Here is a 56450-nt window from a genome sequence, read left to right as displayed (position 1 = left end):
ATCGCAGCGTCTCCTTAGCGCAGTGCTGAAAATGCGGTCGGCGTGAGAATATGGCTCTCGATGCGCTCGACAATAGGCCGCTCGGCTTCGCTCGCGGCACGCTTCGCGATCCATTCGGCGTCGGCCTGGAACGCATTCCACTTTTGCTCGCGCTCCGCGAGGCTCTCCCACTGCACCAGATAGGTCAGCGTGTGGTTGCTCTCGCCGATGAGCGTGGTCCAGAAGCCGATCTGGCGAATGCCGTACTTCTCGAAGAAGGCCAGCGTGGTGGTCGAGAAGCGGTCGAGCAACGCCGGCAGACGCGTCGGCGCGCAGTGATAAATGCGCAGTTCAACAATCATCGGTTTCTCCGTGTAAATTTTGTAGCATTCCTTATTGCATGGCGATCGCCGGTCACATCAGGCGTCAAGCCCCTCGGTGGACGACCAGCGCTCGACATAGCGCACCAGCTCCGTCATGTCGCGCGCCGCGCCGTCCTGCATGGCCGCGTGATTCCAGACCTGGCGCGCGATGTTACCCACCCACATGGGCACGCCCAGCGCCTGGCATTCGTCCACGGCCAGGCCAATGTCCTTGCACACGCTGCCCACCGGAAAGCCGAAGTCGAACGTGCGCGGCAGCACATGCTTCGGAAATTTGTCGAGCGTCGCGCCGTTCTTGCCGCTGCCCGCGTTGATCACGGCCATCATCACCTCCGGGTCGAGGCCGCCGCGCATGCCCGCCACGAACGCCTCGGAGGTGATCGCAAACGCCGTGGAGGAAAGCATGTTGTTGAGGAGCTTGAGCAGTTGCCCCTGCCCCGGCTGATCGCCCACGACGAATACCTTGCCGAGCACGTCGAACAGCGGCCGCACTTCGTCCAGCGCCGCGCCCACGCCCGCCGCCATGATCGCGAGCGAGCCTTTCGTCGCACCGGCCGCGCCACCGCTCACGGGCGCATCGACCGTTTCGATGCCGCGCTCGCGCAAACCCGCGGCCACTTCCTTTTCGATACGCGAACCGACCGTGGAAAGATCGACGAGGATCTTCACCGTCTCGCCGTCGCGCAGGCCGCCCGCGCCGAGCGCCACTTCGCGGAAGATCGCGGGCGTCGGCAGGCTCGTGAACACCACGCGTGCCCGGTCGGCCACTTCGTGCACCGATTGCGCCGCCAGCGCGCCAATGGCCGTGAGTTCCGCGACTGCCGCTTCATCGCGATCGAACACGATCAGCGCATGCCCTGCCTCGATGAGACGGCGCGCCATCGGCCGCCCCATCGTCCCGACTCCGATGAAGCCGAGCGGCGCGCCGCCCGGCTCCCTTGTTGCTTGCCCACTCGCCATGACTATCCTCGTTCCAGTGAAATGTCAGCTAATTCAATGTCATTGCGCTTGCGGCGCCTGTGCGAGACGCATCACGACCGCTGCGTCCGTGGCTGCGTCGAGCGTCCATAGTTGCGCGAGCAACGGCTCGGCCGCCACGCCAGCGCCGCCGTACGCCGCCAGTTCGCGCAATTTCGCTTCTAGCGCCGCGTCGTCCAGCGGCGCGGCGAGACTGCCGCGCGCCGCTTCGATGCGCTTCGTCACGCGTTCCCCGGTACGTAGCACCAGCGTCACCTCGGCGGACTCGACGGACCCACTGGCTTCGTCCGAGAAACGCAACCGCTTGCCGAGCGCGCGAATCTCAGGGTCGGCCACCGCAGCGTCGCTAAATTCCGCGAGTCCCGCGCGACCTCGTGCGAGCGCAATGGCAACCGCATGCTGCGCGCTCACCTGCGCCTCGCGGCCGCTACGCACATCCGGCCGATCGGTGCGCTCGCGCAGCAGCGGATGCCCGCGAAGCTCGACGGCCTCGATGGCGTCGAGCGCGCAGCGTGTTTCACGATGCAGCGCGAGACAGGCGTCGATCACCGGGTTGAGCACGACGCCGCACGGGTACGGCTTATAGGTGTTCGCGCGCAGCGCCCATTCGCGCCCCAGACCTTCGGTGATCGCATTCACATCGGGCCGTGACGCCGCGCAGCGCAGAAAACCGCGTTCGCCTTCGAGTGGCGCGTCGGGACCTGCGAAGCCCTCGCGCGCGAGCAGCGCCGCCAGCAAGCCGCCGCGCGCCGCGTTGCCCACGCCGATGCTTTTCGACATCGTGCCGAGCGTCTCCACGAGGCCGCCCGTTTGCGCCGATGCATTGCCGAGCGCCCAGGCGCTCTCGCGCGCAGCCAAACCCATTGCGCGCGCAACGGCCGCCGCCGCGCCGAACACGCCACACGTGGACGTGATATGCCAGCCGCGCTGATAGTGCTCGGGCGAAACCGCGTTGCCGATACGGCAAGCCGCCTCCACGCCCAGCACGAATGCCAGCAACAACTGCTCGCCACTCAACGGCGCGGTTTGCGCCAGGGCGAACAAGGGGGCGGCAACGGGCGCGCCCGGATGAATGATGGTGGGAACGTGCGTGTCGTCGAAGTCGAACACGTTCGCGCTCATGGCGTTGAGCGCCGCTGCGTTGAGCATGTCGGTGCACTCGCGACGGCCCACGAGCGAAGCGTGCTCGTTCGCGCTGAAGCGCCCATACACGCCCACGGCCTTCTCGATGGTGGGATCATGCGCGCCCGCGAGCGCCACAGCGAAGTAGTTCACCAACGCGCGCTTCGCCTCGTGGCGCACGTCCTCGGGCACGTCGGCCCATTGCGTCTGCGCAATGAATGCGGCTAACGTGCGCGTCACGCCCGCGTATTCGCGCATCTGCGGATCAGCCTGTCGATCAACCTGCAAGCCAGCCTCCTTCGATCGGCATCATCGCGCCCGTGATCTGCGCCGCCGCCGGGCCGCACAGAAACACCACGAGTTCGCCCACGTGTGCAGCTTCGATCAATTCGCCGGTCGGCTGCTTGCCCTCCAGAAACGCGCGCACGGCGGCTGTGCGCCCGAGCGAGCGCGCTTCCATCAGCTCGATGATGCGGCCGTCGATATTGGGCGTGAGCACCGAGCCCGGACAGATCGCGTTGCAGGTAATGCCCTGCTTGAGCGTTTCCAGCGCCACCGAGCGCGTGAGGCCCATGAGCGCCGTTTTCGTCGTCACGTAGTCCACGCGGTTCGCGACGGCGCGCGAGCCATAGACGGATGTCATGTTGAAGATGCGGCCCCAGCCGCGCTCGCGCATGCCGGGCAGCGCAAGCTGAATGGCGCGGAAGGCGGCCGTGAGATTGACCGCGAGCGCCTCATGCCAGCGCTCCACGGGAAACGCGCCAATACCCGCGAAATGCCGCACGACCGCGTTGTTGATGAGCACGTCGAGTGTGCCGAGCCGCTCGTGCGCCGCCGCCATCAGGGCATCGACACCGGCCACGCTTGCGAGATCGGCCTGCACGTAGCTCACGCGCACATCGTGGCGGCTCGCGATGTCATTAGTTATGCTTAGCATCTCGCCAGGAGCTTCGAGCCCATGCAGCACGACATCGCAGCCCGCCTGGGCCAGCGCCGACGCCATCGCGAGGCCGAGCCCGTTCGACGAGCCGGTCACGAGCGCTCCCTTGCCACGCATCATTGCGCGCTCCGCATGGGCGCGTCGAGCCGGACGATCCAGCCCTCGGTTTCGCGATCATGCGCGGGAAAGCGCGTAAGCACGGCCGGATCGTGGCCCGGTATCACTTGTGCCGGAGAACTCGCGAGGCGGTGTGCCGCTTCATAGCCTTCGAGCATGTCGCCCACGTTGTAGACGACTGGAAACGGCCGGTGCTCCTGCATGTTGGCGTAGAAGTGCGAGGCGTCCGAGGCCAGCACGACCCAGCCGTGCTCGGTGTGCACACGCACGATCTGCAAGCCGTTCGTATGGCCGCCCACCCAGTGCACGGTCAGCCCCGGCGCGATCTCCGACGCCCCTTCGTGAAACTGCACGCGACCATCGAAAAGACGCCCCACCATCGCCTTCACGTCTTCGGGCTCGAACGGGTGGCTGAGCGCGTGGTGACACATGCAGCGCCCGGTGCAGTACGCCATTTCGCGGTCCTGAACATGGTAGCGGGCATGCGGAAACAGGGCGTGATTGCCCGCGTGATCGTAGTGCATGTGCGTGATGATCACGTCCTTCACGTCGGCCGCGCGGATGCCGATCTTGCCGAGCCCCGCTTCGACCGTATTCGTGATCGTGCGGCCGCGCTTGTCCGCCATGGCCTGATCGAAACCCGTATCGACGATATACGTGCGCTCGCGCCCCACCACCGCCCACACGTAGTAATCGAGCGGCATGGGCACGTCGTGCGAGTCACCGCCGATGAAGTTGTGGAACGAGCGGCGCTCGAAGTGCGCGTACTTGACTGCGTAGATGCGGTAGTTCTCGATGGGCGATGACATGTCTCGGGTGTCCTTTCGTTGAATTTTTCCGTGTCGAAGCGCGGGCGAGGAGACGTTCAGCGCCGAAGCGGCGTGCGTGCGCGCATGACCGAGGTTCGATCGGGGGCCGGGATGCTGCCGGTCATGCGGTGCATGCGCTGTCTCCTGTTGTCCGGGCGCCTGAGCAGGCTTCGACCGGGTTGCATCGTGGCGCTCCGGTTGCCTTGCGTTGCCGGGTCGCTCTCGCGTGAAGCCGATTATATTCTTGTCATACAATCCGTCAAGAAGATAAAAAGCCATCACCGCATTCCAATAGTTGGATGAAAGTGAGTGAAAGCCACATGACAGCCACGAAATTGAGACGTACGGTAAAGTCTCGCCCCGAAAGCGCGTTAAATTTGCGCTATGTCAAATCTTCCGGGGCACTCCGGTAGGGCTGACGTGTTGATGGTCCGGATTTTCGTTCCGCGCTGCGGTGTCTGCCGGGGGGTACGTGGCAAGCAGCGCGCGGCATTCCGTATGCCAGGAACACCATCATCCGAGTCGTGCGGCCTGCAAGGCAGCCTGAGAGAACCGAGAAAAAAATGATCACTCTGGATAAAGAAGCGCCCCCGAAGACCACGGGGCTACTACCGGCGGCGCTGGCCGACACCCAGCTCGACCACGTCGAACGCATGGTCCAGTACTTCACCCGCAACGAAGGCGCCGCCGTGAGCGGCTTCGACTACGCCTACTGGCGCAAACGCCTGCGCGCGGTCGCCGAAACCTACGATCTGGTGGCCACGCAGCGCAGGCGCATCGTCGGCCTGCTCGACCATCTGGAGCGCGAGGCGCTCCTCAGCGTCGCGCCGACCGAGCGGGCCTGATCCGCTTATCGTCCGTTTCCGCGTGAGTCACGCGCCGTTGCGCTCGACAGGAGCGCTGCGAGTGCCGACAATGAAAGCCCGCATCCACTCCCGCCCGTTGCCGGCGCGGGAGCTTGCAATTCGTCGGCGTGCTCCCGCTATCCATGCAAACTCCCAATCTCAACGATCGATCCTTTGACACGCTCATCGTCGGCGCGGGCTCGATGGGTATGGCCGCCGGCTACTACCTGAGCCGGCTTGGCAACAAGGTGCTGCTGGTCGACGCGGGCGATCCGCCTCACGACCAGGGCGCGCATCACGGCGGCACGCGCCTCATCCGCCACGCCTACGGCGAAGGCGCGGCGTATGTGCCGCTCGCGCTGCGCGCCCAGCAGCTTTGGGAAGACCTGGAGCGGGAAACCGGCGCAACCCTCTTCGCACGCACCGGCGTGGTCAATATCGGTTCGCCCGACGATCCCTTCCTGCGCGAGGTGCAGCGCAGTGCGCAGCGCCACGGGCTCGCGCTCGAAACGCTCGACGGTGCCCAGGCCAGCCAGCGCTGGCCCGCATGGCAACTCACCGCCGGGCAGATCGTCAGCTTCGAGCCCGACGCGGGTGTGCTTTACTGCGAGCGCGCCATTCGTGCATATCGCGAGCTGGCCTGCGCGCTTGGCGCAACGCTGCGCACCGGCACACGCGTCACGCGCCTTGCGTGCCATGGCCGGGAAAGCGTGAGCGTCTGGACCGACACCGGCGAACAGTTCTCGGCGCGCGACCTGATCGTGTGCGCCGGGAAATCGACGCAGCCTCTGCTCGCAGCGCTGGGCCTCGACGTTCCCGTCACCCGCGTGCGCAAGACCTTCGCGTGGTTCGAGCCCGCCGCCGGCCTCTTTGCGCCCGAGCGCTTCCCCGGCTTTTTCGTCGCCTCGGAGAACGGCGGCTACTACGGCTTTCCCGATCTCGACGGCAGCGGTCTGAAGCTTGGCCGCCATGACGGCGGCGAGCCCGTGGCGGTGGACGCCGCACTCGCGCCGTTCGGAGCCGAGCCCACCGACCTCGCCGACCTGCAAGGCTTCCTGCAACGCTATCTGCCGGGCGCGGGCAAACTGCGCGTGGGCCGCGCGTGCGAATACGACATGACGCCCGACACGCATTTCATCATCGACCGCGTGCCCGCCTGCCCGAACGTTCACGTCGCCACCGGTTTTTCGGGCCACGGCTTCAAGTTCGCGAGCGCGATAGGCGAAGCGCTCGCCGAGCGCATTACGCAAGGCACGAGCCACATCGATCTCGCGATGTTCGCGCGCAAGCGTTTTGCGTAGCGTGCGCGCTCGCGGCAAGGGGGCGGCGCAAAAAGGGGAAACGTCATGTCGATCGGCTGGACACGTCGCGCACGGCTGTTCATCCAGCGTTTCTGGCAACCGACCAGCGCGTGCATGACGTGCATGCCCGGAAGCTGGGGCAACATCCTGAGCCTCACACACTGGGGCATTGCGCTTCAAACGGGTCTTCTCACCGGCCTCCTTGCAGTGCTGCTCACGTTCACGCCCGCGTCGAGGCTCTATTCGCACCGCTACGGCAACGCGTTCATCGTCGGCTGCCTGACGACGATCGGCGACGCGTGGTCGCACAAAAGCCATTACCGCATTCCCGTTCTTGAGCACTTGTTGACGGGCGTGATGTCGGGCCTCTTCGCGCTCGCCGCGTGGTATTTGCTCGAAGATCGCGCGCGGCGCGTGCGCGCGGTCTGGGCGCGGCTTTTCGGCAAGCCTGTCGCCTAGTTGGCCGGTATCGTCACGACCGGCGCCTTGGCGCTCGTGTCGGCTTCCGCGAGCGCCATGAGATTTTGCAGGACCGTGAACGCGTATTTCGAGTCGAAGTCGCGGCGATCGACCCAGTACACCGTGCCGTCGTAATCGATGGCGACATAGGCGTCGGCAGGCGCTTTCGGTCCCGCGCGCACGATGATGATCGGCCGTGTTTCACCGCCGATCAGGTCCACCGTGGGCTTGGTCGCGCCGCTCGCCACCTGGTCGGGCGGCACCTGCACCTGCGCGCCGATATTGGTCAGAATGCCGAGCACCGAGCGCGTGACCATGGGAATACGGCTGCCCCCTTGCGCCGACGGTCCATAGACGATCTGGTAAGTGCGCGTGTCCGCCGCGAGATGCAGCAGTTCACGCACGCGCGCGAGATCCGCCGAAACTTGCGGCGACTGCGCGCTGTTCGTCGCGCCCAGCGCGAGGTAGACGCTGTTCTTGCCGTTCTCGCTGCGCGACTCCACGCTCAATTCGCCGGCGAGCTGCAAGCGCCTGAGCGCCTGCAAGAGCTGGAAGAAGCCCGCCGATCCCGCGCTGTTCTCGCCGCCGAGCGCACTGCCGTTTTGCAAGCCGCCGATCGACTGCGCGCCGATCCGCAGCAGCAGATCGACCGGCATGCCGCCTTCGGCGAGCGGCAGCACGAGTTCCGGCGCGAGCGGCCGGATGTAGGCGGCGGCGAACGCTTCGCCCGTCGTGGGCGAGAACGTGAAGGTCGGGCGGTTCGACCAGGAAACGCTGCCGGTCGCGAGCGCGTAATTCGGTTGCGAGCCCGAGCCGATATTGCCGGTTGCGCCCGCCGTCGAATCGAACTGGTAGGCGGCGATGATCGAGCTGACCGAGAGGAACGCGGGCGCGTCGCCGTAACGCAAGCCGACGACGGACGCGAGAATCTCGCGCTTTTTCGCGTCGCCCAGCGCCCTCGCGTAGTCCACCTGATCGGCGCGCAAGCGCGTTGGGCCGAGATGCACACACGCCGTGCCCAGCAACGCCGAGCACGACACCGCAAGAATCGTAGCTTTTGAAATCATCGAATGGCCTGCGCGGATGACTCCGCGATGAGAGTGGGTCCGCGCGCACAGGTAGCAAGCTTCGTGCCCCGTGATTTCAGAAGCGCTTCGGAAACACCCTCTTCTCGCGGTGCAGGCCGTGTTGAAAATCCTCGCTAGCCGTGCGGCATGCATGCCTGCGCGCGCGCCAGCAGCACTTCGCGGTCGCGCGCATTTTGCGTGAGGGCCGCCGCGCGCTCGAACGCCGCGCGCGCCTCGCCCGGCCGGGCGAGCTTTTCGAGCAGGTCGCCGCGCGTCGCGGGCAACCAGGGGTAGTGGCGCAGTGCGGGTTCTTCGCACAGCGCATCGACGAGATCAAGCGCCGCCTGTGGCCCATGCGCCATGCCCACCGCCACGGCGCGATTCAGGCGCACGACGGGCGAGTCGTCGAGCGCCAGCAGCGCGTCGTAGATCGAGACGATTTGCGCCCAGTCGGTCGCCGCCGTGCTCGGCGCGCGCGCATGGCATGCCGCGAGCGCGGCCTGCAACGCATAGCGGCCCGGCGCGCCCCCGCAGGCCGCGCCTCGCGCGAGCGCGGCGAAGCCGCGGCGGATCAGCAGCGCATCCCAGCGGCTGCGGTCCTGGTCGGCGAGCAGCACCGCGCGGCCCGCTGCATCCACGCGGGCGCGCAAACGCGAAGCCTGCAACTCCATCAATGCGACGAGGCCATGCGCCTCGCCCTCGTGCGGCACGAGTTCGGCGAGCATGCGGCCAAGGCGCAACGCTTCTTCGCACAGCGCCGGGCGGGTCCAGTCCTCGCCCGCCGTGGCCGTGTAGCCTTCGTTGAAGATCAGGTAAATGACTTCGAAGACCGAAGCAAGCCGGGGCGCGAGTTCCGCGAGCCGCGGCACTTCGAACGGCACCTTCGCCGCCGCGAGCGTGCGCTTCGCGCGCACGATGCGTTGCGCCACGGTCGCCTCGGGCACGAGGAACGCGCGAGCGATCTCGGCCGTGGCGAGCCCGCCGATGAGCCGCAGCGTGAGCGCGACGCGCCCCTCCTTCGGCAGCACCGGATGACACGCCACGAACACGAGCCGCAGCAGATCGTCGCCGATCTCGTCCTCGCGCGCGGCATCCAGCGCATCGACGATATCGGGCGCGAAATGCGCTTCGAGCGCTTCGAGGTCCGCGCCCATCGCTTCGTGCGCGCGCGCATGCGAGGCCGCGCGCCGCAGACGGTCGAGCGCGCGATGTTTCGCGGCGGTCATGAGCCACGCTCCGGGGTTCTCGGGAATGCCGCTCGCGGGCCAACTCTCCAGCGCGGCGACGAATGCGTCCTGCGCAACCTCCTCGGCCACGCCCACGTCGCGCACGATGCGCGCCGCATGCGCGATCACGCGCGCCGACTCGATGCGCCACACGGCTTCGACCGCGCGGCGCGTCGCGGCAAACGCATCCGTCTCGCGCGTCACGAGCCGTGCGCGCCCTTTTCCACGGCCGCCGGCGACATGTACATCAGCTCCCAGATGTGGCCGTCGGGGTCTTCGAAGCTGCGGCCGTACATCTCGGTGCCGCACTCCATGGGCGGGCGCTTCGAGGTGCCGCCCGCCGCGAGCGCCTTGTCGACCAGGCTGTCCACCTCCTCGCGCGAGACGCACGAGAGGCAGGTGAGCACTTCGGTGCTTTCGCGGGCGTCCACGAGCGCCTTGTCGGTAAAGCCGCGCATGAAGTCCGTGGTGAGCAGCATGGCGTACATGTTCTCGCCCAGCACCATGCAGGCGGCCTGCTCGTTGGTGAATTTCGGATCGAAGCTGAAGCCCATTTGGCCGAAGAAGTCCATCGAGCGCTTGAGGTCGCGCACGCCCAGATTGACGAAAATATGCTTGTGCATGATCGTTTTCCTGCAAAGTTCCGTTGATGGGATTCGCCGATGGCGATGGTCAGGATGCCTTATTTTGCACATCGAGCTGGCGAAATGCCTCGACACCTTCGCATTGCGGGAGGTCTTCCAGCTCATAGAGCTGGCGAAATGCCTCGACACCTTCGCATTGCGGGAGGTCTTCCAGCTCATAGAGCTGGCGCACCTCGATCTCGCTGTCGCCGTGCGTGCCGAACGGCGAGGGGAAGCGGCGCGCCCATTCGAGCGCCTCGTCACGCGAGCGCACCTGGATCAGCGTGTAGCCCGCAATCAGCTCTTTCGTTTCGGTAAACGGGCCGTCCACGATCGCGGGCTTACCGTTCGTGTAGCGCACGCGAAAACCGCGCGAGCTGGGGTGCAGGCCCGAGGCGTCGAGCAACACGCCCGCCTTCGCCAGTTCCTCGTGATACCTGGCCATCTGGGCGAATATCTCCACGTCGTCGGGGGGCTCGCCCGATTCGCTCAGCGCGTTCGCGCGCACCATGATCATGAATCGCATTGTCTTCTCCTGAATATGACATTCGAAGCAAGCGGCGCCGATTGGCGCGCTCATGGATACGACGCGCGAGGCCCGAGTAATTCGACAACGGCCGGAAGTTTTTTTGCTTTTTTCCTCGCTACCCAGGGAAAGCACCAGGCAATGCGCGTGCGTTCAGCGAAAGCACGGGCCGGTTTCGCGCACTTCCACGCTCGCCCATTCGGCCGCTGGGCAGCGCCGCGCGATGGCGAGGGCCTCGTCGCGCGTCGCGCAATCGAGCAGGAAGAAGCCGCCGATCATCTCCTTCGCCTCGGCGAACGGACCGTCAACGACGCTCGCACGGCCTTCGCGCACCTGCACGCGCGCGCCGTTCGTGTCCGAAGTGAGGGCGTGCGCGTCGATCAGACGACCTTCGGCGGCGAGCTGTTCGGCGAACGCGACCATACGCGCATAGAGCGCCTCGCCTTCGGCTTGTGCGCGCGTGTCGCGCTGACCTCGTGGCTCGGCGATGAGCAGCATGTATGGCATGAACCTCTCCTTCCAGTTGGCCTGCGATCCTGAAAGGCAAGAGTCTAGTCCAGAAAAACCTGAGCGCGCGCGTGGCCGCTTATCGCCGCCTTGATAACCGCGTGTGGCCCGTTCAGGCGTAGCGCGCGAGAAAGAGATCGGCCGACGACTCCGCGACCTGGCGTTGCTGCGCCGCGTCGAGCGGCGGCTGCCCCATCGTCACCTGCGGCCAGAACGCGAAGGCCTTCACGAGGCCGTGCAACTGCTGCGCCGCGAACGCGGGGTCGGACGTTTTCAGGCGCGCGTCGGCGGCGGCGCTGCGCACCCAGACCGTGAGGTCTTCCTCGCGCTCGCCGATGCGCGCCACCATGTCGCGCGCGCGCTCGGGAGAATGGATGCCGGCCGCGATGGCCACCCGCGCGAGCGAGAAAAACGACTCGTCGTTCAGGAGCCGCAGCTTGCGCATGAGAAGCTCGACGAGCTGGTCGCGCAACGGCGCGTCCGCGCGGTAGGCGGGCGCGTCGCCTGCGGCGCTCGCGTCCCAGAGCTGGCACAGGATCGCCGCGAACAGCGCCTCCTTGCTCGCGAAATGGTTGTAGACGGTGCGCTTCGAGACGCTGGCGCGCGCGGCAATACGGTCCATGCTCGTGGCGTCGAAGCCCGAGGCCAGGAATTCGTCGATGGCCGCCGCGACGATGGCGGCGCGCTTGCGGTCGGTCAGGCGCTGTGGGGTGGCTGGGGTGCAATCCATTCCAGAATTTTACACCAGGCAGTTTACTTTTCGCCAGAATAAACTACACTGTGCAGTCTACTTCATGTTTCCAAAGGCCGCCGCTGCCATGACCTCGCCTTTCGCATCGCTGAGCCGTACCTTGGGCCTGAGCACCGCACAACGCGGGCGAGCGCTCTCGCACACTTCGCCGCAGCACGACGGCGAGCGCTTTCGCAATGTGCGCCCGCGTCCGGCCGAAGGCCTCGGCAAAACGCTGAGGATCATGTGGAACATGATCTTCCACAAGCCGAGCGGCACGATGCCGGCTGGCGCGCTGCCCGTAGAACCGCTCACGCGCGCGCAGCTCGAAGCCGCGCCCGACCGCAGCGTCTACCGCCTCGGCCACTCCACGTTGCTGTTCAAGCTGCGCGGCGAGTTCTGGATCACCGACCCCGTGTTCGCGGAGCGCGCCTCGCCGTTTCGCAGCCTCGGACCGAAGCGCTTCCACGCGCCGCCCATTGCGCTTGCCGACCTGCCGCCGTTGCGCGGCGTGATCCTCTCGCACGATCACTACGACCATCTCGACCGGGAAACCGTGCTCGCGCTCGCCGCACAAACCGGCGTATTTCTCACGCCGCTCGGCGTGGGCGACCGGCTGATCGAATGGGGCATCGAAGGCGCGAAGGTGCGCCAGTTCGACTGGTGGCAAGGCACGAACGTGGAAGGCGTCGAATTCACGGCCACGCCCGCGCAGCACTTCTCGGGGCGCAGCCTGTTCGACGGTAACAGCACACTGTGGGCATCGTGGGTCATCGCCGATGGCGACCTGCGCGTGTTTTTCAGCGGCGACACGGGTTACTTCGACGGCTTTCGCACGATCGGCGAAAAGCTCGGTCCGTTCGATGCGACCTTCATCGAAACCGGTGCGTACGACCCGCAGTGGCCGTACGTGCACATGCAGCCCGAGGAAACGGTGCAGGCGCACGTGGACTTGCGCGGCAACTGGCTCGTGCCGATTCACAACGGCACGTTCGACCTCGCGATGCACCGCTGGCAGGACCCGTTCGAGCGCGTGACCGGCCTTGCGCTTGCGCGCGGGGTGACGCTCTCCACGCCCCGTATGGGCGAGCGGCTCGATCTCGATGAGCCGCATCGCGGCGAGCGCTGGTGGCGCGAGGTTGCGCAAAGCGAAGGCGCGACGGATGGCAAGTCGCCGCGCCGGTGGTTCGCTTGCCGCGCGACGTCCGAAGCACGTTCGTAACACCTCTCCCGCTCCCTCCTTTCACCTGCCCGCGCATGGCTCACACATGCGCGGGCGGGCACGCCCTCTGCTCGCTCCCTGCTTGTTTTCGCGCTTGCTCCCCATAGTCGTAAAAGTCTCCTAAGCTTTTGCATCGGGGCACGCAACGCTTGCGTGCGCCTCATCGCGCCCTACTACCCTCAACGGGATTTCCCCAGGCTGACAGCCCCCGATTTCTGGCATTAAATAAATCAACTTGATTTATTTAGTCGGCACCGCAGTTCATCCAACGCCGACCCCTCTTTCTGGAGGAGACAGTGAGAAGTCCGCATGTCGGTCAGGGCAGCAATTCCGCCAACGTCCGCCGCTTCAACGAGCGCCTGCTGCTTCAGGCGCTGCGTCGGGCGGGCGAGGCGTCGAAGGCCGATCTCGCGCGTCTCGCGAATCTCACGAGCACGGCGGTGGGCAGCATCATCACGTCGCTCACGGCCAACGGCCTGATCGAGGTGAGCGGCCGCCGCGACGGCCAGCGCGGTCAGCCCGCCTCGCTCCTGCGGCTCGCGCCGCGCGGCGCGTTCGCCATCGGCGTGCGGCTCGACCGGACCAACATCGAAACGGTGCTCGTGAACTTCGCGGGCCAGATGATCGAGCGCCGTTCGCGCGACATGCTGTTGCCGCAACCGTCCGAAGCGCAGGAAATCGTGCAGCGCGACATCGCCGAGCTGTTAGGCTTCCTTACGAGCGAGGAACGCAGCCGCCTGGCCGGAATCGGCGTTGCGCAGCCGTACAACCTCGGTAGCTGGCTGCGCGAACTGGGCCTGCCCGCCGACACCTTCCGCGTGTGGAACGATGTCGATTTCGCGGGCGAACTCGCGCGCGCCACGGCGCTGCCCGTGTTCAGCGAAAACGACGGCAACGCGGCCGCCATCGCCGAAATTTTCTACGGCTGCGGACGCCAGCGCGACGACTTCCTCTACCTCTTTCTCGGCCCGGCCATTGGCGGCGGCATCGCCATCGACGGCGACTGCGTGCGCGGCCTCACCGGCAATGCGGGCGACTTCGCAGTGATGCCCGTGCCGCCCAGCCGCCTGCCCTCCGCGCACAAGCCGGCGGGCCAGTGGGACATCCTGCTCTCGCGCGCCTCGCTCATCGCGCTGCGCCGCCACTTGCAGTATTGCGGCGAGACGATCGACAGCCGCGCCGATCTCGAAGCGTGCATCGCGCGTGACCACCCCGGCGTGCAGGAATGGCTGGACGACTGCATCGACGCGCTCGCCCCCGCGCTGCGCTCCGCGTTCTGCGTGCTCGACGTGCCGGCCGTGGTGCTCGACGCCGACGTGGACGCGGGCCTCATCGACACGCTCATGCAGCGCCTGCGCGTCGCCGTGGCGGCCACCGCGCCCGAGGCGCGCGGCACGCCCGCGCTCGTGCGCGGCACCTTCGGTCCCGATGCGGGCGCGCTTGGCGCGGCCACGCTGCCCATGTTCTTCAATTTTTCGCCGCGCGCGGGCATCCTCATGGGCGCCGGCGCACAAACTTACGCACAAGCGCAGGAGGAGAGCCATGTCGCCCTCTGAGTCCACGCCCCCGCTGCTGGAAATGCGGGGCATCACCAAGACCTTCCCCGGCGTGCGAGCGCTCGACAACGTGCGCCTCACCGTGTTTCCCGGCGAGGTCCACTCGCTCATGGGCGAGAACGGCGCGGGCAAGTCCACGCTCATGAAGATCCTCTCGGGCGCCTATCAGGCCGACCCCGGCGGCGAGATTCTCATCGAGGGCAAGCCGGTCGTGATCGACGGACCGCATGCGGCGCGCGAGTTGGGCGTGGCCGTGATCTATCAGGAGCTGAGCCTCGCGCCGAATCTCTCGGTAGCCGAGAACATTCACGCGGGCCGCGAGCTGCGCAAGGGCGGCCGCCGCTTCGGCACGGTCGACCGCCGCGCCATGGAGCGCGGCAGCGAGGACGTGCTCAAGCGCCTTGGTGCGACGTTCGGGCCCACCACGCTGGTCGGCTCGCTCTCCATCGCGGAGCGCCAGCTCGTGGAGATCGCGCGCGCCGTGCACAGCGACGCACGCATCATCGTGATGGACGAGCCCACCACGCCGCTTTCCTCGCGTGAAACGGAGCGCCTGTTCAAGCTCATCAACCAGTTGCGCGACGACGGGCTGGCGATCATTTACATCAGCCACCGCATGGCCGAAGTGTATGAACTGTCCGACCGCGTTTCCGTGCTGCGCGACGGCAGCTACGTGGGCACGCTCATGCGCGACGCACTCAATGCGGAAAGCCTCGTGAGCATGATGGTAGGCCGCGATATTTCGGGCTTCTACAAAAAGGCGCACGCCCCGTACGATCCGGGCAAGGCCGTGCTCACCGTGCGCGACGTGGCCGACGACAAGCGCGTGCGCGGTTGCAGCCTCGACCTGCACTCGGGCGAAGTGCTCGGCATTGCGGGCCTCGTGGGCGCGGGGCGCACCGAGCTTGCGCGCCTCATCTTCGGCGCGGAGCCGCGCGTGCGCGGCGAGATCGCCATCGACGGCAAGACACTCCATGTGCACACGCCGCGCGACGCGATCAATGCCGGTCTCGTCTACCTGACCGAGGACCGCAAGCATCAGGGCCTCTTTCTCGACATGAGCGTGCGCGACAACATCAACGTGGCCGTGGCCGGACGCGACGCGCGCATGGGCGTGCTCGACCTCGCTCGCGGCAGCGAGCGCGCGAAGGAAGCCATCCGCTCGCTCTCCATCCGGGTGCCGAATTCGCGTGTGAACGTGGGCGCCCTTTCCGGCGGCAATCAGCAGAAGGTGCTGCTCTCGCGCCTGCTGGAAACGCACCCGCGCGTGCTGATTCTCGACGAGCCCACACGCGGTGTCGATATCGGTGCGAAGTCGGAGATCTATCGCATCATCAACGACCTCGCCAGGACCGGCGTGGGCATCATCGTGATTTCGAGCGAGCTGCCCGAAATCATCGGCGTGGCCGACCGCGTGCTCGTCATGCGCGAAGGCGTGTTCGCGGGCGAGCTTGGCGGCTATACCGGCAAGCCCATTACCCAGGAAGCGATCATCGAACTCGCCACCGGCTCGCAGCATCCGCTCGACGAAGCCGCTTGACCCTTACCGCATACGCTGAAAGCATCCCTCAGGAGTACGACATGAAAAGCATCCTTCCCCGGCACGGTGTCGCGGCCTCGCCCACGCAGTCCACCCAGCCCGCGCAGGCGACCCGCAGCGTTGCGGTTGACGGCCACCGCCAGCGCATGAAGTCGCTCGTGCGCACGGCCGGCATGCTGCCGGTGCTGGTGCTGCTGTGCATCGGCTTCGGCCTGCTCAACGACGGCTTCTTCACGCTGGAGAACCTGTCGATCGTCACGCAGCAGGCGTCGATCAACATCGTGCTCGCCGCCGGCATGACTTTCGTGATTCTCACGGGTGGCATCGACCTCTCGGTGGGCTCGGTGCTGGCCGCCGCGGCCATGGCCGCGATGATCGGCTCGAATATCGTGGGCTGGGGCTGGCTCGGCGTGCCCATGGCGCTCGCGGTGGGCCTCGGCTTCGGTCTCATCAATGGCGCGCTCATCGCGCTCCTGCGCCTGCCGCCGTTCATCGTCACGCTCGGCTCGCTCACGGCGGTGCGCGGCATCGCCCGCCTCATGGGCCACGACACGACCATCTTCAACCCGCAACTGTCCTTCGCGTTCATCGGCAACGGCACGGTGCTCGGCGTGCCCTGGCTCGTGATCATCGCGCTCGTGGTGGTGGCCGGCTCGTGGTTCGTGCTGCGCCGCACGGTCCTCGGCCTGCGCATCTACTCGGTGGGCGGCAACCCGGAAGCGGCACGCCTCTCGGGCATCAAGGTGTGGGGCATCGAGATGTTCGTCTATGCCGTGTCGGGCCTGCTCGCGGGTCTCGGTGCGGTGATGTCGGCGGCCCGTCTCTACGCGGCCAACGGCCTGCAACTGGGCCAGTCGTATGAACTCGATGCCATCGCCGCAGTCATTCTGGGCGGCACGAGCTTCGTGGGCGGCGTGGGCTCGATCGTCGGCACGCTGATCGGCGCGCTCATCATCGCAGTCCTGACCAATGGCCTCGTGCTGCTCGGCGTGTCCGACATCTGGCAGTACATCATCAAGGGCCTCGTGATCGTCGGCGCCGTGGCGCTCGACCGCTACCGCCAGCGCGGCTCGGCGCGTACGTAAGCCGGTTACGGATATTTGGCAACCAGCGCGAGCGCAGGCGGTCCTCCTGCGCTCGCCGGGAAAGTACCCAGACAGGACCCCTCAGGAGACAACCTCATGTTCAAGAAGAAAGCCGTTCTCGCCGCTGCCGCGCTCACGTTCGGATTCGCGCTGCAAGGCGCGCACGCCGCCGACAAGCAGCTCAAGTCGATCGGCATTACCGTGGGTTCGCTCGGCAACCCGTACTTCGTGACGATCGTGCAGGGTGCGGAAGCCAAAGCGAAACAGATCAACCCGAACGCCAAGGTCACGGCCGTATCCGCCGACTATGACCTCAACAAGCAGTTCACGCAGATCGACAACTTCATCTCGGCGCACGTGGACATGATCCTCCTGAACGCGACCGATCCGAAGGCGATCGAACCCGCGGTGAAGAAGGCCCAGGCGGCCGGTATCGTGGTCATGGCCGTGGACGTCGCCGCCTCGGGCGCGAACGCCACCGTGCAGACCGACAACGTGAAGGCCGGTGCGATTTCGTGCGAATACCTCGCGAAGAAAATCAACAACACCGGCAACGTGATCATCCAGAACGGGCCGCAGGTCTCCGCCGTGATCGACCGTGTGAACGGCTGCAAGCAGGTGCTCGCCAAGACGCCCGGCATCAAGATCCTCTCCGACGACCAGGACGGCAAGGGCTCGCGCGAAGGCGGCATGAACGTGATGCAGGGCTACCTCACCCGCTTCCCGAAGATTGCCGGCGTGTTCACCATCAACGATCCGCAAGCGATTGGCAGCGACCTGGCCGCGAAGCAACTGCATCGCAGCAACATCGTGATTACGTCGGTGGACGGCGCGCCCGATATCGAAACGGCGCTCAAAACCGATACGCTGGTGCAGGCCTCGGCGAGCCAGGACCCGTGGAAGATGGCGCAAACGGCCGTGCAGGTGGGCTACGAGATCATGAACGGCAAGAAGCCCGCCAACCCGATGATCGAGATGGCGCCCCAACTCGTCACGCGCGACAACGTCGGCAGTTACAAGGGCTGGTCGTCACCGCACTAAGCACCAAGGAGCAGGTTTGCCTGGGCACGGAGCACCCGTGCTCGCACGGTTATGCGAGCACGGCGTCCTTCGTCACCACGCGGCGCGGAATGATCTTCAGGTCATAGAACGTGTCCGCAGATCTTCTGCTGCTGCGCGATCACGGCGGCGTCGATGGGCCGGTACTCGTGCGCGTAATGCGTGAGACCGGTCTGGATCGTCGCCGCGTCGAGCCCCTGGATCGGCGCGAGCTTCGCCGCCGCCTGCGCCGTGTTGGCACGCACCCACTGCCCCGTTTTGCCGAGTTCGTCGAGCGCGATCGCCAGTGCGTTCTTGCTCTTCTGCGCGAATTCGCGCTGGCTCAGGAAGAATTGATGATGGCTCGCCACGCCGCTCGCGTCGGCAATGAGGCGCGCGCCGTCCTGCGATTCCACGGCGGCGAGAAACGGGTCCCAGATCGCCCAGGCGTCGATGGCGCCGCTTTGCAGCGCCGCGCGTGCGTCGGCGGGCGCGAGGTAGACAGGCTGGACGTCGCCGATCGAAAGCCCGTGCTTTTGCAGCAGCGCGACGAGGAACCAGTGCACGTCCGAGCCGCGATTCAAGCCGATCTTCTTGCCCTTGAGGCCCGCCACGTCGCGTATCGGCGAATTTTTCGCGACCACCACGCCTTCGGCGTGCGGCGTGGGCAATTCGTAGGCCGTATAGACGAAGTCCGCGCCGGCCGCCTGCGCGAACACCGGAGGCGCTTCGCCCACATAGCCGAAGTCGATCGCGCCCACGTTCAGGCCTTCGAGCAACTGCGGTCCGGCCGGAAACTCGGTCCACGACACCTTGATGCCGAGCGGCGCGAGGCGCGTTTCGAGCGAACCGCTCGCCTTGAGCAGCACGAGCGTGCTCGCGGCTTTCTGGTAGCCAATGCGGAACTGGTCCGGCTGGAATTTCGCCCAGGCCATGCCGGGCAACGCCGCGCCGGCGAGCGTCGCGCCCAGGGTAGCGAGGAAATGGCGGCGGGATTGAGGCGTGGGGCGAGTCATCTTCAGCGGTTCCGTTCTGGCATGGGGCGCGCGCAGAGGGCGCGGCGATCGAAGCGAGGATGCTACCGGGCCATCCGCTTTAGCAGAACCGATGTTTCGCGCTAAGCAAATCACGCCGGCGGGAAAGCGGCGGCGCACGTCCTCGCGTCATGGCGTCATGGCGTGCCGGCTGTGACCGGCGTACCCGATGTGCCTGGCGACATGCGCGCGCCGTTCGCGCGATACCAGCGCACGAACGCCTCGGACGGCATCGGCTTCGCGTAGACGAAGCCCTGTATCCACGTGACGCCGCGCGCGCACAGGTAGTCGAGATGCGTCTGCGTCTCCACGCCTTCGGCCACGAGCTTGGCGCCCAGGCTGTGCGCGAGATCGACGATACAGTCGAGCACCACCGAGCGGTGCCCTTCCGGTTCGATGGTCAGCACGAAGCCGCGGTCGATCTTCAGGATATCGAAGGGAAACTTCTCCAGATAGGAGAGCGAGCAAAAGCCCGTACCGAAGTCGTCGATGGCGATCTGCACGCCTTCGCCGCGCAATGCCTCCAGATTGTGGCGCGCCTGCTCGGTGTTGCGCACCAGCGTGCGCTCGGTGACTTCCAGCACGATCCGCACGCCGCGCGGCTTCACGGCGGCGCACAGCGCGCGCACGTCGCTCACGAGCGCGTCGCCCGACAGGTGCTCGGGCGCGAAATTCACGCTGAGATGAAAGCCGGGCGCGACGTCCCATGTGGCGACATCGCGAACAATGAGCTTGAGCAGATGCTGCGTGAGCGGCACGATCACGTGCTCCTCTTCGGCGGCCTGGATGAATTCGTCGGGACGCACTTCGCCTATGCCCGGCCGCACCCAGCGCAGCAACGCCTCGACGCCGTCGCAGCGGCCCTCGGCCACGCCGTAAAGCGGTTGATATTCCACGTGGAATTCCCTCGCGCGCATGGCGCGCAGCAACTGGTCGCGGCGCGATTGCCCGCTCTTTTGCAGCCGGCGCACGAGCCATACGAGCAGCGCGGAAAGCGCAACTGCCCAAGGCATGTAGCGCACGAGCAGGCCGCCCCACGTTTCGCGAATGCGCTCGGGCAGTCCGTAAATGCGCAGTTCGATCGTCGCGCCCGACATCTGTTTTTTCACGTCGGCCAGCAATGGTGCGTCGCGCACGTGCACGAGCGCCTGCGCTTCACGCAGCACCGCGCCTTCGCCCACGTTCAGCTCGGCCTGGCGAAACACCGAGAGCGGTGCCGCGCCGTGCAAGAGATCGAGCAGATATTGCACGTCGACCGCCACGACCACGAAGCGACCCTGCTCGCCCGGCACGCCGACCAGCAGCGAGGGACGGTTACGCACCATCGAGGTGTTGTTCACGAGCATGAGCCATTCGCCCTGCACCGAAGGCAGATGACCGTCGATCAAGGCGTTGACGGAAACCGACCGCTGCCCAAGCGCGGACGAGCATTCGATCATGCCGTTGTACGCGATGTTGAGCGTGCGCACGTAGGGCACGGTGGCGGCCTTGAGCGTGAGATCGGCCGATAACTCGTCGCACGGCTGCGCCGCGCGCGTTGTGAACACATAGGCCGCACCTTGCGCAGTCTCGACGATCGAAACGATTTGCCCGACGATGAACGTCGAAGCGAGGTTCGCCTCGCGCCGTGCGATGCGCTGCGCCTCGTAACGCCCGAGCGCCACGCACAGCAGGAGCGGCAACGCAGCGACGACGATCAAGGCAAGCACCCGCGAGGCGCGCGCGCAGGCCGCGCGAACGCTGGCCGGCACATCCGACGTCATATCCTGCGCCACATCCGGCGACACTTCGGGCAAGGCGTCCTCCTCACCAGATCCGCCGAGGCGCTGGGAGTTCGGGAAGCCGGTGTTGTGCGCCCGCGCGTCGCGCGAGGGCCGTCGCATGATGCGCCATGCACGCGCGAAGCAGTCCGGCCGCCCTGGATGGCTACGACGGTATGACGCCAACATACACCAAGGCGTGAAGGCCGGGCGCGCGCGGTGCCCCACGCGCGCGGCAACGTCAGCTAACGTGCCTGCCCGTTATGCGCATTCGATACGATTGCGGCCGCCCTTCTTCGCGCGGTACAGCGCAAAGTCGCTGCGCGTGAGCGCGGCTTCGGCGCTCGGGTCGGCGGCGTGCATGATGGTGATGCCGATGCTCACGGTGAGCACGATCGCCACGCCTTCGGCGGCAAGCGGCTGGCCGGCGAAGCGCTCCTGAATGCGCCGCGCCACGCTCAACGCACCGTCGAGATCGGCGGCGCCGAGCAGGACTGCGAATTCCTCGCCACCGATGCGGCCCGCCAGATCGCCCGCGCGCAACTGCGTGCGCAGGATTTCGGCGAAATGGCGCAGCACGTCGTCGCCGATCGCGTGGCCCCAGCGGTCGTTGATCGACTTGAAGTGATCGAGATCGCACATCATGACCGCCGCCCCCACGCCGCCGCGCCGCACCTGGGCGAGCTGCGCCTCGATGCGCGTCATGAAATGGCGGCGGTTGGGCAGCCGCGTGAGGCTGTCGGTGCTCGCGAACTCCTGGAGTTCGGCTTCGACGCGCTTGCGCTCGGTGACGTCGGTGATAACGCCGTGCCAGACCGTTGCGCCGTCAACGAGGCGCTGCGGCCGCGCGTCGCCCTGACGCCAGCGCAAACCCTGTTGCGGCAGTTGCACGCGAAATTCCAGATGCCACGGCGTGAGCTTCGCCGCCGATGTCTCGAACGAGGCGTGCCACGCGTCGAGGTCGTCGGGGTGGATCAGCGCGTCCACGCACGCCGCGTCATGCGCAGCCTGCTCGGGCGTGAGCTCGTAGATCTCCGCAATGCCCGCGCTCGCGTAGGAGAGCCACGCGCGGCCATCGGGCAACTGGCGGCGCTGGAACACGAGGCCTGGCACCTCGTTCGTGAGGTTCGTGACGAGCGTCGCGCTCTCGCGCAGGCGCTCGGCCATCTCGCGCATCGAGGAGATGTCCGTGGTCGTGCCGATCATGCGCAGCGCTCGCCCCTGTGCGTCGCGGCTCATGACCTTGCCGCGGCTACAGATCCATTTGTAGCGGCCGTCCTTGCAACGGATACGGTGCTCCACCTCGTAGCTCGGCGTGCGCCCTTCGAAATGCGCCTGCATCGCGGCCTTCACGTATTCGAGGTCGTCGGGATGCAAACGCTGATAGCTGTCCTCGATGCGGCTCGTCAGCTCGTCCTCCGCGTAGCCGAGAATGGCCTTCCAGCCCGGCGAATAGCGGATATCGCCCGTCACCACGTCGCGGTCCCAGACCCCCGTGCCGCTGCCCGCGATGGCGTGCGTGAGGAGACGTTCGCGTTCGCACAGCGCTTCGAGTTGCGCGCGCAATGCGTCCACGCTTTCAGCGGAGTCTTCGTCTTCAGTGGCAGCTTCGGTGGCGGCCTCAATGCCGCGACTCGCGCGAGGCGAAGAGCGCGCCGCCAGCGCCGCCGCCACGCGCGCAAAGTCGTCGAGACTTGCGCGCCCGGCCGCATCCAGCTCGCGCGGCTGCGGATCGATCAGGCAAAGGCTGCCCACGTGCTCGCCCTGCGCGCCATGCAAGGGCCACGCGGCAACGAAGCGAAACGGCAGTTCATACGCATGCGCGAGCGCGCTGCGCCAGGCGGGATCTTCGGTGATATCGGGCACCACGAGCGGCTCGCGCGCCTCGCTCGCGGCCCCCTCATGCGCGAGCGTGCGCAGGGCGTCGCAAAGCGCGTCGTCCACGCCCGCGCGCGTGGCGGGCGCGCCGCCCGGCACCACGCAGGCCGCGGCCACGCCGAAATGCGCCGCGACGAGGCGCAGCAAGCCTTCGAGCTGAGGATCGGAAACCGCGTGGACGCCAGGATCGGCGTCAGGCGCCTGATCAGGTCGCTGCATGCGCAACGGTGCCGCGCCCGTGCGCCCCGCCTCCCGTCCCCCGGCGCAGGCAGGCTCGGCCTCGCGGGAGGGCGGAACGGCCTCGGGCGTCGACGATGGAACGGTCATGGCGTGCGCTCGCACAGGAGGAACGAAAACCGAGTATATCGCTCATGCATGTCGCATCGGCAGCGCTGCCGCGCCTTTCCCTGCCCCCTCAATAATCCCGGCGCCGGCGGAACACCCACCAGCCGAGCAGCGCCGTGAAGGTGGCGACCACCACCACCATGAGCCAGAAGCCGTGCCGGTTTTCCGCGAGCGGAATGCCGCCCACGTTCATACCGAAAAAACCCGCCACGATATTGATCGGCAGCGCGAGCACGGTAACGAGCGTCAGCGTGAACAGCGTGCGGTTGTTCTGCTCTTCGAGCCGTGCGCCTATTTCTTCCTGCAACAGCTTGATGCGCTCGACGAGCCCGGCCATGTCGCCGAGAACGAGCGAGAACTCCTCGGTCGCTTCGCGCAGGTCCTGCACGTCGGGCGCCTGGAGCCAGCGCGGCGGGCGCGCCAGCAGCCGGAATACCGAGCCGGGCTCGGGCGCGAGCATCCGTTGCAGGCGCACGAGTATGCGCCGCATGGCCGCGAGATCGTGGCGGCTGCCGAAACGGCGGGAGGCGAGAAACTGGTCTTCGGCGCGATCGACGTCCACGCTCGTGCGGCGCACGATCTCGACCATCAGGTCGGCCTGGTCGCGCATCAGGTGGATCAGCAGTTCGGCGGGCGAGCGGAACGTCTCGCCGTTGCGGACATAGCCGCGCAGGCGGTCGATGGAGCGCAGCGGCTTGAGGCGCGCCGTCACGAGAATGCGCTCGTGCGTGTACGTCCAGAGCGTGGCGATTTGCGAGGGAGAGAGCTCGAAATCGAACATCACGTCGTTGACCACGGCGAACAACGCACCGTCCACATGCTCGATGCGCGTGGAGTGCGAGCCTTCCACGAGCATCTCGAAGAACGCGTCGGGCAGGTCGAGATGCGCGCGCATCCACGGTTGCGCCGCGGCGTGCGCGAGATTGAAGTGGAGCCAGTAGAACGTGTCGGCGCTCGCTGAAGGCGGCTCGCCTTCGGCGAGGGGGCGACGCAGCGCGTCGAGCACGTCGTCGCACGTGACAGGCTGGCCGGGCTGGCCGGGCGTGAAGCGAAAGCCGCAAACCAGGCCCGACAGGTCGGCGCCATACGTTGCAACGGACGAAGCGAAATCCATGGTCGTCGTGGCCGGTTGATCGGCGCACAGCATGCCACATGGGCGCTTTTGCAGGCAAGCGCGCGAATCCTGGCGGCGACACGCGCGGGCCATGTGGGTGTGCTAAGACACTCGCGCGGAGATGTATGGCTTGCTGTGCGACCGGATCGGCCAGCGCCTGCGAATGCCGGCCGCGCGCGGGTTCGCGGGATTCAAGGGGTTTTCGGCGCGTCGCGAGCGCCATCGTCTAGCTGGGCCACGTCCTGCGCCTCGTACCCGCCGCCCAGCGCCCGTGTCAGAATGAGGTCCTGACCCAGCCGCTCGCCGTCCAGCAGGAGCAGCGCGGTCTGCTCCGCCAGCAATGGCAGGCGCGCCTCCTCGGCGCTCAGGCGGCTGGCGAGGCCCCGCCGGTACGCCGCGTCGGCCGCCTCCTGCGCGAAACGCGCGGCTTCGACCTTGTCCGCTTGCAGGCCACGCTCCTCGTCGAGCGTTTGCAGCCGGCTGCCGCTCACGGCCACGTCGCGCACGGCGTCCAGCACGGCCTGGTTGTACTGCTCGATCAGGATATTGCTCGCGGCGCGCGCGCCGCCCAGGTTCGCGTTCAGGCGCCCGCCGTCGAAAATCGGCAAATAGAGCCCCGGAATCAGGTTGAATTGCGTGCTCGCGGCGCGAAAGAGCTTGCTGAGCTGGATGGTGTCGAGCCCGAAAAACGCCTTGATGTCGATGCTCGGATAAAACGCGGCCTTGGCGGCCTGTACTTCGCTCAGCGACGATTGCACATACCAGCGCATGGCCTGAAGGTCGGGACGGCGCGCCAGCAACTGGTACGAAAGCACAGCAGGCAGACCAGCCGCCGCCTGCGGCAGCGCGACGGGCCGGATCTCCGGCAGGCTGTCCGCGCCCCCGCCGACCACGGCACGCAGCATCTCGCGTGTCTGCGTGATCTGACCCTGCGCCGCCGCGATCTGCCGGTCCACGCCCAGCAGTTGTCCGCGCGCGCCATGCATGGGCACCCTCGCTTCGAGGCCGGTCGCAGCCTTGCCCTCGTGCGCCTGAACGGCGTAGGCGAGCACCTCGCGCGTTTGCCGCAACAGGTCGAGCAGCCGATAGCTGGCCTGCATGCTGAAGTAAAGCTGCGCGACCTCCGTGGAAATGGCCAGTTCGACGGCCGCCTCCTCGGCAACGCGCGCGTTGCGCGCCCCGATGGCCGCCTCGACAAGCGAGCGCTGCCGCCCCCAGATGTCGACATTGAGTCCCGCGAACAGGCCCACGGTCCCTTCCGTGTACCACGGGCCGCTGAAGCCCAGCTTCGGCGCGTTCAGCGCATAGGGCCCAAGGAAGCCATTAGACGACACATGCTGCTCGTTGAGAAAGCCCAGCGCCGAGACTTGCAGATTGGAGCCCGCCCTGAGCAGATCGACCTGCGAGCCCGATTGCGCCACGCGCAACTGTGCGGCGGCAAGGGTCGGTGAGCCCTTGAGCGCACGCTCGATCAGCGCGTCGAGTTGCGGGTCGTCATAGCGCGTCCACCATTGCGCGTCGGGCCAGCCGTCGCGAGCCAGGTGGATGTCGCTCGCGAGCCGGATGCGCTCGGGCGGAATCTGCGCATGAACGGGCGCGTCGTTGCGCATCAGCGCGCAACCCGGCGTCAGACTCAGGACGCCGCCAAGGACGCCACTCAGAACACCAACGCGGCAGACCTTGGCGAAGACGTGTTTCTTGTTCATGTCAGGGCAGATTTCCGGTGGACCGCGAAGCGGTGGCAATCGCGCTCGCGCCGGCAGTTGTCGTGGAGTTGGCCGTTTCCCAGCCAGGCAGGTCCGCCGCCGCCAGCGCGAGGCGTTGAACGTGCGCGAGCAGCGGTGTATCGGCCGGGCCGGCAATCTGCATGGCGTGGGCGCGCAGTTGCTCCTGCTCCCGCGTGGGCGGCTCGCCCTGCTCGACCACGCGCTTTGCGTAGATGTCGAGCAGACTGGCGGTTTCGTCGCGCAACCGTGCGGCCGTGGCGAGCGCGGGCGCAGTCGTCACGCGTGCTTGCGCGGGATCGAGCGCGGCGAGCGTCTCGCCGTGAACGTGGTCCTGCCTCACCAGCAGGTCGCGGCTCACGGCAAGCAGCCGCTCGGCCTGAGCCGCGAGCCGCGCGGGCGCGCCGCGCTTGTAGCGCGGCTCGTAGCGCACTTTTTCGAGGTCCATGCTGCACGCGTTGAGCGCCGCCCAGCACTGCATGTGCTGCTTCGCGTAGGCGATCTGCTGCTGCGGGTCGTCGCGCCGGGCGGGCGAGCGCACGAGTTCCGCCAGCGCGCGCACGAGCGCCGCGAGCTTCACGCGCGTGGCGCCGCTTTCGCTTTCCGGCCAGATGAACACGTAGACCACCCAGCAGATGCTCACCCCAAGCAGAATGCCAACCATGCGGTCGCGAATCTCGGTGAGGTCGGTGCTGGGACCGAAGTGTTCGAGCAACGCGAGCGCGAAGGTCGCCGCGCCCTGGGTGCCGACGTAGGCGAGCCGCTCGGAACCAGCGGTCAGCCACGCGCCCGCCGCGATCACGGGCAGCATGGCGAGCAGAAGTCCGAAAATCGTGTCGATGTACGGCATGACGAGCACGAACACCAGCAACGCGCTCACGCTGCCCAGCAACGCGCCGTAGAAGCGCAGCGTCATCTGCCGCACCGAGGTGCCGAGCCCCGGCAGCGCCACCATGCCGCTCGTGATGAGGATGGTATGGATGCCCGGCCATTGCAGGACGTTGAAGACGAAATAGCCCGTGAGGCCGCAGATCAGCACCTTCACCGCGAAGCGCACATAGGCGGGATTGGTGAACACGTCGGGGGGCACGAGCGGTGGCCTGGGCGGCTTCTGCGCGGGCACGGCGGCGCTGTCGAAATGCGCCACTGCTTGCAGGGTGCGGTAGAGATCGTCGGCCTGCGCGAGTGTGGCGAGCGCTGCGCGCTCCGGCGCGTCGGGCGTCCACTCCGGCCGGAACGAAGTGTGCGCGGCGATGGCCGCGTCGAACGCGAGCAATTGCGCCTGGAGCCGCTGGAGTGCGCGGCGCAGCACGGGTGTCGCGTGCGGCAGCACGGCGGGCAGCGTGTTGCACAGATGTTGCGCATGCAGCACGGCGGCCACGCAGCATTGCCGGTACTGCTGGCGCGCGGGATCTTTCGCGTCGGCCATGTTGGCGAACGTCGCGAAGCCCTGGAGCGCCGCGGACTGCCGTTGCAGTTCGCCGCCCGACAACGGCGGCGCAGCGGTCTCGCCCGCTGCCAGCGCACCCAGCCGGGCGGCTGCGCGGCCAAGCTGGCGATGCGCTTCGCCCTCGAACTGTCGCACCGGATTGGTCGACGCGAACACCGTATTGACGATCAGCGCGAGCACGCTGCCATACGTGATGGCCCCCACGGACCACAACACCTGGCGCACGAGGTAGTCGGCCTGGCCGGTCTGGTCGACGAACGACTGTGCGTAGAGCACGACGAGCGCCGGCCCGAGCAGTACGAGGCCGGCCTTCGACACGCGCACGCAAAACATGAAGCAGAAGAACAGCACGCCCGACGCGATGATGCGCAGCAACGCGTAGTCGTAGGTCAGCTTCAGGAGGAAGACGAACACGCACACCGCGATGAAGTCGGCGAGCGACAGCACGATGAAGATCACGCGCGTGAGGACGACATTTGCCTGTGCCGTGAAGAAGACGGCGACCAGCGACAGCACCGTGTACGGAATCTGGAACGTCTCCCCGATCACGATCGCGATGGCGGAAGCGAGCGTGAGGCGCAGCGCGAACTGGCCGCGCCCCGGAAACGGCGCGAGTTCGGCGGCAAACCAGCACAAGGTGTGCGCGAGGCGTTGCGCAAAGGTGTCGTTCATGGGCAGCGTCCCGTCTCAGCGCGCCGCCCGCGCGCCAGGCTGGAGCTTGACCACGGCCGAAGCGCCCACGCGGAACAGCTCCGCATCCGGCCGATCGACGAGAATCTTCACGGGAAAGCGCTGCGCCACGCGCACCCAGTTCAGGCTGCGCTGCACGCGCGGCAGGCCTTCGAGCACGAGCCCGCCATCGTCCGGCAGCACGCCGTAGCCGATGGAGTCCACGCGGCCCTGAAACTGCTGCCCGGTGTCCGACATCAAATAGACCTTCGCCGGCGTGCCCGCGCGAATATTCTTCAGTTCCGTCTCGCGAAAATTGGCGACGACGTACCAGTGCCGCGTGTCGATGAGCGTGAAAACGGGCTTGAACGGCGAGGCGAACTGACCGGTCGTTGTCTTGAGCGACACCACCCGGCCGTCGAAGGGCGCGCGCACCGTCGCCATGTCCAGGCGGTACTGCGCGAGCGCGATTTCCGCGCGCGCCACGTCGCGCTGTGCGACCAGCGCATCCACGCCGGTCACGGCCGCCGAGGCCTGCTGCGCTTGCAGGCGCGCGGCCTCCAGCTCCGACTCGGCAGCACGCTGCGCCGTGCGTGCGCGGTCCACATCCTCGGCCGAGACATAGCCTTTGGCGAGCAGCGGCTCGGTGCGCTTGAGCGTCTGGATCGACTGTGCGGCGGCGGCGCGCGCGCGCTCGACCGCCGCGTGCGCGGAGTCGGCGCCATATTGCTGCGCCTTCACGGTTCGCTCCATCAGCGTGATCTGGCTGTCGAGCGCCGCGAGCGCGGCGTTGGCGCGGGCCAGTTCGTCGTCGAAGGGGCGCGGGTCGATCGCGAACAGCACGTCGCCGCGCTTGACCGCCTGGTTGTCGCGCACGGCCATGTTGACGATGCGCCCGTTGACTTCGGATACCACGTCGATCGAGTCGGCGTACGCGTAGGCGTCGTCGGTACGTGGCGACGTATCGACTCGCCAGAGCACATAGGCCAGCACAAGGAGCACCACTACCGCCAGCACAGCCGGGACGATCTTGCTTGAAGTTTGATTCGGCGTGCTAGCCATGAACCCGCTCCGTCATAGTCAGGAATATCAGGAATTGAAGAGGAGTAGCCAGATCAGCAGGGAAAAGAGTAGCCATAGCGCGGGAAAGGCGAGCAGCGGCGGCCCCAGGAGACGCTCTCGTTGTACGTGGATGAGCACGCCGCGTATGGCCAGCACGAACAACAGCGCGCCCAGCACGCAGAACATCCAGTCGGGGAAGAAGGCGCCCATCACGCTGATGGAGGGCGACGCCGAGCACCCGGCGAGCGCCGCAGCAGCAAGGCATGAGAGCGCTCGTGCGACGAGGCCGCACAGCGGCAAGCGGGATGTGTTGCGGCTGGCGGGCATCGATCGACGACGCTTGCGTTCGCGATACTCATGAAGTCGTTCGCAGTATTGATCTTTCATAGGCGTCTTCGAGGTTGCGGAAATGTGGCCGGTCTCTGCCTGTTGCCGCTGTTGCACACCCGCGCTCTTGTTTGACAATCGAATGTGCTGCGCACTTTACCGGGATCACTCACGCCCCACGTTTCAATCAATTAATAATTGGACGTCAAACAAACGAGCATCAAAATAAGATTCTTCCTATTCACGAGTCAGATCACTTCAACTTACAAAAAAAACGATCTCTCGTGACGCGATTCACATTGCGCCGACATATGAGATAGCGAATCATTATTAGGTCGCGAACATTTCGCTCACACTGCACCCACAGTCAGACAGTCAATTTTTTAAATTCCTTTGACGGATCGCATACCTTCCTTAAGGGATAGACGCAGCGCGCCTCAAGCCATCTAGCATAGAATGATCGAACACGGTCTAGCCAATACTCCGCTTTGACTCGCGCCCGGTCTCGATTTCATACGCCCGCCAGATCAAATGGCAGAGGAAGGTTTTTGTTTTCGATATTCGTATTTTTATTTTTTCCGAAAAATATTTATCGCTTCATTGAAAAAATAGGGATCCGACGTCGCCTGATTACACCGCATGAAGGAAGGCCAAAACGATTCATTCTTTATCAGCAGTGTTGACCATTCAGCTTCCTCTCCCTTACCAATCATTTTCAGGGAATTCCATTTCGTTGATGCGGGCGCGCGCCGCGCATCCTGGCTCACAAGAGCCTTTACGTGATGACGTTCGTGAAAATGAAGGACAACCTGGCAAAAGCAACAACCTGGAGAATCTTTCATGTCCGATAAAAACGAGCGCGAGCATCCCGGCACACGCCGCAAGTTCCTGAAGAACGTCGCCGTAGCCGGCGTGGCGACAGGCCTCGGAACGGTGATGGGTGAATCTTTCGCGGACGCCGCAACGCCGGCCAGCCCCACGGGCATTGCGCCCAAGCCGCCCACGCGCGCCACGCTCGACGCGAACGCGGCCTACGCGCATTTCCTCTCCTTCGCGGATACGCAGGATTTCGAGGACGCGAGCCGCGGACTCGTCGCCAAGCTGCCCGATCCGGTGAAGATTCCGGGCCCCAAAGGCGTGGATGCATGGAACCTCGGGCAGTTCGCGTTCATCACCGGCGGCCCGGAAAACAACTCGCCGAACACCGTGAACCCCAGCCTCTGGCGCAACGCCAAGCTCAACATGAATCACGGCCTGTTCAAGGTCACCGAAGGCATCTGGCAGGTGCGCGGCTATGACCTTTCGGTCATGAGCATCATTCGTGGCGACAAGGGCTTTATCGTCGTCGACCCGCTGGTGACGATCGAAGTCTCGTCGTACGTGTGGAAGAACCTGGTCGTCCCGCATCTCGGCGATCACCCCATCACCCATGTGATCTACACGCATAGCCACGCGGATCACTACGGCGGCGTCCGCGGCATCGTGAGCGACGACGACCTGAAGTCGGGCAAGGTCAAGGTCGTCGCCCCGGCGGGCTTTGTCGAGGCCGCCGTGAGCGAGAACATCATCGCGGGCAATGCCATGGGCCGCCGCGCGCTTTACATGTACGGCAATCTGCTGCCGCGCAGCGCGGTCGGCGTGGTGGACGCCGGCCTCGGCAAAACCGGCTCCACCGGCACGATGACGCTCGCGATCCCCGCCGAATACGCGGAAAAAACCGGACAAAAACTGGTGCTCGACGGCGTCGAACTCGTCGTGCTGATGGCGCCGGAATCCGAAGCGCCGACGGAATTCATGTTCTATCTGCCGAAGTTCAAGGCGTTCTGCGCGGCCGAGGATGCGACGCACACGCAACACAACCTGTACACGCTGCGCGGCGCCAAGGTGCGCGACGCCCTGCTCTGGTCGAAGTATCTGCAAATGGCGCTCGACATGTTCGGTGGCGAAATGGAAGTCCTGTTCGCCTCGCACTACTGGCCGACGTGGGGCAACGAGCGCATCGTGCCGTTCGTGAGCGCACAGCGCGACATGTACCGCTATCTGCACGACCAGACCATGCGCCTCGCGAACAGCGGCTACACGCCGCGCGAGATCGGCGACATGCTGCATCTGCCGGACAGCCTCTCGAAGCACTGGTACTGCCGCGGCTACTATGGCGCCACGTATCACAACCTCGTCGCTCAGTACAACCTGCGTCTCGGCTTTTTCGACGGCGTGCCTGCCGAATTGCACCGTCTGCCGCCTGTCGAGGTCGGCAAGCGCTATGTCGAATTCATGGGCGGCTCCAGCGCCGTGCTGAAGAAGGCGCAGGCGTCGTTCGACAAGGGCGATTACCGCTGGGTAGCCGAGGTCGTCAACCACGTGGTGTTTGCGGAACCGGAAAACGTTGCGGCAAAGCACCTGCTGGCCGACACCTACGAGCAATTGGGTTACCAATCCGAGGCGGCGAGCTGGCGCAACATCTATCTGACCGGCGCAATGGAGCTGCGCAACGGCGTTCACAAGGAACTCACGGCCACGCCGCAGAGCCCGGACGTGATCCGCGCCATGCCGCTCGACATGTTCCTCGACTACCTCGGCATCCGGCTCGACGCGCAAAAGGCCGCCGGCAAGTCGCTGTCGTTCAATCTCGTGCTCACGGACACGGACGACAAGTACCTCGTCGGCGTCGAGAATTCGGCCTTGCACTACTCGAAGGACCGGACCTCCAGCACCGCCGACGCGTCGTTGACCATGAGCCGCCACGACCTGAACAACATCATGCTGGGCGACACCACGATGCACAGCCTCGTGATCGCGGGCAAGGCGAAGGTGGACGGCGACAGCCAGAAGCTCGGCGAATTCGTGACCTGGCTTGACAGCTTCGAACTGTTCTTCAATATCGTTACGCCCTGACGAACCATGTGCGCTATCTGCAACTTCAAGATCGAATTCGGCATCGGTCATCCGATGGCGTTGTGCGTCGCGACCGCCACGCGCGGCGCGATCGACAGCGGACTCCTCACCGAAGACAAGACCGAAGGCGTGCTGGCCACCGCGCGGCAACGGCTGGCCGCCATCGAAACACTCAAGGTGTTTCAGGATCGCCTCGAAACGTCTGTTGCGATCGATGAGTTGCTGGCACTGCCCGACTTCTATGTCCTGCTGATCGAAGGCGAGACCTGGGGTTTCTTCCACGCCACGGCGGAAGGTTTCGATCCCGACATCGTGCCCGAGATGCCCGACCTCGCCACGGAAGACGTCGAAAAGCGCAGCGTCGTGCTGGTCGTGGCCAACGTCACACTTCAGGCGTTGCTGGCAGGCCGTGTCGATCTGCAAAGCGCGCTCGACGACAATCTGCTCCTAATCGACGCGCCCGCGCAGCACAGCGAGAAACTGCGCGGCGTGATCGGGAAGTCGCTTGCCGTTTGCGACAACTGCGAGGCGCCGCCGGTTTGAGTGTCATTGCGGTCTGACGCAAGACCCAGGATGCGAGAACCCAAGGGGGACCGGTTTTCCGGTCCCTTTTCTTCCTCATTGCCTCTTGTCTTCTACATCCAATCGATTTTTTTCAACAGGTAAACTTGCAAGTTTAGCTGTTTATCTCCATTATGCGAGACATGCACCCCCCGAAGCCGCGTGGCTAATCATGTCCGTCAAAACCATAGAACCCGCCGTCATCGACTTCATGCAGGCAATCGGCATGCTCGTGCGGCGCACCCGCAACGAGTCCCACGCCGACGCCCTTTCGATGACGGAATCCGTCGTCATGTCGCGCCTCGCCAGCGACGGGCCAGCCACGATTGCCGCGCTCGCGCGCGCCGAGGCCATGCGGCCCCAGTCGATGGGCGCCACGATCGCGGCGCTGGAGGAACTGGGCCTCGTCGCCCGCACGCCGCATGCCACGGACGGGCGCCGGATACTCATCGACCTGACGTCAAAGGGCCGGCAGCTCCGCAAGGAGACGCGCGCCGCCAAGCAAATGTGGCTCTCTCAAGCCATCGCGGAACTGGAGGAAAGCGAACGCGCCACGTTGTTCAAGGCCGGCGCGCTCATCAGAAAACTGGCGGAACGATGAACGCCAACCCCGCCGGGCGTATCGATCCGCTGGTCTGGAAAGTGGCGGCGGTCGTCTCCATCGGCTCGTTCATGGCGCAGATGGACTCGACGCTCGTCAACGTGTCGCTTTCCACGATCGGCCATGCGCTCGGTTCGCCCGTGGCCACGGCGCAGTGGATCGTGAGCGGCTACCTGCTGGCCATGGCGCTGATGCTGCCGCTCAACGGCTGGCTCGTGGACCGCGTGGGCGCGAAGCGTCTGTATCTGTTCTCGTTCGCCGCCTTCACGCTCGCCTCGATGCTGTGCGCCGTGGCGCAGACCATGCAGCAACTGATCGGCGCGCGCGTTTTCCAGGGCCTCGTTGCCGGTGTGCTCGCCCCCATGGCGCAGATGATGATCGGGCGCGTGGCGGGCAAGAACATGGAACGCATCATGGGTTACGCCACCCTGCCCATTCTGCTCGGGCCGATACTCGGCCCCGTGCTTGCGGGCGCCGTGCTCGCGAAGGCGTCATGGCCCTGGCTCTTTCTCATCAACTTGCCCGTTGGCGCTAGCGGCATTGCGTTGGCCATCCTTCTGCTTCCGCCCGACGCGGGCCTTGTGCAGCGCAGGCGCTTCGATTTCGCCGGTTTCGCGCTGATCTCGCCGGGTCTCGTGGCGCTCGTCTATGGCTTCCAGAGTGCTGCCCACACGTCGGGCCAGGCGCTGCTCGTTGCCGGCGCGGCTTTGCTCGCGGGTTTCGTGTGGTACTCGAAGCGGCACGGAGAATCGGCGTTGATCGATGTGACGATGTTTGCGCAGCGCAGCTTCGCCGTTCCGGCCGTCACGCAGTTTTTCGCCAACGGCATGCTGTACGGGCGGCAGTTGGCCGTTCCCCTGTACCTCATAGCCGGTTGCGGGCTGTCCACCGCGCACGCGGGCGCGCTGCTCGCCGCAACGGGCGTGGGCATGATGGCCTCGTTTGCATGCATCGGCTTTCTGACCGAGCGCCTGGGCTGCCGCGTGCTCGCCGCCAGCGGCGCGCTGCTGGCCTTGCTCGCCACGATCCCGTTCCTGTGGATGACCGGCCACTCATTCTCCACGAGCGTGGCGCTGGTCAGCCTGTTTCTCGCGGGCGTGGGCCAGGGAACCATCAGCATCCCTTCGATTGCGGCCGCTTATGCGTCGATGCCGAAGGCGCGACTGCCCGTGGCGAACACCGCATTGAATATCGCGCAAAGAATTGGCGGCCCGGTCGCAACGACGCTCGTCTCCATGGCCGTTTCCCTGGCAGTGCAAAGTTCTTCGGCCGGGGAGCCGCGACGCTTTCTGCCGGCATTCGCCGCGCTCGCCGGTCTGCACTTGCTGTGCTTCGCCGGGGCCATGCTGCTTCCCGTGCGAGTGCGCCACGCAAGCGATCGCTAAGGCCCGCACGACGCCGCTCAAGCCGGCGATCGCGCCGCCCCGTGCGCCACGCTGCGGCGCTGGCGCTGGAAAAACCGCCACATCATCGACATGGCATTTGGCCCTCTGGCCGAATGAAACGCCACGTCCGGGTCGCCGCCGCTCCACGCGTGCCCGAGACCTCGAACGATGCAGACCCGCACCACGAGCCGCCCCGACTTCACAAAGTCGGTGTAATCGACGTCGTCCTGACGATAGGTGCGGATCTCGCCCGCACGCAAGACGCCCTGCGCGTCGATCAGGCGGTTCACGTGCGCGAACTGAAGGCCGAGTTGCTCGGCGTTGTGCTTCGCCACGACGGCGTCGAGTTCGCCGTGCACGATGATGGCCGGCATGCCGGGATGCGCGATGCCGCCGATGGCGGCGTCGATCAGGCTCACCGGGTCGTCGCGGCTGCCGCGGCGCATGACGTGCATGGCGCTCATCGTGGACGTGGCCGCGCCGAACACCGGTCCCGAATGCAGGCCCACGGCGGCAAACAGGCTCGCATGGCGCAGGGCGAGCACGGCCGCGAGACCCGCTCCCGCCGAGATGCCCGCCAGGTAGACCCGCTCGCGGTCGAACCCGTGCTGTCGCACGATCGCATCGACGAGCGACGCGATGGCCGGCGCCTCGGACTGCGCCGGCTCGCCATGCCAGTGCCAGCACCGTTGCGCATGCGCCGTTTTCGCCTGCTCGGGAAGCAGCACGGCAAAGCCCGAGCGCTCCGCCAGGCGGCAAACCCGCGTGCCTGCCGCGAACGACTCGGCAGTCTGCTTGCAGCCGTGCAGCATGACGACGAGTGGCAGCCCGGCGCTGGCCGCCTCTTTTACCGCCGCAGGCAGATACAGCGAATACGCAAGGTGGTTGACGAGGTGCCCGGCCAGTGGCGGCGCGGAATGATACGAGCGAATCCAGCGGCCGGCCGGACCAGCCGCTCGCTTGGCATTCGCGGCCTTTTTCCTGGCACGCGGTGCGATAGGGGGCGTGAGCAGTTCGAGGCCTCTGAACCAGACGCTGGTCTTTTTCCTGGGCATGAGCAAAGGGCAGCAAGGCGTGGGGTTCACGTCACGCCCCGAGCGACGCGCGGCGGACAAGGGAAAGGACTGAGGAAAGACAGCGACCGAAACGCTGCGAGCCCAGCCATCTTAGCGGCCCTTGCCGCCCGCTGAATTCTGCGCGTCCATGCTTCGGCCCTGCCCCACGTTCGATATGGCCCTTCCGTCGCCCTATCAATACATCGTATGCGATTTAATCTTTTGCGCTTGACATACGCGAAGGCTTCGTCCAATATTAGACGCATGCGATTACATCGCATACGATCTAAATAGCCACGCATCCAAGTGTCAGAGGAACCCATCATGACCCGAATCGAAACCGTCATCTTCTCCGGCAAGACCCACACGACCGTCAATCGCGACCCGGCCGTCCAGCACGGCGAGCATGGCGCCGTCGACATCAAGCTGTCGGCCCCCGGCGGCGAGAACCACGAATTCATCGGCGCCGCGCCCCACCCGAGCGCCGAGCAGTTCTTCGCGGGCGCCTGGTCGGCCTGTTATATCGGCGCACTTGGCATCGCCGCTTCACTGAGAAAAGTCGAATTGCCCGCCGACACCTCCGTCGATATTCAGGTCGACGTCGGCCAGACCGGCCCGGGCTGGTTCCTTGGCGCCCACTTCACTGTGCGCGTACCGGGCGTGGCCCAGGAACTCGCCGAGGCGCTCGCGCGCTCGGCCCACCAGATCTGCCCGTACTCGAAGGCCGTGCACGGAAACATCGAAGTCGCCATGAACGTCGTCACGGCGTAAGCCAAACGCTCACCCTCAATCCAGCCAGTCACTTTTCTAGCGAGATCCCATCATGAAGACCCAACTCATCGTCGCCCTGTTCGCCGTCCTTTCCGCCACCGCCGCACCTGCATTCGCCAGCGGCTATGGCCCCGCGCCCGGCTACCGTCCCACCGTCGGCGCTCCGGCGTCGCAACGGGGCCAGAGCCTCCAGACGCTGGCCGCCGAAGGCGCTGACGAAAGCACCGCGCAATCGGCTTATGGCGGCAGCGTCGTTGGCCGCGCCGAAGCCGGCAGCCGCACCCCCATCGCGCAGCGCGATGCGCTGTTCGCACACCACTAAGCCCGTGCGCCGGGCCGGGCGGAGCCGTGACCCGCAAGCGGTATTGAATCCATTGCGATACAATCGCATGCGATAAGATTGCCGCTTGCCGGCGCACCCTTAGCCCAACGAGGATCCCGATGAAATCGACGGAACGCCCCACGGAGATGCCGCTCTCCGACTTCCTGTGCTTCGCGGTCTATTCCACGAACCTGGCGTTCGGCAAGGCCTATAAGCCGATGCTCGAGGAACTCGGTCTCACCTACCCGCAATACATCGCGATCGTGGCGCTCTGGGAAGAAGACGACCAGACCGTGAGCGGCCTTGGCGAAAAGCTGTTCCTGGAATCCAACACGCTCACGCCGATGCTGAAGAAGCTCGAAGCCATGGGCTATCTCGAACGGCGGCGCGACCCCGAGGACGAGCGCCAGGTGCGCGTGAGCCTCACCAGGAGCGGCCGGCGGCTGCGCGAAAAGTGCTTCAAGATGGACCTCACCGACGCCACCGCGCTCGGGGCCGACGAATTCGTGAAGCTTCAGCAGCAGATCGTCACGCTGCGCGAGAACCTCATCAAGCACGTGCAAAATCGCTGAGGATTGCCATCTAATTGATTTATCACATGGGCCAATGATAGTCGGCAGGGTTCGTTGACGCCTCAACGTTGCCCGCGCGGTGGCGCTATAATTTCGCCGCCCCTTGCCGCATCACCCACCTGCGCCCTCTCCGTGACTGCACCCACGCCACACGTCTCGCCGCGCCCCACGCTGCCCGGGCTTTTTCTGATCTTCAGCCGCATCGGCTTGACGAGTTTCGGCGGCGGCGTGAGCGGCTGGCTGCTGCGCGAATTCGTCCAGGATCGCGACTGGATCAGCGAAGAAGACTTCCTCAACGGGCTCGCCATCTCGCAGGCGCTGCCCGGCATCAACGTCAAGAACATGGCCATCTGGATCGGCCACCGGCTGCTGGGCTGGCGCGGCGCCGCGGTTGCCGTGGCCGGCATTGTCGTGCCGCCCGCGTTCGTCATCATCCTGCTCGGCACCGTGGTGGGCGCGCTGATCCTGCACCCCTTGACCCAGATCCTGATCGCGGGCGCCGCCGCAGCAGCCACGGGCCTGTCGCTCTCGATGGGCGTCGTGACCGCGCGGCGCGTGCGGCGCCAGGTGCCGCCCCTGTTGTTGATGGTCGCCACATTTGTTGCGATCGGCGTGCTGCGCCTGCCGCTCGTTTGGGTGGTCGTGACTGGCGGCGGCTTGAGCGTGCTCTACGAATACGTGGCGATTCGCCGGGGCGCGCGATGAACGCGCGCGTGCTCGGTCAGCTTGCCGCCATTTTCGCGCCACTTTCGCTCGTCACGATTGGCGGCGGCCAGGCGATCATCGCGGAGATCCAGCGTCAGGTCGTCGACGTGCATGCGTGGATGACGCACTCGCAGTTCGCCGCCGACTTCGCGATCTCGCGCATGGCGCCGGGGCCGGGCTCGCTGCTCGTCACGCTCATCGGCTGGCAGGTGGCCGGCTTCTGGGGCGCGGTCGTCGCGACCGCCGCGCTCTTGCTGCCCACCGGTTTGCTGATCTACGGCGTGACGCATATATGGGGCCGCTATCAGGGCGCCGCGTGGCAACTGGCGCTCGAACGCGGCTTGCGCCCGATCGCGGCAGGCATGATGCTCGCGGCGGGCTGGGTGCTGCTCAAATCGCTCAACGGCGGCCTTCCCGCGAAGGCGATTGCCGTGGTCTCGCTCTGCGTGCTGCTCAGAACGCGGGTGAGCCCGCTCGTTCTGCTGCTGGCCGGCGCGCTCGCGCTGCTGGGCGCGAGCCTCGCCGGCGCGGCACTGCCGCACTGGCTCCAGGTGCAGCTCACGTAGCGCATCGCCGCCTCCTTCCGCATGATTGATAGCTAACGCTTCTTCGCCACGCGCGAAAGCGGCCGTTACAACTCCACGGGAATAGGACGGTACCTGGCGGGGTATACCCATTGCAGTCTCCGTCGGATCGACCGGATCTCCACCGGTTGCCGAACCACGCTATTTCTTAAGGAGTTCGAAATGAACACCCGCCGCCCGCTTATCGTCTCGCTCGCCTCGCTCGTCACGTTCGCTTGCATCGGCGCGCTTTCCACCGCATCGGCCCAGGGCCTCACGCGCGCCCAGGTGCGCGAGCAGTTGATCGAAGCGCAGGCCAACGGCTCGCAGTTCGTGACCGACAGCTCGTATCCCGACGTGAGCCCCGTATTCGCACAGCAAGTCGCGCGCGCGAAGGCGCAACAGCAACAACAGCAGGAACCCAGCGGCATGGGCGCTCCCATGCAAGGCACGAGCGCCGCCGGCGCGCCGCACACGGAGTGCGTGGGGCCGGTGAGCTTCTGCAATCTGTATTCGGGAAGTTGAGCCGCGGTCGCCGCGCCCGCACCGAAACCGCAAGCGTCCGGCGCAGCCGAAGGCGCTCGACGAAACGTCACGCCCCGCCCGAAACGAGCGGGGCGTTTTGCGTGCGTTACAGGACAAACCCTCCCCCCCAATTGCCTCGCCGCGTGACTACACTATGTGCGTCGGCACGCGATTGCCATGCGCAACCGGGTGCCGCCCGCCAGCACGATGACCACTGGGAGGTGTGCTGTGCTCCGCCTGATCTTCGCCCGCACTTCGCGCCCCGCGGCGGCGCTTACCCTTGCGGTTGCCTTTCCGCTTTCACCCGCGCTTTCACCCGCGCTTTTACCTGTGCTAGTCCCCGTGCTTGCCGGCGCGTTCAGCCTCCAGGCGAACGCGGCAACGCCTGCTTCACCGGCCACCAGGCCACCCGCCAAACCGGCCGCAGAACAAGCCGCCGCCAGCAAGCCCCCGGCAACCCCGCCCGCCACGGCGGACAACGCGGACAATGCGGATACCGCGACTAGTGCGGATACTGCGGACACAGCGGTCACGGCCGCCACCGCCGGGGCGGCGCCCGACTTTTTCTCTCTTGCCGAGCGCTACGGGCCCGCCGTCGTGCACGTGATCGCGCGCGGCGCCGATGACCAGACCGCGCCGCCCGAGCAGGAAGCCATCGACGCCGACGATCCGTTCTTCGCGTTCTTCAAGCGCGCGCCGCGCCCCGCTTCCGGCGCCGACGCCGGCGGCCCGCGCGTGATGATGGGCGCGGGCTCGGGCTTCATCGTCAGCCCTGACGGCGTCGTGCTAACCACCGCGCATATCGTCGACAACGCGGAGGAAGTGAGCGTGCGTCTCACCGACAAGCGCGAGTTCAAGGCGGAGGTGGTCGCCGTCGATCCGCAAAGCGACGTGGCCGTGCTCCAGATCGACGCCCACGACTTGCCGTTCGTGAAGCTCGGTGCCGCCTCGAAGGTGCACGTGGGCGAACCGGTGCTGTCGATCGGCTCGCCGGACAGCTACCAGAACACCGTGACCACCGGCATTGTGAGCGCGACCTCGCGCACGCTGCCCGACGGCCGCGCGTTCCCGTTCCTCCAGACCGATGTGGCGGTCAATCCCGACAACTCGGGCGGCCCGCTATTCAATCGCGCGGGCGAGGTGATCGGCATCGACGTGCAGGTCTACGCGGACGGCGGCCGCTACGAAGGCCTGACCTTCGCCATTCCGATCGAAGCGGCCAACCAGTTCCGCGCGCAGTTGCAGGCGGCGAGCAAGGCCGCGCCCGCAGGCGCCTCTCCGACCGCCAACGCCGCCAACGCCACCGCCAGTTCAGGCGCTATCCGCACGTTCGGTATGCAGGTCGAAGACGTGAGTCCCGGCCTCGCCGCGGCGCTTGGTTTGCCGGGCACCGGCGGCGCGCTGGTCGATGCCGTCGACCCCGCCTCGCCCATCGGCCACGCGGGCATCAGGGCCGGCGACGTGATCGTGCAGGTGGGCAACAAGCCGGTGGACCGCGCCTCGACACTCGCTGCGGAACTCGCCGCCGTGCCGCCCGCCACGCCCGCTTCGCTCAAGGTGATCCGCAACCATCACGCGACCCAGGCGGGATTCTCGAATACGGCATTCGAGCCGAAGGCCGCCGCTGCAACCGAGGCAATCCCGGCGATCCCGGCGGCCCAGGCGGCGCAAGCCACCGACGCGCGCGCCGCACCTGGCGCGACGGATGCGATGAGCCCGCCGCCCTCAGGCAACGTGCGAGCCGTCAAGACGGTGATGACCGACACGAGCGCGCAAGCCACCCCCGCCGCCGTGGCGACCGCGCCCGCCGCCCGGCACGCGGCGGACCGCCTCGGCCTCGTCATGCACGCCCTGAGCGCCGACGAAAAGCGCTCGACCGGGCTGCCGCTCGGCTTGATGGTGGAAGCGTCCAATGGCCCCGCCGCGAGCGCGGGCGTGCGGCCGGGCGACGTCGTGCTCTCGCTCGACAGCACCCTGGTCGAGTCGCAGGAGGAAGCGGCCGCCCTCGAAGCGAAGGCGAGCAAAAGCATGTCGCTGCTGATCCAGCGTAACAATGCGCGCAGCTTCGTTGCCGTGAAGCTCAGGTAACGCGCCTCGGCGACAAGCTCAACTCACGCCACGCGCTCAGCGCGGCGTGAGTTGCGCGTAGACATCGTGCGCGAGTTGCAGCAGCACCTTGCGGTCGATACCGCCTGAAAGCGCGTAGCCGAAGTCGCCGTCCACCCAGTAGAAGACGTTCACGGGGCCGTCCTCGTAGAGCTTGAACGCGGTGGTGTTGGCGCTCGCCTTGCGGTGCGAGATGCACAGCGTCACGCGTTCGCCCTGGGCGTTGTGATACATGAACTGTGCGACTTCGCCATCGTCGCCGGGCAGCAAGCGGCCGCCCGAAAGTTCGAAGCCGCTCTTCGCGAGCATCGGCGCGCGCACGTTGGTGCCGAGACGGCCGGCGAGCCACTTCACGAAGTCCTGCTCCTGGCTGTCGTCCATCGTGTCGGGGCGCGCCACCGTCGGCATGTAGACGACGTGCGCGAGCGCCGCTTGCTGAGCCAGGCGCTCCGTGCCATCCGCGCTCACCGCATGCAGCTCGCCGCCACCCGCGCCGCCCGGCGTGCCGACGCCCCCTGCACCGCCCATGCCGTAGTGCATGCCCCAGCCGATCCCCACGCCCAGCACGAGCGTGGCCGCGAGGCCCGCGAAGCGCGACCAGTTGGCCGCCGGGCGCACCTTGATTTGCTCGGGCTGCGGCGCGGCCACGCGCAAGCGCGCGGGCAGCGGCTCGTTGAGCACGCGGTCGTAGCGCTCGTGCAGCAGGTTGTTGAGCGCGAAGAAGTCGCTCGCGCGCGCGGCGAGATCGGGGTTGCGTTCGAGCTCGCGCTCCACATCGGCGCGGCGCGCCTCGGAAAGCGTGCCGTCCACGTAGGCGTGAATCTCGTCTTGCGTGACTGGGTTTTGTTGCTCGCTCATCGCACCACCTTCAGGTTCGCACGCGGGACGGAACCGGCCATGAGCGCGCGCAGGCGCTCACGTCCCCTCGACAGACGCGACATGACCGTGCCGATCGGTATGTCGAGCGCCAATGCGACGTCGGCGTAACTCATTTCCTCCAGCCCCACCAGAAGCACCACCTCGCGCTGCTCGACGGGCAGGCGTTGCAGCGCGTAGTCGAGATCGCGCACCTCCAGCGTGCCCATCTGGCTCGCGGGCACGGCATAGTCGGCCTCGGGCACGCTCTCGTCGTCCACCGAAACGTGCGCGCCGCGCGACGCCGACTTGCGCACCTGGTTCACGAAGATGTTGTGCATGATCGTGAAAAGCCAGGCGCGCAGGTCGGTGCCCGAGCGAAACAGCTCCGTGCGGGCGATGGCGCGCTCCAGCGTGTCCTGCACGAGGTCGTCGGCCAGCTCGCGGTTGTTGATCAGTGCGCGCGCGTAGCGTCGCAGGCGCGGCACGTGTTCTATCAGCTCGTCACGGATGTCCATGTTTCATCCTGGGTTGCATCCCGGTTTGCATCCTCAAATGCGCTCACGGTGCGCCGCCGTCGCGCGACGGCATCGTCGCGAGGTCCGCCGCGCGCATGAGCCCGTGCGTTTGCGCGTTGCCCGCGAGCACCCAGCGCGTGCCGTGCTCGCGCCACATCAGGAGCCGCAGCGGCCCCGCGCGATGAGCGCTCCACTGCGGCGCCGCGCCCGCGAGCCAGGCGGGCGCGCCGAGCAGCACCACACGCTCGCCTTCGTTGTTTTCGTACACATAGCGCTGCGCCCGCGCGAACGGGCCGACCTTCACCTCGCCGCCGCCCACGTAGGTGAGGCCGGCCGGGCCAAAATTGAACGGCGGTTGCACCGCGGCGTCCACGGCCGCCTCCGGGCCGGCGTTCGCCGCCTCCATGAGCGCCATCACTGCGGCGTCGTTCAGCATCTGCTGCGACGGGTCCGACGCCGAGACCCACGCCAGCGCCGCACCGGCCAGCGCGAGCGCCGCCGCGAGAGCCATAGCGTAGCGCAATGCGCGCCTCGGCCGGGCGGGCGCGCCGTGCGGCTGCGCCGCCTGCGCGGGGTACGCATCGCGGATCTGCGCGTTCAGGCGCCGGTAAAACAGAATGCGCCGCCACTCGCCGGGCCGGCCCGCGAGGTAGCGCCGCACGCTTGCCGCACGCGCGCCGGCAAGCGTGCCGTCGCTATAGGCCTGAATATCGGCTTCGGAAACCGGCGGCTCGTCGAGCGGCCCGCGGAACTTCATGATCGTGGCGCAATGCTGGGTGGAGATGCCGGACTAACACGCCGCCGCGGCAATTATTCCCGCCGTGATTCGAAATAACGAGTCGAACGCGGAATCGGCAGTAAATTAGTGCCATATTACTCGCGGCAAGTGAAACGGGAAAGCGCTCGGCCCGCGGCGGCGTTGGTCTCTCTGCGACACTCCGTTCTACATGACAGTCATGTCATTAATTCGGATTGCCAGGCAAATTCGTTTTGCATGCATCGAACCCGTCAACGCGATGTGAACGGCTGCGTGCTCATCGCATCCGCATAAAAAAATTGCCTGTTATCCGCGCTGAATATTGTTCGAATTATTTCCTTACATCCACGTGCGAGCATCACGCCCTGCTGCCGCGCGCCTTGCGGCAGCTTTGCAATTACGGGGATACAAGTGAAATTCGCCACACGCCTGACCGCCTTGTCGTTCGCGCTGCAAGGTCTCGCATTTCAGCCATGCGTCGCGCAGAGCACGCTCAACTACACCACGTCCTGGATCGGCAACAGCTTCGGTTTCGGCGACGGCAAGTGGATGCAGCAAGACGTCGAAGCGATCGCGGTCGCGCCCGACGGCACCGTCTACGCCAACGCGCCCTGGGATGAAAGCGGCAGCGAGATCGGCGTCTATCGCGGCGGCGACAAGCTCGCCGTGGGCGCCAACACGCATGGCTGGGGCAACGCGGGCGGCGACGCCATCGCCGTGAACAGCACCTATGTGTACGCCGCGATGTCGATCGGCAATCAGAACAACGGCCTCGTGGGCGCGGACTATCCGCCCGCTAACCAGACGTGGTTCGGCGTGACGCGCCGGTTGCGTTCGAACGTGGCGCAAGGCGCGCCGTTCACGAGCGGCATCGGCAACAGCGCCAACGCGACGAAGAACAGCTTCCTGCGCGTGCTCGCGGCTTCGAGCAGCACGGACGGCGCCGTGCGCGGCCTTGCCGCCACCGACACCGAACTCTATGTGGCCGATACCGCCGACAACCGCATCGTGGTCTACGACGCGCAGACGATGCGCCAACTGCGCTCGTTCACCGTGCCCTCGCCCGGGCGCATCGCGCTTGGCGCCGACGGCACGCTCTGGGTAGTCCAGGGCATGCAGGACGCGAGCGGCGCGAGCATCGGCCACTATCGCGCGGACGGCACCGCGCTGAACGACGCGCCCGCGCTGCCCTCGGGCACCGTGCCCACCGACCTCGCCTTTGCGCCCTCGGGCCAGCTTTCGATTGCCGACAACGGACCCTCGCAGCAAATCCTGCTCTACAGCCGCGCGTCGAATGGGCAGATGGCGGCGGCCGGCGCGCTCGGCACGCGCCAGGGTATTTTTCATGTCGTAGAGGGCACGCCCGGCGACTGGCGCTTCAACGGCATCACGGGCATCGGCTATGACCAGGCGGGCAATCTGTACGTCGCGCAGAACGGCCAGGGGTTGCGCCCGTTCGGCACCGCGCTCGTGGGCCAGGGGGCCGTGCTCGAAAGCTACGCGATGGGCGCGCGCTCACTGGGCTGGCGCCTCGATGGCCTCACGTTCGTCGATGCGGCCGCCTTCGACCCCGCCAACGCGGCCAACGTCTACACCGGCTCGAAGCGCTTCGCGCTCGACTACAGCCAGCCGCCGGGCAAGCAATGGACCTACGCGGGCTTCACGCTCAACCGCTTCGCCTATCCGGACGATCCCGCGCTGCACTCCACGCGCGGCGCGCGCGGCTCGCCCATGGTGCGCCGCTTCAACGGGCAGTTGTTCCTCTACACGCTCGACCAGTACGCGCACTACCTGAACGTCTACCGCTTTTCGCCCGCGACCGATGGCGAAGTCGCGATTCCCTCGGGCTTCCTCGCCCAAAATCCGCTGCCGGGGAACTGGCCCGCGGGCCAGCCCACCTACGGCGAATGGATGTGGCGCGACGCGAACGGCGACGGCAAGGTGAGCGCCGACGAAATCACCTCGAACCCTTCGACGGGCGCGACAGTCGGCAATGGCTACTGGTGGGTCGATACGCCCGGCAACGTGTGGCTCGCCACGCCCGCATCGGGCATTCGCGAGATGCCGCTTCAGGGGCTCGACGCGAACGGCAATCCCCAGTACACCTACGCATCGTCGAAGATGTTCGCGATGCCCGCGCCGTTCAACCGCATTGCGCGCATCGTGTATGTGGCCGAAACCGATACGATGTACATCACGGGCTTCACCGCCGCCATACCGTGGAACGCGTCGCTCTGGAAAGAGGCCGGGCCGGTGCTCGCGCGCTACGACAACTGGTCGAGCGGCTCGCCCACGCTCACGTGGCAGGCTTCGCTGCCGTGGAACACGAGCGGCAATCCGCAGGTCACGACCGTCGGGATAGCGGTGGCGGGCAACTATGTGTTCATCGCGGAGCTTTACACGCCGCGCGTGGATGTGTACGACACGCGCAGCGGCCAGATGGTCGGCTCGATGACACCGGGAGCGAACGTGGGCAGCACCACCGGGTGGGTGGATATCTATATGGGCATCAGCGCCGCGCAGCGCGACAACGGCGACTATGTGGTGCTCGTTGAGGACGACGCCCGGGCCAAGATTCTCATGTACGAGTGGACGCCAGGGTAGGAGTTAGCCACCTGAGCTCATCGTGCGGCGTCGCCGGTCAGTTCGTACGCACCCCAGAAGAGCGGGCGCCTGCGCGTACGTACCGTCAGCTAGCAACGCCCTTCAATGACGGCCCGAAACCTGCGTGGAAAACGCCACGCGATTGCGCCCGTCGCGCTTGGCGCGGTAGAGCGCGGCGTCGGCTTCTTCGATGAGCGCCGTTTCCGCGAGTCCTGGCGTGGGCGTGAGCGTCGCCACGCCCACGCTGATGGTGAGGTGCTCGCTCACGGCGGAGCCGACGTGCGGCAACGCCAGCGCAGCCACGTCGCGGCGCATTTTCTCGGCGAGCAGGCGCGCGCCCGCGCTGCCGCTGCCCGGCAGCACCACGGCGAATTCCTCGCCGCCAAAGCGCGCCACGAGGTCGCGCGGCTGGCGTATCTCGCGGCGGATCGTGGTCGCCACCGAGCGCAACACGTTGTCGCCTGCCACGTGGCCATACGTGTCGTTATAGGGCTTGAAATAGTCCACGTCGATCATCAGCAGCGAGACTTCGGTATGCTCGCGCAGCGCGCGCTTCCACTCGGCGCTCAGGAATTCGTCCAGATAGCGGCGGTTCGAGAGTCCCGTGAGCCCGTCCGAATGCGTGAGGCGACGCAACTCCAGATTCGCCTTGAGCAGCTCCTGCTGCGAGCGGCGCAACGCGCGATAAGCCTCGTCGCGCTGGAGCATGTTGACATAGGATCGCGAATGATATTTCACTCGCGCGATGAGTTCGACGCTGTCGGGCAGCTTCACCAGATAGTCGTTCGCACCCGAGGCGAACGCCGCGCTCTTGATGGCGGGCTCGTCCTTCGTGGAAAGCACGATGATCGGCACGTCACGCGTCGCCTCGTTCGCGCGGTAGGCGCGCACGAGCGTCAAGCCGTCGGTGCCCGGCATCACGAGGTCCTGCAAGATCACCGTCGGGCGCACTTCCTCCGCCGTGCGCACCGCCTGCTCGGGATGCGCACAGTAGTGGAAGTCGATCTCACGCTCGCTCGCCAGCGCCCGGCGCACGGCCTCGGCCACGATCGCCTGGTCGTCGACGAGCAGCACCATCATCGGCGTGTCGGCGGCGGGCAGGGTTTGCTCGAGCGCGCTGCGCACGGCTTCCAGCGCGACCGCGAGCGAAGCGTCGTCGGGTCCGCCGGTGTCGAGGCTGGCGTTGGCAGGAAGTGTGGACTTCTCAGTCATGATGTCGGTGCGTCTCGTGATGAATGGCGGCTAGCCGGCAGATGAATTCAGTGGTTTGACCCGGCCCGCAAGCTCGGGAGCAATCGCGTCGAGCGGCAGGATCGCGCGTGCGGCGAACAGCGCGGCCGCGGCCTTCGGCATGCCGTACACGGCGCTGGTGGCCTCGTCCTGGGCGATCGTGTGCCAGCCCTTGGCACGCATCGCTTTCAGCCCGATCGCGCCGTCGCGTCCCATGCCCGTGAGCAGCACGCCGATCGCCTCGCCCGCCCAGTGCTCGACGAGGCTGTGAAAGAACGTGTCCACGGAGGGGCGGTAAGGCGTGTCGGCAGGCTCGCGAGTGTAAGCCAGCTTGCCATGCGCTGTCATGCGCAGATGATCGTTGGTGGCGGCGAGCAGCGCGCAACCGGGCGCGGGCCGCTCGCCCTCCAGCGCGATGCGCACCGTGAGCGCCGTCTGGCCGTCGAGCCAGCTCGCCATGCCCGCCGCGAACGACTGATCCACGTGCTGCACGATCACGATGCCCGCGCCGAAGTCGGCGGGCAACGCGCCGAGCACGGCGGCGAGCGCGCTGGGCCCGCCCGCCGAGGCGCCGATCGCAACGAGGGGCGCGCTCTGCGCGCCGGACGCCGCGATTGCGGCCCCGCGCGCGGCCATGTCGAGCGCGCCGGACACGCGCCCGATCTGCTCGATCTTCGCGAGCAGCAAATCCATCGTGCGGCGCGCGTCCGGGCCCGCGAGCGTGGGCGTGTCGACAGCGTCGAGCGCGCCCGCGCCCATCGCCTCGTACACGCGCCAGGCGTTCGCGCCCACGCTGCTCGTGACGATCAGGATCGGGCACGGCGAGCGCGCCATGATCCGCCGCGTGGCCTCCACACCGTCCACCTTCGGCATGACGAGATCCATGAGGATCACGTCGGGCACTTGCGCCGCGCAGAACTGCACGGCCTCTTCCCCATTCGCGGCGACCCACAGCACGCGGTGGCCCGGCCGCGTGGCGATGGCGAGGCGCAGCGCCTCGACGGCCAGCGGCATGTCGTTGGCGATACCGATCTTCATCCCGTCGCCTCCCCGATCAAATCGTTCACGGCGTCGAGCAGCGCCTCGTCGTGGAAGCTGCCCTTGGTCAAATAGTAGTCGGCGCCGGCGTCGAGGCCGCGCCGCCGGTCGTCTTCGCGATCCTTGTACGAGACGATCATCACCGGCACGTTGCGATGCTGCGCGTCGCCCTTGATCATCGTGACGAGTTCGATGCCGTCCATGCGCGGCATGTCCACGTCGGTGATCACGAGGTCGAAGCGCGCGTTGCGCAAGGTGTTCCAGCCATCCATGCCGTCCACGGCCACCGTCACCTCGTAGCCGCGCTTTTCGAGCAGCTTGCGCTCCAGCTCCCGCACCGTCAAGGAGTCCTCGACAACGAGAATCCGCTTGCGCGCGCGCACCGCATCGTGGCCGCCGCGCGCCACGCCCGCGAGCTGTCCGTCACGCACGAGGCGGCCCACCGAGGCCACGATATCCTCCACGTCGACGATGAGCGCCACCGCGCCGTCTTCGAGCAGCGCCGCGGCCATGACATTGCGCACCTTGCCCAGACGCGCGTCGAGCGGCTGCACGGCGAGCGTGCGCTCGCCCGCGAAGCGGTCCACGGCCACGCCATAGAGGCCCGTTTCGCCACCCACGAGCACGACGTTCAGGTCGCCCGTCGCGTTCGGCTCGGCGAGCGCGCCGAGCAACTGGCGCGCGGTCACGAGGCCCACGGGCCGCCCTTCGAACGGGATGTGCTGCTGACCTTCGAGCATCTCGATCGCGTGGCGCGGCACGCTGAGCGCGCGGCGCACATGTGCGAGCGGGAACGCATAGGCTTCGCCCGCGACTTCGACGATGAGGCTGCGCACCACCGAAAGCGTGAGCGGCAGTTGCAGCACGAAACGCGTGCCCTGCCCGGCCGTGCTTTCGATGCGCACGGTGCCGCGCACCGCCTTCGCGAAATTCTGCACGGCGTCGAGGCCCACACCGCGCCCCGACACGTCGGTTACGGTGTCGCGCATCGAAAAGCCGGGCAGCAGCAGGAAATCGAACAGTTCGGCGTCGGACATCGCGGCGGCCGCCTCGGCCTGCGCGAGACCGCGCGCGACGATGCTCGCGCGCAGTGCATCGAGATCCACGCCCGCGCCGTCGTCGGCCACGGTGATGAGCAGCTTGCCCGCGCTGTGGCGCGCCTCCAGCGTGAGGCTCGCTTCCTCGGACTTGCCCGCGCGCCGCCTTGTTTCGGTGTCCTCGATACCGTGATCGAGCGCGTTGCGCAGCAGGTGGCCGAGCGGCGCGTCGAGCATTTCGAGGATGTCGCGATCGACCTGGGTCCACTCGCCGACAATGGCGAAGCGCACGCGCTTGCCGAGCGAGCGCGCGAGGTCGCGCACGATGCGCGGATAGGCATGCGCGGTGTCGCCGAACGGCCGCATGCGGCATTGCAGCGCTTCGTCGTAAAGGCGTTGCGCGAGCTGCGTTCCCCTGCGGTCGATGCGGTCGAGATCGTCGAATCGTTCGGAAAGCTGACGATCGAGCCCGACGAGCGCTTCGCGAATGCCCGCGAGCGCTATGCGTGCGTCGGCGTCGAGCGCGTCGACGTGGCGCTCGTGGAACTGGCCGAGCGCCGCGAGCACGTCGCCCTGCGCGCGGCGCACGCGCAGCAGGCCATCGGCGAACGGCCGCATGCGGCGCGACTCCACGAGCGATTCGCCCGCGAGGCCGAGCAGCCGGTCGAGCGTGCCCGCGCGCACGCGCAGCATGCGCTCGGCATCGGCCGGACGCGGTTGCTGCGGCTGTGTCGGCACGATGGGCTCGACGGCCGCAGGTTCGGGTTCGGGCTCAAGTTCGGGCGCCGGTTCCGGCTCGGGCAGTCGCAGCGAGGCCGAGAGCGCGGCGAACGCGTCGGCCTCGTGCGCCTCGTTGGGGGTTGACGCCAAGCCGGTGAGCCGCGCGACGAACGCCTGCACCGCCTCGTGCGCAAGCGGCGGCGCGCTGGCGTCGCCCGCCGCGATCAGCATGTCGATGCCGACGAGCAACGCGTCGATGCGCGCCGCGTCGATGCGCAATTCCCCGCGCTGCGCGGCGACGAAGCAATCCTCCATCGCGCTCGCGACCTCGACGGCCTCGGGCAGCCCGACGATGCGCGCCGCGCCTTTGAGCGAGTGCGTCGCGCGCATGCAGTCTTCGAGCGTGGCCGCGTGTTCGGGCGCGGACTCGAGCGCGAGCAGTCCCGCCGAGAGCGTGCGCGTTTGCGCCTGCGCTTCCTCGCGGAACAGGTCGAGCAGCGAGCGGCGGCTCAGTTCGTCGTCGCTCATCGCAAACTCCTTGCCAACGCATCGAATAGCGCATCGGCGTCGAGCACGCCCACCGAGCGGGCGCGCCAGTTCGTCACGCCGCGCACGTGACGCCCCGCCGACTGCGCGAGCGTGGCGGGCGCGGGCAACAATTCGTCGGCGCTGAAACTCGCCACGCCTTCCACATCGTCCACGGGAAACGCCGTCGTCGCGCCCGCCCATTCCGTCACGAGCAGGCGCGGCGTGGCGGCGCGCTGCCCGGCCGCGAACGCACCGGACGCCGCAGGCTCGATATGCAGCAGCGCGGCGAGCGAAGCCGCGAGCGTGAGCACGCCGCGCACGTTCACCACGCCGAGCACGGCGGCGCTGCGCCGGTGCGGCAGCGTGTGGATGGCGCGGGCTTCGTCCACGTGGCGCAGGACGGTGGCCGGCAGCGCGAGCCATTCGGCGCCCACGCGGAACACCAGCGAGCCTTCCTTGCCCGCCTGTTGCCCCGCTTGCGCGCGCGCGGGCGTGGCGACGGCGGGCGCAAGCGCCTGCACGGGCGGCGCGGGCCGGTCGAGCATGCGCGCGGCGGCGTCTTCGAAAACCGGGCAATTCAGGCAGCGCACGCACTGTTCGAGGCGCGGGCACGAGTTGTCGCCGAGCGTGCCGATCACCTTCCAGCACATCGACGGCGGCGGACTGGCAAGCGCCGTGTCGGGCAGCAGGTCGCGTTCAGGCATGCGCGCCTCCCGCGTCGCGTTCATTGCGTTCATCGTCCCCGTTCTGCTCGGCGGCGCGTTGTGCGCGGCGCATCAGGCGGCGCGCGCCGTCAGCGTCGCCCTGCACTTCGAGCAGCGCGGCCAGATGCGTCAGTGCTTCGTAGTGCGAAGGCTCCAGATAGATGGCCTTGCGATAGTGCCCGTGCGCTTCGGCCGCGCGGCCCTGGGCGTCGGCGATGAGGCCGAGCAGGTACCAGGTGTCGGCATTGTGCGCGAGCGCCTTCGCGGCGTCGGCGGCGAGGCGTTCGGCGTCGGCGAGCGAGCCCGCGTCGGCGAGACGCCGCGCCTGCGCGAGCGCGGCCTCGGGCGTGGCATCCGTCTGCGCGGTCGCGGCCGGCACCCGCACGACGGCCGCTGCGCGCGGCGCGGGCGCGCCATGCAAGGGCCGCAGGGCGAGCGGCGGCGGCGCGGGCCGGCGCGCCGGCGCGGCCACCGGCGCGTCGAGCGGCTTGAACACCGACGCGCTGCCGAGCGCGGGCGCGGCGGCCGTGGCCGCGATGACCGGCAGCGGCGCGGGCACGGGCGCGGCGTTCGTTTCGGGCGCCGGCACGCGGAAGCCGAAGGCGAGCGGTATATACGCCGACGCCATCTCGTGCCGCATCATCAGCCCCGTTTCCGCCGGTCCGACGAAGATCATGCCGCCTTCGGCGAGCCGCGCGCGCAGCAATCCGATCGCGCGGTCCTGCGCGGCGCGGTCGAAATAAATCAGCACGTTGCGGCAGAAAATGAAGTCATAGCGCACCGGATGCGGCGCGAGCCATTCGAACAGGTTCGCGCGCTCGAAGGTCACGGCGCGCCGCACCGTCGACGCAATGCGCCAACCATCGGGCGTCGCCTCGAAGTAGCGCTCGCGAAACGCGAGGCCGTCGCCGCGAAACGCGTTGCGGCCATACACGCCGCGCGCCGCCGCCGCGATGGACTGCGCGCTGATGTCGATCGCGTCGATGGCGAACTGCTCGTGCACGAGACCCGCGTCGAGCAACGCCATGGCCGCCGAGTACGGCTCCTCGCCGCTGGAACACGGCGCGCTCAGCACGCGCAGCACCTCGCCGGGCTGCGCCGCGAGCCGCTTCGCGCCAAGGCGCGCCAGCGCGGCGAAGGCCTCGCGCTCGCGGAAGAACCACGTCTCGGGCACGACGAGCACGTCGATCAGCGCCTGACGCTCGGCGGGCGTGGTGGTGAGGCGTTGCCAGTACGCTTCGCGCGCCCATTCGGGCAACGCCACGCCGCTCGCCCACTCGTTGCGCTGGGCGTGAGCGGCGACCCCATAGCCATCGGCCGCTTCCACGCCCACGGTCGCCGCCGCCCGCGCGCCCACCGCGCGCGCGAGTGCGTTCGCGCCGAGCGATTCGGCGTCGATGCCGGTTTCGTCGAGCAGCCAGGCGCCAAAGCGCGGATCGACCATCCTCATGGCGCACCTTGCCACGTAGGCGGATCGGGAAAGAGCAGCGCGCGCACGCGCGCATCGAGCAGTTGCGCGACTTTCACCCACTGGACGAAACCGCTTTCGTCGCGCGCGACCGGCCCGAGCCAGCGCGCCTCGGGCGTGGCGATGCCGCCCTCGGCAAAGCGCTCGGGCGCGATGGACTGCGTGCGGGTCGCGCATTCGAGCAGCAACGCGAGACGGCGCGAGCGCGGCGGCTCGGACGAACCCGGGGAGCCCGCCGTGCCGTCATGGTCGTACACGAGCACGAGCCGCGTGGACATGAGCGCGCGCGCGGGCCGCCCGAGCGCAAGCATCGACAGGTCGACCACGGGCACGGGCGCGCCCTCGTGGTCGATCACACCGGCGATATACGCGGGCGTGCCCGGAAACGCGCGCACGGGCGCGAGCGGCAGCACGTGCGCGATCTCGCGCGCATCGAGCGCGTATCGCTCGCCGTCCAGTTCGAACAACAGGAAGAGCATCGCCGCTCCCGCGTCAGGCCTCGATCCTGAACCGCGACACGCCGGTGCGCAGTTCGTTGGCGACGAGCGTGAGATTGTCGATGGCCTGCGACGACTGGCGCAACGACTCCGCCGTCTGCTGGGCGGCTTCGGAAAGCTGCGTGAGCGCCTGGGTGATCTGCTCGGCGCTCGTGGCCTGCGCCTGCATGCCGTCGTTCACCACCTGGAAGCGCGGCGCGAGCGTCTGCACCGCGCCGATGATCTGCGAAAGCTGCGCGCCCACGGCTTGCACGTCGTGCATGCCGCGCCGCACCTCCTCCGCGAACTTGTCCATGCCCATCACGCCCGCCGACACCGCCGACTGGATCTCCTTCACGGTCTGCTCGATGTCGTAAGTCGCGACCGCCGTCTGGTCGGCCAGGCGCCGGATCTCGGTGGCGACCACCGAGAAACCGCGCCCGTACTCGCCCGCCTTTTCCGCTTCGATCGCGGCGTTCAGCGAAAGCAGATTGGTCTGATCGGCCACCTTCGTGATCGTCGCGACCACCTGGTTGATGCTCACCGCCTTCTCGTTGAGGATGGCGAGCTTCGCGTTCACCGAGCCCGCCGCCTCCATCACGCTGCGCATGGTGTCTTCCATGTGCGTGAGGCCGCTCTGGCTCGTGCTGGCGAGCCCGGCCGACTGCTCGGCGACGGTGGCGACTTCGCTCATGGTGCGCACGAGGTCGCGCGCGGTGGCGAAAATCTCGCGCGACGTCGCGCCGATCTCGGTCGTGGTGGCCGCCGTCTCGCTGGCCGTGGCCTGCTGTTCCTTCGAGGTCGCGGCCACTTCGGCCACCGAGGTCGTGACCTGGAGCGACGACTTCTGCGCCTGGGCCACGAGACTCGCGAGTTCGTCGCTCATGCGGTTGAAGCCGTCTTCCAGCACGCCGAATTCGTCGCTGCGGTTCAGTTGCAGCCGCTGCGAAAAGTTGCCCGTGCGCATGGAATCGTGCACTTCCACGAGGCGCGCCATCGGCACGGTGATCGCGCGATAGAGCGCGTAGCCGGTGACGAGCGCCGCGAGCAGCACCACGCCGAGCGCCGTGGCGAGCGTGATCTCGGTGCCCGTGACCGAGCTGCGGATGGTTTGCGCGGAGTCGTCGGCCTGCTGACGGTTTTCCGCCACGAGCGCGTTGGCCGTGCTGAGCACTTCCTGCCACGCCGGGCCGATCTGCAAGAACGCGGCTTGCGCCGCCGCACGCGAGCCGGGCAACTGGTGCGCCACGGCCGTCGCCATCGGCAGATAGCGCGCATAGGCGTCGCGAAAGCGCTGGAAGCGCTCGCGGTCATCGCTGCGAAACACCGAGCGCTCGTACAGCCGCGCGGTTTCTTCCACCTGCGTCACGGCCGCGGGCAGGCTGGCGAGGTCGCGCGCGAGCGTGTCCGGATCGGAATCGACGAAAGCCGCGCGCTCGACGAGGCTGTAGGTCTGGTTGGCCGCCGCGCGCAGCGAGGTCGCGTAGAACAGGCCCGGCACCGAATCGTGCGTGAGGCTGAGCGCCTCGCCGTCGATGGAGCGCAGGCGGTCGTAGGAAATGGCGGCCATCGCGAGCATCAGCACGAACAGCAGGCCGAAGCTGAGGACGATGCGCGTGCCGAGGGTGAAGCGACCCTGGGTCTGTCGCGGAAGGCCGGCGTGGCCGGATCGGGGCATGGCGGTGCTCATTACGCTAAGGGCTCTCCGGTGGCGGGGACCGGCGCGCCACCCCTGCCGGCGAGGCAGGGCGCGGCGGCGCAGGGCGAGGCCGCGCGCGCGGCCTCGACCGCCGTAGTGTAATGCGTTCGCGCACTTTTTGGGACAGTGCAAACGGCCGAACAGCCACGTAAAACGGGGCTTGCCGGGCATTTTGAAATGGCCGGCAAGGTGCTGGAAGAGCGTTTTCGGAGGGGCGGCGCGGCTGGCGCCGATGCACGGCGCATCGGCGCACTTGCGTGCGGCCCGCCTGCGCGGCGGGTTCCGGCTTACTTCTTGACGAAGCGCAGCGTGGCGTCGACGACCATCTCGCGATGGCGCGCGCGCAGGCGCGGATGCGACGGATCGCGCCCGAACGCCGCGCCGAAGGTATGGCGGTTGCCCACGCGGTGGAAGCACATCGAGCTGATGAGCAGGTGCAGGTCGATGGGATCGATGTCTTCGCGGAACGCGCCGCTCGCCACACCGCGCGCGAGCAGGTCCTCGATCGTGCGGATCGCACTGGCGTTGCGGCTGCGGAAAGTCTTGAGGCGCTCGATGTACTTCGCGCCGTGAATGTTCTCGATGGTCACGAGGCGCACGAAGTCGCGATGGCGGTCGTGATAGTCGAAGGTGAATTCGACGAGTCGCCGCAGACCTTCCACGGGGTCCAGTTCGTCGATGTGCAGGTCCAGTTCGAGCGCGCGGATGTCGCCGTAGACCTTGTCGAGCACCGCTTCGTACAGCCCTTCCTTGCTGCCGAAGTAGTAATAGAGCATGCGCTTGGTCGTGTTGGTGCGCTCGGCGATCGCGTCTACGCGCGCGCCTGCGAGACCCATGGCCGAGAATTCGGCGGTCGCGACTTCGAGGATATTGCGCTTGGTCTGCTCGGGATCGTACTTGCGGCGGCTTTCGGATTGAGCATCGTTGCGTTCGGCCGAGGCCGCCGGTCTTGCCATATTTTTTGTGGCCCGCAGCAGGGATGGGATGCGGGCGATTCTAGCATGGTGGGTGGGGGGGCTTCGGTGCTGCCGCTGGGGGGCTTTTGTGGCCGGGGTTTTCGCGTTTCCTTGTGGTCGCGTCGGTCTGCGAGCGTTGCCCCTGTGCGGGGAAGTTGATTAGTTTCTCACGGTATATTAGAGTTAACTTTATCAACAAAATCAAAGTCTTAAGTTCATCCGGGTATTCGTGGGTCTATCACGGTTCACGGCGTGAATTGTCCTTTTCTAGTCCCCGCGTCGCGAACCGGCCGAGGGTGTGTCAAAACACGTGCGATCGCCTAGACTGAATCAACCTGTTAGCGCGAGAGGCGGAGATGGGGCGATTTGTCGAAGGTGCAAAC

51 protein-coding genes and 1 pseudogene (1 of these 52 running past the window's edge) are annotated in these 56450 nt (G+C 66.9%); 20 read left to right on the top strand and 32 right to left on the bottom strand.

The window, feature by feature from the left end:
* The 6 genes in view from C7402_RS40480 to C7402_RS40455 are tightly spaced (at most 57 nt apart) and all read right to left on the bottom strand, a layout consistent with a single transcriptional unit that may run on beyond the window.
* On the bottom strand, positions 1–2 hold a 2-nt sliver of the coding sequence (locus C7402_RS40480; protein ID WP_116614542.1) for an NAD(P)-dependent oxidoreductase. The gene continues 898 nt to the left of window position 1, outside the view; only 2 of the gene's 900 nt are visible here; only part of the start codon is in view: it crosses the left edge, with 2 bases visible at positions 1–2; its stop codon lies off the left edge, out of view.
* Between the two features lie 12 nt (positions 3–14).
* The gene (locus C7402_RS40475) at positions 15–341 is read right to left on the bottom strand and encodes an NIPSNAP family protein (RefSeq protein WP_116614541.1); all 327 of its coding nucleotides are present in this window, start codon (positions 339–341) and stop codon (positions 15–17) included.
* A 57-nt stretch (positions 342–398) separates the two neighbouring features.
* Complete coding sequence (locus C7402_RS40470; RefSeq protein WP_116614540.1) at positions 399–1322, bottom strand: NAD(P)-dependent oxidoreductase; 924 nt, start codon at positions 1320–1322, stop codon at positions 399–401.
* A 39-nt stretch (positions 1323–1361) separates the two neighbouring features.
* On the bottom strand, positions 1362–2720 hold the full coding sequence (locus tag C7402_RS40465) for an MmgE/PrpD family protein (protein ID WP_116614539.1): 1359 nt from the start codon (positions 2718–2720) through the stop codon (positions 1362–1364).
* A 19-nt stretch (positions 2721–2739) separates the two neighbouring features.
* Positions 2740–3522, bottom strand: a complete 783-nt coding sequence (locus tag C7402_RS40460; RefSeq protein WP_224040043.1) for an SDR family oxidoreductase — start codon at positions 3520–3522, stop codon at positions 2740–2742.
* A complete protein-coding gene (locus C7402_RS40455) occupies positions 3519–4328 on the bottom strand; it encodes an N-acyl homoserine lactonase family protein (RefSeq protein WP_116614538.1) in 810 nt (269 codons plus the stop codon). The genes C7402_RS40460 and C7402_RS40455 overlap by 4 nt, the downstream gene beginning before the upstream one ends.
* 563 nt (positions 4329–4891) lie before the next feature.
* Between C7402_RS40455 and C7402_RS40450 the strand changes: the two genes are divergently transcribed.
* The 3 genes from C7402_RS40450 to C7402_RS40440 all read left to right on the top strand — a co-directional run bounded on the left by C7402_RS40450 (position 4892) and on the right by C7402_RS40440 (position 6933).
* Positions 4892–5173 carry a hypothetical protein gene (locus tag C7402_RS40450; protein ID WP_112177231.1) on the top strand — a complete coding sequence of 94 codons (282 nt, stop codon included), beginning with the start codon at positions 4892–4894 and terminating at the stop codon, positions 5171–5173.
* Between the two features lie 143 nt (positions 5174–5316).
* Complete coding sequence (gene solA, locus C7402_RS40445) at positions 5317–6474, top strand: N-methyl-L-tryptophan oxidase (RefSeq protein ID WP_116614561.1); 1158 nt, start codon at positions 5317–5319, stop codon at positions 6472–6474.
* A gap of 45 nt (positions 6475–6519) precedes the next feature.
* On the top strand, positions 6520–6933 hold the full coding sequence (locus C7402_RS40440; protein ID WP_116614537.1) for a hypothetical protein: 414 nt from the start codon (positions 6520–6522) through the stop codon (positions 6931–6933).
* Here C7402_RS40440 and C7402_RS40435 read toward each other — a convergent pair.
* The 6 genes from C7402_RS40435 to C7402_RS40410 form a co-directional block, all read right to left on the bottom strand.
* A complete protein-coding gene (locus C7402_RS40435; protein WP_116614536.1) occupies positions 6930–8000 on the bottom strand; it encodes a hypothetical protein in 1071 nt (356 codons plus the stop codon). The genes C7402_RS40440 and C7402_RS40435 overlap by 4 nt on opposite strands.
* Before the next feature lie 134 nt (positions 8001–8134).
* Positions 8135–9430, bottom strand: coding sequence for an RNA polymerase sigma factor (locus C7402_RS40430; protein ID WP_224040039.1), 1296 nt, complete (start codon positions 9428–9430; stop codon positions 8135–8137).
* A complete protein-coding gene (locus C7402_RS40425) occupies positions 9427–9849 on the bottom strand; it encodes a VOC family protein (protein WP_112177266.1) in 423 nt (140 codons plus the stop codon). The genes C7402_RS40430 and C7402_RS40425 overlap by 4 nt, the downstream gene beginning before the upstream one ends.
* A 49-nt stretch (positions 9850–9898) precedes the next feature.
* A complete protein-coding gene (locus C7402_RS40420) occupies positions 9899–10375 on the bottom strand; it encodes a YciI family protein (RefSeq protein WP_116614535.1) in 477 nt (158 codons plus the stop codon).
* 153 nt (positions 10376–10528) lie between these two features.
* Entirely contained in the window at positions 10529–10882 is a 354-nt protein-coding gene (locus C7402_RS40415) for a YciI family protein (RefSeq protein ID WP_116614534.1), read from the bottom strand.
* Between the two features lie 112 nt (positions 10883–10994).
* A complete protein-coding gene (locus C7402_RS40410) occupies positions 10995–11612 on the bottom strand; it encodes a TetR/AcrR family transcriptional regulator (protein ID WP_116614533.1) in 618 nt (205 codons plus the stop codon).
* An 88-nt stretch (positions 11613–11700) separates the two neighbouring features.
* Here C7402_RS40410 and C7402_RS40405 point away from each other — a divergent pair, with 88 nt between their 5' ends.
* The 5 genes from C7402_RS40405 (at position 11701) to C7402_RS40385 (ending at position 18056) form a co-directional block, all read left to right on the top strand.
* Positions 11701–12834, top strand: a complete 1134-nt coding sequence (locus tag C7402_RS40405) for an MBL fold metallo-hydrolase (RefSeq protein WP_116614532.1) — start codon at positions 11701–11703, stop codon at positions 12832–12834.
* A gap of 296 nt (positions 12835–13130) precedes the next feature.
* The gene (locus C7402_RS40400) at positions 13131–14390 is read left to right on the top strand and encodes an ROK family transcriptional regulator (RefSeq protein ID WP_116614531.1); all 1260 of its coding nucleotides are present in this window, start codon (positions 13131–13133) and stop codon (positions 14388–14390) included.
* Positions 14377–15930: a sugar ABC transporter ATP-binding protein gene (locus C7402_RS40395; RefSeq protein WP_116614530.1), complete on the top strand. Its 1554-nt coding sequence runs from the start codon at positions 14377–14379 to the stop codon at positions 15928–15930. The genes C7402_RS40400 and C7402_RS40395 overlap by 14 nt, the downstream gene beginning before the upstream one ends.
* Positions 15931–15971: 41 nt before the next feature.
* Entirely contained in the window at positions 15972–17015 is a 1044-nt protein-coding gene (locus tag C7402_RS40390) for an ABC transporter permease subunit (RefSeq protein ID WP_112177222.1), read from the top strand.
* 96 nt (positions 17016–17111) lie between these two features.
* A complete protein-coding gene (locus C7402_RS40385; RefSeq protein WP_112177221.1) occupies positions 17112–18056 on the top strand; it encodes an ABC transporter substrate-binding protein in 945 nt (314 codons plus the stop codon).
* A 49-nt stretch (positions 18057–18105) separates the two neighbouring features.
* On the opposite strand, the pseudogene C7402_RS40380 reads toward C7402_RS40385, so the two are convergent.
* From C7402_RS40380 to C7402_RS40345, 8 genes and pseudogenes are all read right to left on the bottom strand, one after another.
* Positions 18106–19069, bottom strand: a pseudogene (locus C7402_RS40380) (sulfonate ABC transporter substrate-binding protein).
* A gap of 155 nt (positions 19070–19224) precedes the next feature.
* Positions 19225–20970: an EAL domain-containing protein gene (locus tag C7402_RS40375; RefSeq protein WP_165842105.1), complete on the bottom strand. Its 1746-nt coding sequence runs from the start codon at positions 20968–20970 to the stop codon at positions 19225–19227.
* A 138-nt stretch (positions 20971–21108) separates the two neighbouring features.
* Positions 21109–23052, bottom strand: a complete 1944-nt coding sequence (locus C7402_RS40370) for a sensor domain-containing diguanylate cyclase (RefSeq protein ID WP_244315048.1) — start codon at positions 23050–23052, stop codon at positions 21109–21111.
* 88 nt (positions 23053–23140) lie between these two features.
* Positions 23141–24217 carry a transporter gene (locus tag C7402_RS40365; protein WP_372460375.1) on the bottom strand — a complete coding sequence of 359 codons (1077 nt, stop codon included), beginning with the start codon at positions 24215–24217 and terminating at the stop codon, positions 23141–23143.
* Between the two features lie 158 nt (positions 24218–24375).
* A complete protein-coding gene (locus tag C7402_RS40360; protein ID WP_116614527.1) occupies positions 24376–25890 on the bottom strand; it encodes an MdtP family multidrug efflux transporter outer membrane subunit in 1515 nt (504 codons plus the stop codon).
* A 1-nt stretch (position 25891) separates the two neighbouring features.
* The gene (locus C7402_RS40355) at positions 25892–28030 is read right to left on the bottom strand and encodes an FUSC family protein (RefSeq protein WP_116614526.1); all 2139 of its coding nucleotides are present in this window, start codon (positions 28028–28030) and stop codon (positions 25892–25894) included.
* Positions 28031–28045: 15 nt separating this feature from the next.
* Positions 28046–29089 carry a multidrug transporter subunit MdtN gene (mdtN, locus tag C7402_RS40350; protein WP_116614525.1) on the bottom strand — a complete coding sequence of 348 codons (1044 nt, stop codon included), beginning with the start codon at positions 29087–29089 and terminating at the stop codon, positions 28046–28048.
* A 27-nt stretch (positions 29090–29116) separates the two neighbouring features.
* On the bottom strand, positions 29117–29476 hold the full coding sequence (locus C7402_RS40345) for a YtcA family lipoprotein (RefSeq protein ID WP_116614524.1): 360 nt from the start codon (positions 29474–29476) through the stop codon (positions 29117–29119).
* A 780-nt stretch (positions 29477–30256) separates the two neighbouring features.
* Between C7402_RS40345 and C7402_RS40340 the strand changes: the two genes are divergently transcribed.
* The 4 genes from C7402_RS40340 to C7402_RS40325 all read left to right on the top strand — a co-directional run bounded on the left by C7402_RS40340 (position 30257) and on the right by C7402_RS40325 (position 34858).
* Positions 30257–32311, top strand: a complete 2055-nt coding sequence (locus C7402_RS40340) for an alkyl/aryl-sulfatase (protein WP_116614523.1) — start codon at positions 30257–30259, stop codon at positions 32309–32311.
* Between the two features lie 6 nt (positions 32312–32317).
* Positions 32318–32854, top strand: a complete 537-nt coding sequence (locus C7402_RS40335) for a hypothetical protein (RefSeq protein WP_116614522.1) — start codon at positions 32318–32320, stop codon at positions 32852–32854.
* Between the two features lie 190 nt (positions 32855–33044).
* Positions 33045–33473 (top strand): MarR family winged helix-turn-helix transcriptional regulator, encoded by a 429-nt coding sequence (locus C7402_RS40330; protein WP_116614521.1) that lies wholly within the window; start codon positions 33045–33047, stop codon positions 33471–33473.
* Positions 33470–34858: a DHA2 family efflux MFS transporter permease subunit gene (locus C7402_RS40325; protein WP_116614520.1), complete on the top strand. Its 1389-nt coding sequence runs from the start codon at positions 33470–33472 to the stop codon at positions 34856–34858. Before C7402_RS40330 ends, C7402_RS40325 begins: the two co-directional genes overlap by 4 nt.
* 17 nt (positions 34859–34875) lie before the next feature.
* Here C7402_RS40325 and C7402_RS40320 read toward each other — a convergent pair whose 3' ends face one another.
* Entirely contained in the window at positions 34876–35913 is a 1038-nt protein-coding gene (locus tag C7402_RS40320; RefSeq protein ID WP_116614519.1) for an extracellular catalytic domain type 1 short-chain-length polyhydroxyalkanoate depolymerase, read from the bottom strand.
* Between the two features lie 324 nt (positions 35914–36237).
* On the opposite strand from C7402_RS40320, the gene C7402_RS40315 reads away from it, so the two are divergent.
* The 7 genes from C7402_RS40315 to C7402_RS47530 all read left to right on the top strand — a co-directional run bounded on the left by C7402_RS40315 (position 36238) and on the right by C7402_RS47530 (position 41459).
* Positions 36238–36684 (top strand): Ohr family peroxiredoxin, encoded by a 447-nt coding sequence (locus C7402_RS40315; protein WP_116614518.1) that lies wholly within the window; start codon positions 36238–36240, stop codon positions 36682–36684.
* Between the two features lie 52 nt (positions 36685–36736).
* Complete coding sequence (locus tag C7402_RS40310) at positions 36737–37006, top strand: hypothetical protein (protein ID WP_116614517.1); 270 nt, start codon at positions 36737–36739, stop codon at positions 37004–37006.
* A 119-nt stretch (positions 37007–37125) separates the two neighbouring features.
* On the top strand, positions 37126–37578 hold the full coding sequence (locus C7402_RS40305; RefSeq protein WP_112177207.1) for a MarR family winged helix-turn-helix transcriptional regulator: 453 nt from the start codon (positions 37126–37128) through the stop codon (positions 37576–37578).
* Between the two features lie 132 nt (positions 37579–37710).
* Positions 37711–38283: a chromate transporter gene (locus C7402_RS40300; RefSeq protein WP_224040015.1), complete on the top strand. Its 573-nt coding sequence runs from the start codon at positions 37711–37713 to the stop codon at positions 38281–38283.
* Entirely contained in the window at positions 38280–38849 is a 570-nt protein-coding gene (locus C7402_RS40295) for a chromate transporter (protein ID WP_112177206.1), read from the top strand. The genes C7402_RS40300 and C7402_RS40295 overlap by 4 nt, the downstream gene beginning before the upstream one ends.
* A gap of 180 nt (positions 38850–39029) precedes the next feature.
* Positions 39030–39371: a DUF4148 domain-containing protein gene (locus tag C7402_RS40290; RefSeq protein ID WP_116614516.1), complete on the top strand. Its 342-nt coding sequence runs from the start codon at positions 39030–39032 to the stop codon at positions 39369–39371.
* A 330-nt stretch (positions 39372–39701) separates the two neighbouring features.
* Positions 39702–41459: a trypsin-like peptidase domain-containing protein gene (locus tag C7402_RS47530; RefSeq protein ID WP_165842104.1), complete on the top strand. Its 1758-nt coding sequence runs from the start codon at positions 39702–39704 to the stop codon at positions 41457–41459.
* A 36-nt stretch (positions 41460–41495) separates the two neighbouring features.
* Here the strand turns inward: C7402_RS47530 and C7402_RS40280 are convergent, their stop codons facing one another.
* Genes C7402_RS40280 through C7402_RS40270 form a run of 3 tightly spaced genes read right to left on the bottom strand, consistent with a single transcriptional unit; the run spans position 41496 to position 43607 of the window.
* Positions 41496–42335, bottom strand: a complete 840-nt coding sequence (locus tag C7402_RS40280) for an anti-sigma factor family protein (RefSeq protein WP_116614515.1) — start codon at positions 42333–42335, stop codon at positions 41496–41498.
* Positions 42332–42850: a sigma-70 family RNA polymerase sigma factor gene (locus tag C7402_RS40275; protein WP_112177203.1), complete on the bottom strand. Its 519-nt coding sequence runs from the start codon at positions 42848–42850 to the stop codon at positions 42332–42334. The genes C7402_RS40280 and C7402_RS40275 overlap by 4 nt, the downstream gene beginning before the upstream one ends.
* 43 nt (positions 42851–42893) lie before the next feature.
* Entirely contained in the window at positions 42894–43607 is a 714-nt protein-coding gene (locus tag C7402_RS40270) for an anti-sigma factor (protein ID WP_116614514.1), read from the bottom strand.
* 411 nt (positions 43608–44018) lie between these two features.
* Here C7402_RS40270 and C7402_RS40265 point away from each other — a divergent pair, with 411 nt between their 5' ends.
* Positions 44019–46211: an NHL repeat-containing protein gene (locus C7402_RS40265; protein WP_425273821.1), complete on the top strand. Its 2193-nt coding sequence runs from the start codon at positions 44019–44021 to the stop codon at positions 46209–46211.
* Positions 46212–46313: 102 nt separating this feature from the next.
* Here C7402_RS40265 and C7402_RS40260 read toward each other — a convergent pair whose 3' ends face one another.
* From C7402_RS40260 to C7402_RS40225, 8 genes are all read right to left on the bottom strand, one after another.
* Complete coding sequence (locus C7402_RS40260; protein ID WP_208949077.1) at positions 46314–47291, bottom strand: diguanylate cyclase domain-containing protein; 978 nt, start codon at positions 47289–47291, stop codon at positions 46314–46316.
* 162 nt (positions 47292–47453) lie between these two features.
* Positions 47454–48479 carry a chemotaxis response regulator protein-glutamate methylesterase gene (gene cheB / locus C7402_RS40255; protein ID WP_116614511.1) on the bottom strand — a complete coding sequence of 342 codons (1026 nt, stop codon included), beginning with the start codon at positions 48477–48479 and terminating at the stop codon, positions 47454–47456.
* Positions 48476–50764 (bottom strand): hybrid sensor histidine kinase/response regulator, encoded by a 2289-nt coding sequence (locus C7402_RS40250; RefSeq protein ID WP_116614510.1) that lies wholly within the window; start codon positions 50762–50764, stop codon positions 48476–48478. Before C7402_RS40250 ends, cheB begins: the two co-directional genes overlap by 4 nt.
* On the bottom strand, positions 50761–51468 hold the full coding sequence (locus tag C7402_RS40245; RefSeq protein ID WP_116614558.1) for a chemotaxis protein CheW: 708 nt from the start codon (positions 51466–51468) through the stop codon (positions 50761–50763). The genes C7402_RS40250 and C7402_RS40245 overlap by 4 nt, the downstream gene beginning before the upstream one ends.
* Positions 51461–52918 (bottom strand): CheR family methyltransferase, encoded by a 1458-nt coding sequence (locus tag C7402_RS40240; RefSeq protein WP_116614509.1) that lies wholly within the window; start codon positions 52916–52918, stop codon positions 51461–51463. Before C7402_RS40240 ends, C7402_RS40245 begins: the two co-directional genes overlap by 8 nt.
* The gene (locus C7402_RS40235) at positions 52915–53415 is read right to left on the bottom strand and encodes a chemotaxis protein CheW (RefSeq protein ID WP_116614508.1); all 501 of its coding nucleotides are present in this window, start codon (positions 53413–53415) and stop codon (positions 52915–52917) included. Before C7402_RS40235 ends, C7402_RS40240 begins: the two co-directional genes overlap by 4 nt.
* Before the next feature lie 13 nt (positions 53416–53428).
* Positions 53429–55102, bottom strand: a complete 1674-nt coding sequence (locus C7402_RS40230; protein ID WP_116614507.1) for a methyl-accepting chemotaxis protein — start codon at positions 55100–55102, stop codon at positions 53429–53431.
* A gap of 296 nt (positions 55103–55398) precedes the next feature.
* Positions 55399–56067, bottom strand: a complete 669-nt coding sequence (locus tag C7402_RS40225; RefSeq protein ID WP_112177194.1) for a TetR/AcrR family transcriptional regulator — start codon at positions 56065–56067, stop codon at positions 55399–55401.
* Between the last annotated feature and the right edge of the window lie 383 nt (positions 56068–56450).

The sequence above is a fragment of the Paraburkholderia unamae genome (assembly GCF_003096875.1).
GTDB lineage: Bacteria > Pseudomonadota > Gammaproteobacteria > Burkholderiales > Burkholderiaceae > Paraburkholderia > Paraburkholderia unamae.
This window is presented reverse-complemented; position numbering and strand designations above follow the sequence as displayed.

What these genes read in the sequence shown, in the direction of transcription:
- C7402_RS40290 (WP_116614516.1), top strand. Translation starts at nt 39,030, where the DNA reads ATGAACACCCGCCGCCCGCTTATCGTCTCGCTCGCCTCGCTCGTCACG.
- C7402_RS40240 (WP_116614509.1), bottom strand. Translation starts at nt 52,918, where the DNA reads ATGAGGATGGTCGATCCGCGCTTTGGCGCCTGGCTGCTCGACGAAACC.
- C7402_RS40330 (WP_116614521.1), top strand. Translation starts at nt 33,045, where the DNA reads ATGTCCGTCAAAACCATAGAACCCGCCGTCATCGACTTCATGCAGGCA.
- C7402_RS40385 (WP_112177221.1), top strand. Translation starts at nt 17,112, where the DNA reads ATGTTCAAGAAGAAAGCCGTTCTCGCCGCTGCCGCGCTCACGTTCGGA.
- C7402_RS40345 (WP_116614524.1), bottom strand. Translation starts at nt 29,476, where the DNA reads ATGAAAGATCAATACTGCGAACGACTTCATGAGTATCGCGAACGCAAG.
- C7402_RS40305 (WP_112177207.1), top strand. Translation starts at nt 37,126, where the DNA reads ATGAAATCGACGGAACGCCCCACGGAGATGCCGCTCTCCGACTTCCTG.
- C7402_RS40235 (WP_116614508.1), bottom strand. Translation starts at nt 53,415, where the DNA reads ATGCTCTTCCTGTTGTTCGAACTGGACGGCGAGCGATACGCGCTCGAT.
- C7402_RS40465 (WP_116614539.1), bottom strand. Translation starts at nt 2,720, where the DNA reads ATGCGCGAATACGCGGGCGTGACGCGCACGTTAGCCGCATTCATTGCG.
- C7402_RS40370 (WP_244315048.1), bottom strand. Translation starts at nt 23,052, where the DNA reads ATGACCGTTCCATCGTCGACGCCCGAGGCCGTTCCGCCCTCCCGCGAG.
- C7402_RS40375 (WP_165842105.1), bottom strand. Translation starts at nt 20,970, where the DNA reads ATGCGACGGCCCTCGCGCGACGCGCGGGCGCACAACACCGGCTTCCCG.
- C7402_RS40420 (WP_116614535.1), bottom strand. Translation starts at nt 10,375, where the DNA reads ATGCGATTCATGATCATGGTGCGCGCGAACGCGCTGAGCGAATCGGGC.
- C7402_RS40335 (WP_116614522.1), top strand. Translation starts at nt 32,318, where the DNA reads ATGTGCGCTATCTGCAACTTCAAGATCGAATTCGGCATCGGTCATCCG.
- C7402_RS40270 (WP_116614514.1), bottom strand. Translation starts at nt 43,607, where the DNA reads ATGAAGTTCCGCGGGCCGCTCGACGAGCCGCCGGTTTCCGAAGCCGAT.
- C7402_RS40325 (WP_116614520.1), top strand. Translation starts at nt 33,470, where the DNA reads ATGAACGCCAACCCCGCCGGGCGTATCGATCCGCTGGTCTGGAAAGTG.
- C7402_RS40230 (WP_116614507.1), bottom strand. Translation starts at nt 55,102, where the DNA reads ATGAGCACCGCCATGCCCCGATCCGGCCACGCCGGCCTTCCGCGACAG.
- solA (WP_116614561.1), top strand. Translation starts at nt 5,317, where the DNA reads ATGCAAACTCCCAATCTCAACGATCGATCCTTTGACACGCTCATCGTC.
- C7402_RS40440 (WP_116614537.1), top strand. Translation starts at nt 6,520, where the DNA reads ATGTCGATCGGCTGGACACGTCGCGCACGGCTGTTCATCCAGCGTTTC.
- C7402_RS40460 (WP_224040043.1), bottom strand. Translation starts at nt 3,522, where the DNA reads ATGATGCGTGGCAAGGGAGCGCTCGTGACCGGCTCGTCGAACGGGCTC.
- cheB (WP_116614511.1), bottom strand. Translation starts at nt 48,479, where the DNA reads ATGAAGATCGGTATCGCCAACGACATGCCGCTGGCCGTCGAGGCGCTG.
- C7402_RS40280 (WP_116614515.1), bottom strand. Translation starts at nt 42,335, where the DNA reads ATGAGCGAGCAACAAAACCCAGTCACGCAAGACGAGATTCACGCCTAC.
- C7402_RS40355 (WP_116614526.1), bottom strand. Translation starts at nt 28,030, where the DNA reads ATGAACGACACCTTTGCGCAACGCCTCGCGCACACCTTGTGCTGGTTT.
- C7402_RS40295 (WP_112177206.1), top strand. Translation starts at nt 38,280, where the DNA reads ATGAACGCGCGCGTGCTCGGTCAGCTTGCCGCCATTTTCGCGCCACTT.
- C7402_RS40470 (WP_116614540.1), bottom strand. Translation starts at nt 1,322, where the DNA reads ATGGCGAGTGGGCAAGCAACAAGGGAGCCGGGCGGCGCGCCGCTCGGC.
- C7402_RS40360 (WP_116614527.1), bottom strand. Translation starts at nt 25,890, where the DNA reads ATGAACAAGAAACACGTCTTCGCCAAGGTCTGCCGCGTTGGTGTTCTG.
- C7402_RS40455 (WP_116614538.1), bottom strand. Translation starts at nt 4,328, where the DNA reads ATGTCATCGCCCATCGAGAACTACCGCATCTACGCAGTCAAGTACGCG.
- C7402_RS40310 (WP_116614517.1), top strand. Translation starts at nt 36,737, where the DNA reads ATGAAGACCCAACTCATCGTCGCCCTGTTCGCCGTCCTTTCCGCCACC.
- C7402_RS40475 (WP_116614541.1), bottom strand. Translation starts at nt 341, where the DNA reads ATGATTGTTGAACTGCGCATTTATCACTGCGCGCCGACGCGTCTGCCG.
- C7402_RS40275 (WP_112177203.1), bottom strand. Translation starts at nt 42,850, where the DNA reads ATGGACATCCGTGACGAGCTGATAGAACACGTGCCGCGCCTGCGACGC.
- C7402_RS40450 (WP_112177231.1), top strand. Translation starts at nt 4,892, where the DNA reads ATGATCACTCTGGATAAAGAAGCGCCCCCGAAGACCACGGGGCTACTA.
- C7402_RS40245 (WP_116614558.1), bottom strand. Translation starts at nt 51,468, where the DNA reads ATGCCTGAACGCGACCTGCTGCCCGACACGGCGCTTGCCAGTCCGCCG.
- C7402_RS40425 (WP_112177266.1), bottom strand. Translation starts at nt 9,849, where the DNA reads ATGCACAAGCATATTTTCGTCAATCTGGGCGTGCGCGACCTCAAGCGC.
- C7402_RS40365 (WP_372460375.1), bottom strand. Translation starts at nt 24,217, where the DNA reads ATGCTGTGCGCCGATCAACCGGCCACGACGACCATGGATTTCGCTTCG.
- C7402_RS40390 (WP_112177222.1), top strand. Translation starts at nt 15,972, where the DNA reads ATGAAAAGCATCCTTCCCCGGCACGGTGTCGCGGCCTCGCCCACGCAG.
- C7402_RS40225 (WP_112177194.1), bottom strand. Translation starts at nt 56,067, where the DNA reads ATGGCAAGACCGGCGGCCTCGGCCGAACGCAACGATGCTCAATCCGAA.
- C7402_RS40415 (WP_116614534.1), bottom strand. Translation starts at nt 10,882, where the DNA reads ATGCCATACATGCTGCTCATCGCCGAGCCACGAGGTCAGCGCGACACG.
- C7402_RS40410 (WP_116614533.1), bottom strand. Translation starts at nt 11,612, where the DNA reads ATGGATTGCACCCCAGCCACCCCACAGCGCCTGACCGACCGCAAGCGC.
- C7402_RS40320 (WP_116614519.1), bottom strand. Translation starts at nt 35,913, where the DNA reads ATGCCCAGGAAAAAGACCAGCGTCTGGTTCAGAGGCCTCGAACTGCTC.
- C7402_RS40435 (WP_116614536.1), bottom strand. Translation starts at nt 8,000, where the DNA reads ATGATTTCAAAAGCTACGATTCTTGCGGTGTCGTGCTCGGCGTTGCTG.
- C7402_RS40340 (WP_116614523.1), top strand. Translation starts at nt 30,257, where the DNA reads ATGTCCGATAAAAACGAGCGCGAGCATCCCGGCACACGCCGCAAGTTC.
- C7402_RS40405 (WP_116614532.1), top strand. Translation starts at nt 11,701, where the DNA reads ATGACCTCGCCTTTCGCATCGCTGAGCCGTACCTTGGGCCTGAGCACC.
- C7402_RS40260 (WP_208949077.1), bottom strand. Translation starts at nt 47,291, where the DNA reads ATGATGGTGCTGCTCGTCGACGACCAGGCGATCGTGGCCGAGGCCGTG.
- C7402_RS40250 (WP_116614510.1), bottom strand. Translation starts at nt 50,764, where the DNA reads ATGAGCGACGACGAACTGAGCCGCCGCTCGCTGCTCGACCTGTTCCGC.
- mdtN (WP_116614525.1), bottom strand. Translation starts at nt 29,089, where the DNA reads ATGGCTAGCACGCCGAATCAAACTTCAAGCAAGATCGTCCCGGCTGTG.
- C7402_RS40315 (WP_116614518.1), top strand. Translation starts at nt 36,238, where the DNA reads ATGACCCGAATCGAAACCGTCATCTTCTCCGGCAAGACCCACACGACC.
- C7402_RS40395 (WP_116614530.1), top strand. Translation starts at nt 14,377, where the DNA reads ATGTCGCCCTCTGAGTCCACGCCCCCGCTGCTGGAAATGCGGGGCATC.